At 32.5% G+C, this 46,705-nt stretch carries 40 protein-coding genes; 30 read left to right on the top strand and 10 right to left on the bottom strand.

Going from position 1 to position 46,705, the window contains the following annotated elements; genetic code table 11:
* Positions 1–201 precede the first annotated feature (201 nt).
* Complete coding sequence (locus tag ACI9TV_RS06840; RefSeq protein WP_415250027.1) at positions 202–1,257, top strand: hypothetical protein; 1,056 nt, start codon at positions 202–204, stop codon at positions 1,255–1,257.
* Between the two features lie 238 nt (positions 1,258–1,495).
* Complete coding sequence (locus ACI9TV_RS06835) at positions 1,496–1,690, top strand: hypothetical protein (protein ID WP_415250026.1); 195 nt, start codon at positions 1,496–1,498, stop codon at positions 1,688–1,690.
* A gap of 183 nt (positions 1,691–1,873) precedes the next feature.
* On the opposite strand, the gene tgt is transcribed toward ACI9TV_RS06835, so the two are convergent.
* Both tgt and ACI9TV_RS06825 read right to left on the bottom strand, forming a co-directional pair.
* Positions 1,874–3,001: a tRNA guanosine(34) transglycosylase Tgt gene (gene tgt / locus ACI9TV_RS06830; protein ID WP_415250025.1), complete on the bottom strand. Its 1,128-nt coding sequence runs from the start codon at positions 2,999–3,001 to the stop codon at positions 1,874–1,876.
* A 147-nt stretch (positions 3,002–3,148) separates the two neighbouring features.
* A complete protein-coding gene (locus ACI9TV_RS06825; RefSeq protein WP_415250024.1) occupies positions 3,149–4,951 on the bottom strand; it encodes a Na/Pi cotransporter family protein in 1,803 nt (600 codons plus the stop codon).
* Positions 4,952–5,080: 129 nt separating this feature from the next.
* On the opposite strand from ACI9TV_RS06825, the gene ACI9TV_RS06820 reads away from it, so the two are divergent.
* Both ACI9TV_RS06820 and efp read left to right on the top strand, forming a co-directional pair.
* Entirely contained in the window at positions 5,081–5,665 is a 585-nt protein-coding gene (locus ACI9TV_RS06820; RefSeq protein WP_415250023.1) for a TetR/AcrR family transcriptional regulator, read from the top strand.
* A 47-nt stretch (positions 5,666–5,712) separates the two neighbouring features.
* Positions 5,713–6,279, top strand: a complete 567-nt coding sequence (gene efp, locus ACI9TV_RS06815; protein ID WP_415250022.1) for an elongation factor P — start codon at positions 5,713–5,715, stop codon at positions 6,277–6,279.
* Positions 6,280–6,294: 15 nt separating this feature from the next.
* Here efp and ACI9TV_RS06810 read toward each other — a convergent pair whose 3' ends face one another.
* Entirely contained in the window at positions 6,295–6,429 is a 135-nt protein-coding gene (locus tag ACI9TV_RS06810) for a hypothetical protein (RefSeq protein ID WP_415250021.1), read from the bottom strand.
* A 4-nt stretch (positions 6,430–6,433) separates the two neighbouring features.
* Entirely contained in the window at positions 6,434–6,568 is a 135-nt protein-coding gene (locus ACI9TV_RS06805) for a hypothetical protein (RefSeq protein ID WP_415250020.1), read from the bottom strand.
* Between the two features lie 176 nt (positions 6,569–6,744).
* On the opposite strand from ACI9TV_RS06805, the gene ACI9TV_RS06800 reads away from it, so the two are divergent.
* From ACI9TV_RS06800 to ACI9TV_RS06750, 11 genes are all read left to right on the top strand, one after another.
* A complete protein-coding gene (locus ACI9TV_RS06800) occupies positions 6,745–6,972 on the top strand; it encodes a sensor histidine kinase (RefSeq protein ID WP_415250028.1) in 228 nt (75 codons plus the stop codon).
* 60 nt (positions 6,973–7,032) lie between these two features.
* The gene (gene dnaE, locus ACI9TV_RS06795; protein ID WP_415250019.1) at positions 7,033–10,644 is read left to right on the top strand and encodes a DNA polymerase III subunit alpha; all 3,612 of its coding nucleotides are present in this window, start codon (positions 7,033–7,035) and stop codon (positions 10,642–10,644) included.
* A 3-nt stretch (positions 10,645–10,647) separates the two neighbouring features.
* Positions 10,648–11,907 (top strand): M18 family aminopeptidase, encoded by a 1,260-nt coding sequence (locus tag ACI9TV_RS06790; RefSeq protein WP_415250018.1) that lies wholly within the window; start codon positions 10,648–10,650, stop codon positions 11,905–11,907.
* Positions 11,907–12,893, top strand: a complete 987-nt coding sequence (locus ACI9TV_RS06785) for a sensor histidine kinase (protein ID WP_415250017.1) — start codon at positions 11,907–11,909, stop codon at positions 12,891–12,893. The genes ACI9TV_RS06790 and ACI9TV_RS06785 overlap by 1 nt, the downstream gene beginning before the upstream one ends.
* 53 nt (positions 12,894–12,946) lie before the next feature.
* Complete coding sequence (locus ACI9TV_RS06780; protein WP_415250016.1) at positions 12,947–13,273, top strand: hypothetical protein; 327 nt, start codon at positions 12,947–12,949, stop codon at positions 13,271–13,273.
* Positions 13,273–13,563 (top strand): hypothetical protein, encoded by a 291-nt coding sequence (locus ACI9TV_RS06775; RefSeq protein WP_415250015.1) that lies wholly within the window; start codon positions 13,273–13,275, stop codon positions 13,561–13,563. Before ACI9TV_RS06780 ends, ACI9TV_RS06775 begins: the two co-directional genes overlap by 1 nt.
* An 88-nt stretch (positions 13,564–13,651) precedes the next feature.
* Positions 13,652–16,777 (top strand): cytochrome c biogenesis protein CcsA, encoded by a 3,126-nt coding sequence (gene ccsA / locus ACI9TV_RS06770; protein ID WP_415250014.1) that lies wholly within the window; start codon positions 13,652–13,654, stop codon positions 16,775–16,777.
* Between the two features lie 10 nt (positions 16,778–16,787).
* The gene (locus ACI9TV_RS06765; RefSeq protein ID WP_415250013.1) at positions 16,788–17,492 is read left to right on the top strand and encodes a DUF2461 domain-containing protein; all 705 of its coding nucleotides are present in this window, start codon (positions 16,788–16,790) and stop codon (positions 17,490–17,492) included.
* A gap of 3 nt (positions 17,493–17,495) precedes the next feature.
* A complete protein-coding gene (gene hemH / locus ACI9TV_RS06760) occupies positions 17,496–18,449 on the top strand; it encodes a ferrochelatase (protein WP_415250012.1) in 954 nt (317 codons plus the stop codon).
* Positions 18,450–18,459: 10 nt separating this feature from the next.
* Positions 18,460–19,089: an HAD family hydrolase gene (locus tag ACI9TV_RS06755; RefSeq protein WP_415250011.1), complete on the top strand. Its 630-nt coding sequence runs from the start codon at positions 18,460–18,462 to the stop codon at positions 19,087–19,089.
* A gap of 43 nt (positions 19,090–19,132) precedes the next feature.
* Positions 19,133–20,380, top strand: coding sequence for a hypothetical protein (locus ACI9TV_RS06750; protein ID WP_415250010.1), 1,248 nt, complete (start codon positions 19,133–19,135; stop codon positions 20,378–20,380).
* Between the two features lie 25 nt (positions 20,381–20,405).
* On the opposite strand, the gene galU is transcribed toward ACI9TV_RS06750, so the two are convergent.
* Positions 20,406–21,233, bottom strand: coding sequence for a UTP--glucose-1-phosphate uridylyltransferase GalU (gene galU, locus ACI9TV_RS06745; RefSeq protein WP_415250009.1), 828 nt, complete (start codon positions 21,231–21,233; stop codon positions 20,406–20,408).
* 309 nt (positions 21,234–21,542) lie between these two features.
* Here galU and ACI9TV_RS06740 point away from each other — a divergent pair, with 309 nt between their 5' ends.
* The 6 genes from ACI9TV_RS06740 (at position 21,543) to ACI9TV_RS06715 (ending at position 29,118) form a co-directional block, all read left to right on the top strand.
* Positions 21,543–22,115, top strand: a complete 573-nt coding sequence (locus ACI9TV_RS06740) for an outer membrane beta-barrel protein (protein WP_415250008.1) — start codon at positions 21,543–21,545, stop codon at positions 22,113–22,115.
* Positions 22,116–22,130: 15 nt separating this feature from the next.
* Positions 22,131–22,547 (top strand): hypothetical protein, encoded by a 417-nt coding sequence (locus ACI9TV_RS06735; RefSeq protein ID WP_415250007.1) that lies wholly within the window; start codon positions 22,131–22,133, stop codon positions 22,545–22,547.
* The gene (locus ACI9TV_RS06730) at positions 22,548–24,341 is read left to right on the top strand and encodes a DUF4105 domain-containing protein (protein WP_415250006.1); all 1,794 of its coding nucleotides are present in this window, start codon (positions 22,548–22,550) and stop codon (positions 24,339–24,341) included.
* 102 nt (positions 24,342–24,443) lie between these two features.
* Complete coding sequence (locus tag ACI9TV_RS06725) at positions 24,444–24,653, top strand: transposase (RefSeq protein WP_415250005.1); 210 nt, start codon at positions 24,444–24,446, stop codon at positions 24,651–24,653.
* A gap of 317 nt (positions 24,654–24,970) precedes the next feature.
* Positions 24,971–25,300: a transposase gene (locus ACI9TV_RS06720; protein ID WP_415250004.1), complete on the top strand. Its 330-nt coding sequence runs from the start codon at positions 24,971–24,973 to the stop codon at positions 25,298–25,300.
* 443 nt (positions 25,301–25,743) lie between these two features.
* Positions 25,744–29,118 (top strand): EAL domain-containing protein, encoded by a 3,375-nt coding sequence (locus ACI9TV_RS06715; protein ID WP_415250003.1) that lies wholly within the window; start codon positions 25,744–25,746, stop codon positions 29,116–29,118.
* Between the two features lie 97 nt (positions 29,119–29,215).
* Here the strand turns inward: ACI9TV_RS06715 and ACI9TV_RS06710 are convergent, their stop codons facing one another.
* On the bottom strand, positions 29,216–29,602 hold the full coding sequence (locus tag ACI9TV_RS06710) for a class II SORL domain-containing protein (RefSeq protein WP_415250002.1): 387 nt from the start codon (positions 29,600–29,602) through the stop codon (positions 29,216–29,218).
* A gap of 168 nt (positions 29,603–29,770) precedes the next feature.
* Here ACI9TV_RS06710 and glyS point away from each other — a divergent pair, with 168 nt between their 5' ends.
* The 6 genes from glyS to ACI9TV_RS06680 all read left to right on the top strand — a co-directional run bounded on the left by glyS (position 29,771) and on the right by ACI9TV_RS06680 (position 36,787).
* Complete coding sequence (glyS, locus tag ACI9TV_RS06705) at positions 29,771–31,792, top strand: glycine--tRNA ligase subunit beta (protein WP_415250001.1); 2,022 nt, start codon at positions 29,771–29,773, stop codon at positions 31,790–31,792.
* Positions 31,793–32,071: 279 nt separating this feature from the next.
* Positions 32,072–33,499: a PDZ domain-containing protein gene (locus tag ACI9TV_RS06700; protein WP_415250000.1), complete on the top strand. Its 1,428-nt coding sequence runs from the start codon at positions 32,072–32,074 to the stop codon at positions 33,497–33,499.
* A 3-nt stretch (positions 33,500–33,502) separates the two neighbouring features.
* Complete coding sequence (locus ACI9TV_RS06695) at positions 33,503–34,519, top strand: NAD(P)/FAD-dependent oxidoreductase (RefSeq protein ID WP_415249999.1); 1,017 nt, start codon at positions 33,503–33,505, stop codon at positions 34,517–34,519.
* Between the two features lie 84 nt (positions 34,520–34,603).
* Entirely contained in the window at positions 34,604–35,725 is a 1,122-nt protein-coding gene (locus ACI9TV_RS06690; protein WP_415249998.1) for a multiheme c-type cytochrome, read from the top strand.
* 7 nt (positions 35,726–35,732) lie between these two features.
* Positions 35,733–36,359 (top strand): NAD(P)H-dependent oxidoreductase, encoded by a 627-nt coding sequence (locus ACI9TV_RS06685; protein WP_415249997.1) that lies wholly within the window; start codon positions 35,733–35,735, stop codon positions 36,357–36,359.
* A gap of 8 nt (positions 36,360–36,367) precedes the next feature.
* Positions 36,368–36,787 (top strand): glycine zipper domain-containing protein, encoded by a 420-nt coding sequence (locus ACI9TV_RS06680; protein ID WP_415249996.1) that lies wholly within the window; start codon positions 36,368–36,370, stop codon positions 36,785–36,787.
* Here the strand turns inward: ACI9TV_RS06680 and ACI9TV_RS06675 are convergent.
* On the bottom strand, positions 36,781–39,612 hold the full coding sequence (locus ACI9TV_RS06675; protein WP_415249995.1) for an EAL domain-containing protein: 2,832 nt from the start codon (positions 39,610–39,612) through the stop codon (positions 36,781–36,783). The two genes, ACI9TV_RS06680 and ACI9TV_RS06675, sit on opposite strands and share 7 nt — an antisense overlap.
* A 163-nt stretch (positions 39,613–39,775) precedes the next feature.
* Between ACI9TV_RS06675 and ACI9TV_RS06670 the strand changes: the two genes are divergently transcribed.
* Positions 39,776–40,693, top strand: a complete 918-nt coding sequence (locus ACI9TV_RS06670) for a manganese-dependent inorganic pyrophosphatase (protein ID WP_415249994.1) — start codon at positions 39,776–39,778, stop codon at positions 40,691–40,693.
* A gap of 3 nt (positions 40,694–40,696) precedes the next feature.
* Here the strand turns inward: ACI9TV_RS06670 and ACI9TV_RS06665 are convergent, their stop codons facing one another.
* Both ACI9TV_RS06665 and ACI9TV_RS06660 read right to left on the bottom strand, forming a co-directional pair.
* A complete protein-coding gene (locus ACI9TV_RS06665) occupies positions 40,697–41,596 on the bottom strand; it encodes an ADP-ribosylglycohydrolase family protein (RefSeq protein ID WP_415249993.1) in 900 nt (299 codons plus the stop codon).
* Between the two features lie 23 nt (positions 41,597–41,619).
* A complete protein-coding gene (locus ACI9TV_RS06660) occupies positions 41,620–43,254 on the bottom strand; it encodes an AMP-binding protein (RefSeq protein WP_415249992.1) in 1,635 nt (544 codons plus the stop codon).
* An 88-nt stretch (positions 43,255–43,342) separates the two neighbouring features.
* Between ACI9TV_RS06660 and ACI9TV_RS06655 the strand changes: the two genes are divergently transcribed.
* Positions 43,343–45,127, top strand: a complete 1,785-nt coding sequence (locus ACI9TV_RS06655) for a YgiQ family radical SAM protein (protein WP_415249991.1) — start codon at positions 43,343–43,345, stop codon at positions 45,125–45,127.
* 78 nt (positions 45,128–45,205) lie between these two features.
* Complete coding sequence (locus ACI9TV_RS06650) at positions 45,206–45,931, top strand: hypothetical protein (RefSeq protein WP_415249990.1); 726 nt, start codon at positions 45,206–45,208, stop codon at positions 45,929–45,931.
* Positions 45,932–45,945: 14 nt separating this feature from the next.
* Here the strand turns inward: ACI9TV_RS06650 and ACI9TV_RS06645 are convergent.
* Positions 45,946–46,705: class I SAM-dependent methyltransferase (locus tag ACI9TV_RS06645; RefSeq protein WP_415249989.1), on the bottom strand; the 760-nt coding region annotated here is incomplete at its 5' end.

Below are 46,705 nucleotides of genomic sequence, written 5' to 3'. Positions count from 1 at the left end.
AACTAGAAAAGATACAAATAAAGAGCTAGTTGCTTAAAATATAAATTATATTAAAAATAGTTGGTTATAATTAATAAATTAAGTGGGTTTTAAGGTGGCGACTAGGAGCTAATAAATTACCTAACGGCAACTTATTTGCTCTATTCAAACGTTATCTGCCATTCAAGTGGCATACTCAAATTTCACCATAGAGGATTAAAAATGGATACTAAGAAAGCTTTTATATTAATGCCTTTTTCTGAGTCATTGAACGATGTATATGACTTCTTGATTAAAGGTGCATTAATCGATGCAGGATATCAAGTAGAAAGAGCAGATGACATTAAAAGCCAAAGTAATATATTAGAAGATATTGTAAAGGGAATTGTAGAAAGTGATTTAATTGTTACTGATTTAACAGACTCTAATGCAAATGTATATTATGAATTGGGTATTGCACATGCTCTTCAAAAAAAAGTTATTTTAATTACTCAAGATATTGAGGAACTACCATTTGATTTAAAATCATATAGAGTCATAGGTTATTCCATACATTTTACTAGAATGAATGAAGCTAAAAAAGAATTGTATCAATTAGCTAAACAAGCTTCTGATGGAACCTTGCCGTTTGGTAATCCTGTCAAAGACTATGGTGAAATTCAGAACATCAGTGAATCTACTTATTCTGTAGTAAAAGCTAGTGACGATGATTCATCAGATTTAGGTTACTTAGATCACTTTGTCCAATTTGAAGATAATTTTGAAAATCTAACAAAAATAGTTAAAATAGTAGGAAGTAAACTGAAGGAAGAACTAACTCCTGAAATAAATAAAACTACTGAAATACTTACAACAGCACAGAACTTAACATCCAAACAAAAAAGAAATTTAATTAAAGAGCTAGCGGGACATGTTGATACTTATGCAAACCTCTTAAAACCTAAAAATGATGAATACAGAGATTTGAATCAAAAACTGGAAACAAACATAGAAATTATTTTAACCATTAATCAGAAACATAATGAAGAATCAATTGAAAATATAGAGGAGTTTCTAACTGGTTTTGAGGCATTAGAAAATGCTGCACAACATAGTCGTGATGGATTAATTGGTTTCTTGGAAACTATGAAGAACCTACCTAATTTAGAGAAAAGCTTTAATCGTGCTAATAAATACATGCAACAAGAGCTTCAGTTTTTTATTAATAATATTGACCAGACTATTTCAATGGCATCTAGAGCAAGAATTATAGGTAAATCATTGTTAGCAAAATCTTAGATTAAAGTCTAGGAAGATAACAAAACGCAGAAGCCAATATTTAACCCAAGAGCGGGTCAAATATTGCTTTCCTTAACCGTTGTACGTTCCCGCGGAACGGAAACGTACAACGGCGAAGCTGAGCCCTAAACGTGCCCCCAACCATTTGTCGTATTCCGCTACGCTACATACAACAAATGGCAGGAGTCCCACTTCAAGATGTATCTCAGCTTCGCCGTTAGATACACAAAGGAAATATATGAAAAAAGAAATTTCAACTACATTAATGGTGCTACTTATTAGTTTTATCGGATTTGTATTTAGTCTAATACAAATGTATTCTAATCAAGACGGAAACTCATACCCACTTAATGCTAGTTTAATATATTTGGGAACATCAATCTTTGTATTTACATTTTTGCTTACTTTAAAGAAAGATATTTTAAAACAATGAAATTTATCCATTAGCAAGTGCTATTTTTGTAGTAAGTGGAATGATTTCATTTAGTAGTATTTTTTTGATTAATAAATTTGTTATAGAAACATCTAACAACATCTAGTAGAGAAATATGAAGCCAAAGTGCGGCTTCATATTTCTCAAGTCAACTGTTATATAAAAATAATGCCGAAACCTTATTTACTGAACAACACCTCTCTTAGCGTAAAACTCTTTTTTGTACTCAGCAAATTTATCTTCTAGAATTGCTTCACGTACTTCTCTCATAAGGTTCAGATAGTAGTGTAAATTGTGAAGTGTAGCAAGTCTAAAGTATGCAATCTCACGTGCACGAAAGAGATGACTCATATACGCACGAGAGTATGTTTTACATGTTACGCATTGACACTCTGGATCAATTGGTAGTTCATCTTCTTTAAACTTAGCACCTTTAATATTTATACGACCAAAAGAGGTAAAGAGCGTACCATTTCTTGCATTTCTTGTAGGCATTACACAGTCAAACATATCTATCCCACGTTCAATGTTTTCTATCAAGTCCTCAGGTGTACCAACACCCATTAAGTAACGTGGTTTATCTTTTGGCATATACTGTGTTGTATATTCAACTGTGTTATACATTTCATTGTTGAGTTCACCAACACTCAGTCCACCAATGGCAAAACCATCGAAGTCTAATGCACAAAGTTCAGTCGCAGATTTTTTACGAAAGGCTTTGTCAGTTCCACCTTGGATAATTGCAAAGATATTTTGATCTACTCCAACACCTTCTTTTTGTTTTGCTCTAAAGTACTCAATAGACTCTTCCGCCCATGCAGTTGTTCTCTCGATACTTAGCTTAATACGCTCTTGAGTTGCAGGAAGTCCAACTAAGTCATCAAGAATCATCATAATGTCTGATCCAAGGTTATGCTGAATATCGATAACTTTTTTTGGAGTAAAGAAGTGCTTTGAACCATCTATATGAGAACGAAATTCTATACCATTTTCTTTAGGTTTTGAAATATCACTCAGGCTAAAAGCTTGAAATCCACCACTATCAGTTAAAAAACTTTTAGGAAACTTAGTAAAGTTATGAAGTTTCCCCATTTTTGCAACTGTTGCATCTCCTGGACGAAGGTACATATGGTAGGTATTTGCTAAAATAATTTGCGCACCTAAAGTGTTTACAACATCATTCATATCAAGAGCCTTAACACTCCCTAGTGTTCCAACAGGCATAAATACCGGAGTTTGTATAGTCGAATGGGCTGTTTTTATAGTACATGCGCGGGCATTTTTAGATGTTGCTTCTAGTGTGAATTCCATAAATTATTTATCCTATATATATCTTGTTGTTTTTATTTAGAGCTATTGTTTGGTTTGTTTTTTGATTGAAGTTTGTATTATAGTAAAAATATAATAATATATACTTTTACTATCGAGGAGGAGTATCCTACAAGTAGTAGGAAGTGGTTATTTTAAAAGCTGCTCAATCTCATCATCATCGATAAGCATACTGTTATTTATATCTAGCATGTCTTTATCAACAAAGATTACCTCTGCCATTGCAAGAAGATTTTTACTTATATCATAAGCATAGGCACTGTCATTCATAAGTGACGTAGCCATCTCATTTGTGATTAAATGATTTCTAATTAAGTTATCAAGTTTACCATTTGCGATAATATCATACCTTTCAATATATACTCTTGTTTTTGAAAGTAGAGTTAAAAGTACATCTTCTTCTTTTGTGTTAGATATAGTGTCTATAATTCGTAAAAATTCTACTAAATCTTTTTTAATACTATTGTACTCATCTATAATATGTTGATTTGTACTTGTTGAATATTTTAGTATGTTTTTTTGCAAGCTTTGCGTGTTTTTTACAGCATCTACAATATCTCTATTTGCAAGTTTTAATTTATAGAGTACCTGTATATCTTCTGCCGACATATCAGATTGGGCTTGAGCCGCGAAATCTATAATTTCACCATAAATACCTTTGATTCTACGTTCATAAAAACCACCAATATCGATAGTATCTGCACTATACTTATCACTTACAACATCTTCAAGTGGCATTTTGGATAAAATATTTGATCTTTTTAGATTCAAACCGTGCGCTATAATTTCAAAAGCATTTGTATATAAATGTTTAGTTTCTCTTTCAATAGCTGCCATTGCAGTTGCCGGAATTTCTAAAACAGAATCATTTAAATACTGCGCCGTGTCATAACTTTCTACTTCTGGTATTTTATCTTTAGAATTAAGTGTTTTTTCTAGGAATTTCACTAATGTATCTACAAATGGTATAAACATAATCACACCCATTATTTTAAAGAAAGAATCAAATACAGCTAGTCTTAGCGTATGATTATCTGATGCTATCCCAATAAAATCACTAATTGCAGCTACTAAATCCATTATTTGGTTAATAAAAATGACAGCAATAATGGCAGTTACAATGTTAAATATAAAATGAGCCCCAGCTAACCTCTTACCATCTATGTTAGAGCTTAAAGACCCTATGACCGCAGTAATCGTTGTACCTATATTTGCCCCAATGGTAAGGGCTAAAGCATTTTCATAGGTAATTTGTCCAACAGATAATGCAGCTAAAATAAGTACAATAGTAGCGTGAGATGACTGCATAACAACCGTTGCCAAGATACCGATCCCGATAAAGATCATTAAACCTTTAAATCCGTCAACCGCAAACGAAGCTAAATCAATACTTTCTTTAAATGCTTCAAATCCATCTTTCATATAATGGATACCTAAAAACAAAAATCCAAGTCCGGCTAATATATATCCTATACCTTTGAGAGCTTTGGCTTTTTGAAAAATCAGTATCACACCAAAGACAAGCATAGGCATTGCATAGGCAGATATTTTTACTTTTAAACCAAACCCAGCCATTAACCAGGCACCAGTAGTTGTACCAATATTTGCACCTAAAATTATACCGATACCCTGAGAAAGACCTATAAGACCAGCTCCAATAAACGATATAGTTAAAACTGAAACTAAAGAACTTGATTGCATAATTGCAGTGGCAACAAATCCAAAACTTATACTTTTATGTAGTTTATCAGTAGATTTCTTTAAAATTTTCTCTAATGTACCCCCAGAAAAAGCTTTAAAACCTTCTTCAAGGGTAAGCATACCAAACAAAAAGATAGATACACCAGCTGCTATCTCTTTAAAATCTGGACTTATCCAAAATCCATAAGCTAAAATCATTAATATACTAGGTAATAATATTTTTTTCATCATTTATTTATAATCCTTTTCTTTATTGATTTCGGAATTATAGAGCTAAATACATTAAAAATGAATTAAGTTCAGTTTAAAAATGAATTAAGTTATTTCTTTAGACTTAACATTATTTTGCTACAATCTCTTATGGGAAATATAAAAAAAAAGAAAAACACAGCACTAAAGAAAAAAGAATATATTAAAGATTCTGTAAAATATTTTCAAGAAGTTGGATATGAAAAAGCAAATATGTCTAAGTTGGCAAAAATCTTGGATGTATCAGTAGGAACACTTTATAAAGTATTCGTGAATAAAGAAAATCTTTATTTAGAGTTTATTTTGTATCAAATAGATAGTTTTTCACAGGTATTAGAAAAGAACCAAACGAAAGATCCTATGTCGAATTTAAAAATTTACTTAGAACATAAATATAATTATTTTATGGCGAACAAAAAGTCCATAGAATTATCTCTAGCGTATGATCCATTTTTTGTTCATAAACTAAGTATAGATAAAGGTCATCCTATGGATAAGATTTTTAAATTCTTAGCGAAACAATTTAAAGAAATTTTAAAAGATGATAAAAGAGACTATATACATATCTCCATATTATTTAAAAAATTATCTGATGGATATGCAGAAAGTTTTAAGATAAAAAAGTTTGATACAAGTAACATTATTGATGATACTATTGATTTGTTTTTAAATGGACTGTTGCAGCATACAAAATAGTTCGTATTATGCTAAAATGCTAAAAAATATTTTAGCAAGGTGTATTAATGGCAACAGTAGGTATGAGTGATATTAAAAAGAATGTTCGTTTAATAGTCGGTGAAGTACCATATAAAATAGTTGAATTTCAACATGTCAAACCAGGCAAGGGCGCTGCATTTGTTCGTATGAAAATGAAAAGTTTCTTAAACGGAAGAACTGTTGAAAAAACTGTTCATGCTGGAGATAAATTTGAAGTTCCAATTATTGACTTTAAAACAATGCAATATCTTTATGACGATGGTGAAATGTACCAATTTATGGATAACGAAACGTTTGATCAATTAGGTCTTATGTATGAGCAATGTGAAGATGCATCAAAATGGCTAAAAGATGGAACAAATGTTGATATGATTTTTTTCAAAGGTAAAGCTATCTCAGTAGCGCCGCCTGAGACTATGGAGCTTATCATTACTGAAACACCTCCAAACTTTAAAGGTGATACTTCAAGTGGAAGTAAAAAACCAGCTACACTTGAAACTGGTGCTGTTGTACAAGTTCCTTATCACGTACTTGAAGGTGATTTAGTTAAAGTAAACACTGTTGATTGTGAGTTTTTAGGAAAAGTTAAATAAGCTAATACTTCACTTTTACCTTGTCATACCTGAGAATTTTTCTATCTCGCTCTCGGGTACTGGTTGGGAAAATAAAAAACCTTGAAAGCTATTTATTTCTAACTCTTGAACTACCTCAAAAACATCTTCTGAATGGACAAACTCTGCCACAGTCTCAATTTCTAATTGTTTGAGGCATTTGTATATCAGAAATAATGAGATCTATATATACTTCTTTTTCTAAGTATAGCTTATAGCCTTCTTCCTCATTTTTGGCGGTGAAAACTTCACAACAAACGTCTTTGAGCATATCTATGATAATATCTTCATCTTCAACATCAAAGTATATTTATATGCGCTAAATCACTAAAATCCATCTTCTACTTTTAAATAAAAAGTTAATTATTACATGATAGACTTACGATAGAAAATAATGAAGTAGATAATCGTTCCTTACATATTAAGACATGAGTAAAAGATAAGAAAATAGTATTAACTATACGTGATAATGCTGGTGGTATTGCAGAGGATGTTATAGGCAAGATATTTAACCCTTACTTTACCACAAAAGAGGAAGGTAAAGGTACTGGAGTAGGACTGTATATGAGCAGTCAAATTGTAAATAACATGAATGGTTCTATAGAAGTCGAAAATAGTGAATTATTTACAAAAAATAGAGGAGCTAAGTTTACAATTAAACTTCCAATATGTTAGTAAATATTAATGTTAACCTACTATAATCCATCTAATTATTCTAAAAACTAGGCTAGATTTATGAGCGTACAACCTTTTACCCACCTTCATCTCCATACAGAGTATTCTTTACTCGATGGAGCGAATAAACTTACAAACTTAGTTCCTCGTTTAAAAGAGCTAGGGATGACTTCTGTAGCCATGACAGATCATGGAAATATGTTTGGTGCAATTGATTTTTACCATCAAATGAAAGATGCAGGTATCAAGCCGATTATTGGGATGGAAGGTTATATCCATAATGGTGATACCTTAGGTGATAAATCTACTAAACAAAGATTCCATATTTGTCTTTTTGCCAAAAATAAAAAAGGTTACCAAAACCTTATGTATCTTTCTTCCAAAGCTTATATTGAAGGAATGTATTATTTTCCTCGTATAAACAAAAATGAACTTCGTTCACATAGTGAAGGCTTGATTTGTACCTCTGCGTGTCTTCAAGGTGAAGTAAACTGGCACCTGAATCTTTCAAATGAGAGAAATGTAAGAAATGGAGCTTTGGGTTATGATGGAGCTTTAGCTGTTGCAAGAGAGTATCAAGATATTTTTGGAGATGATTTTTATCTTGAACTTATGCGTCATGGAATTGGAGATCAGCTTTTCATTGATGAGCAGATTTTACGAATTTCAAAAGAAACAGGTATCAAAGTTGTAGCAACAAATGACACACACTATACTTTTCCTGGGGATGCACAGTACCATGAAGCATTTATGTGTATTGGGATGAATAAACTCTTTGATGATCCAAATCGTATGCGTCACTCTGTACATGAATTTTATCTAAAATCCCCAGAAGAGATGGCTATGCTTTTTGCAGATATACCAGAAGCAATAGCGCATACACAAGAGATAGTAGAGAAGATAGAAAATTTTGTGCCAATAGTGAAAAACCCAACACCTCCTCACTTTAAATTTACACAAGAATATGCTCAAGGGGATAATTTAGAGATAAGTCATGTTGATGATACACCTGCTTTACCTGCAAATGCAAGTGAAGATGAAAAGAAACTATGGTTTAGTGGAGCTGATAAAAATGATGCTGAGTACTTTACATTCAGATGTAAAGTAGGCTTAGATAATCGACTAAAACACGTGCCAGAGGCTAGACATGAAGAATATCGTGAACGCCTTGAGTTTGAGATGGATATCATCAACTCTATGAAATTCCCCGGATATATGCTCATTGTTTGGGATTTTGTGAAAGTTGCAAAAGAGATGGATATAGCAGTTGGACCAGGACGTGGTTCTGCGGCAGGTTCTTTAGTTGCATATTCGCTAGACATTACCGACATTGACCCTATGAAGTATGAGCTTCTTTTTGAGAGATTTCTAAATCCGGAACGTGTGTCTATGCCGGATATAGATATGGACTTTATGCAAGCAAGACGTGGTGAAGTAATCGACTATGTAGTTAAAAAATATGGTCGTAATCAAGTTGCGCAAATCATTACCTTTGGTTCATTACTGGCAAAAGGGGTTATTCGTGATGTTGCACGTGTACTTGATATGCCACTTTCTCAAGCTGACAAATTGGCCAAACTTGTTCCAGATGAACTTGGAATTACCCTTAATGGAAAAACAAAAAAAGGCGAGTTTATCGATGGTGCTTTTCAAAAGGAACCAAAGATTCAAGAATTAGTAACGGGTGATGCAAATGCAGCACGTGTTTGGGAGTTTGCTAAAAAACTTGAAGGCTTAAAAAGAAACTCAGGAATTCATGCAGCGGGAGTTGTAATATCCAACGAAGAACTTTGGTATAAAACACCTATCTATAAGCCAAGTGGTGAAGACACTTTTGTTACACAGTATTCGCTAAATTATCTTGAAGATGTAGATTTAATCAAATTTGACTTTCTTGGTCTTAAAACTCTTGATGTAATTTATAATGCGATTAAACTTATAAAACGTAGATATGATAGAGATGTTGACTGGCACCAAATAGATGAAAATGATCCAAAGGTGTATGAGGTGATCAGAACAGGTGATACTGTCGGAATGTTCCAGATAGAATCCTCGGGAATGCAAGATTTGAATAAACGTCTGAAGCCAGATAGTTTTGAGGATTTAATTGCCGTTCTTGCACTTTATAGACCAGGGCCAATGGAATCTGGGATGCTTGATAGCTTTGTGGAACGTAAACATGGTCGAGAAGCAATTGAGTATACTTTTGACATAATGGAACCAATCCTTAAAAATACGTATGGGGTCATCGTATACCAAGAACAGGTTATGCAGATTGTTCAAAATGTTGGTGGATTTAGTCTTGGGTATTCAGATATTATTCGTCGTGCTATGGGTAAGAAAAAAGATATGGCAACATACAATGCTGAGTTTTCTGCAGGAGCGGTGAAGCAAGGTCATCCGTATGATGAAGCTTCTAAACTTTTTGATTTGATTGAAAAGTTTGCTGGATACGGTTTTAATAAATCTCACTCAGCTGCTTATGCAATGGTCACTTTTCAAACTGCATGGTTAAAGACGTATTACCCAAATGAGTTTATGGCGGCACTTTTAACTTCGGACAAAGACAACACAGACAAAGTTGTTCGTTATATAGATGAAGTAAAACGTATGGGAATTGAACTTTCCCCACCTGATGTGAATGATTCTTATCTAGAATTTTCTGCAATTACTAAAGATAAAAAAGAGATTATTTTGTTTGGTCTTGGTGCGATTAAAGGTGTTGGTGGTTCTGCAGTTGAGTCGATCATTCAAACGCGTGAAGAGGATGGACCATTTACTTCTATGGAAAACTTCGTAAATCGTATAGATCCTTCTAAAGTAAATAAGCGTTTTATTGAGTCAAGTATCAAGTCGGGTGGATTTGATAGATTTGGACACTCAAGAAAAGCTTTACTTGATCAGATAGAACTTATAATAGAAACTGCTAAAAAAGCGAGTGATGCTAAAAAGAATGCCGTTGGTTCTCTTTTTGGAGATGATGAAGAAATTACTTCTGTAGGACTTACTCTTAATAATGCAGAGGAGTATGAGCTCAAAGAAATTTTAGAATTTGAAAAAGACACATTAGGTTTTTATGTTTCCGGTCATCCAATGGATGAATACCGTGAGAAACTTGATGAATTAAACTATACTCTCTCATCTGAAGTAGATACAGTAAAGGATGGCTCTTTCGCAATCTTTATAGGTAAAGTTGAAGAGATAACTAAAAAGACGTCTAAAAAAGGAAATCAGTTTGGGATTGTAAATCTTATGGATTTTCATGGAAATATTGAGATAATGCTTTTTTCAGACAAGTTAGAACAACTCAGCGAAATGAATCTTGAAGAGCCAGTTGCATTTAAAGCAAAGATTACGCATACTGAGATGTTTACACGTATGAATGTAACAAAAATTATGACACTCAAAGATTCAAAAAAAGAGTGTAAAAAAGTAAAAACTGAAGTGAGAGAACTACCCCAAGAACCACTAAATTTAGCTATTAGACTCGATTCTGAGGCAAAAATATTAGAAGATCTGTATACACTCATAAGACAAAACCCGGGAAGTAGACCTTTGAAAATTATCATCACAGCCAAGCTACAAAATGTAGTGATAGATTCAGCAATACGGGTAAACAATAGTATAGTGAAGGCCTTAGAAGGGAACGAATTTGTGGATATATTAGGATAATAAATGGAAAAACAAGATTTTAACGAAGGATTATTAGGTTTTTTAGATGCATCGCCTACACCGTTTCATGCTACATTAAACATGAGTATGATGTTGCAAAATGCCGGATTTTTACAACTGGGTGAAGTTGATAAGTGGGAGTTGGAAGAAGGAAAAAAGTATTATGTAACACGTAATGACTCTTCGATAATCGCATTTACATACCCTAAAGCTAAAAACTTTACGATGATAGGTGCACATACAGATTCTCCAAATCTCAAGCTCAAACCAAATCCTGTAATAAAAGAGCATGGAGTGGTGAAGTTTGGAGTGGAACCTTATGGTGCATTACTTTTAAACCCTTGGTTTGACAGAGATCTTTCCTTAGCTGGACGTGTATCATATCTCGATTCCAAGGATAGAATTCAAGACACGCTTATAAACGTGCAAAAGTCTATTGCAATTATTCCATCTTTAGCAATTCACCTTGATGATAAGGCAAATAAAGATAGAACAGTCAATAAGCAAACAGATATTTCACCGATCCTTACAACGAATGATGATTTTGAATTTGATGAGTTTATACAATGGCAATTATCAAAAAATGAAATTTTAGACGTAAAAGAGTTGTATGCAAATGAACTTAGTTTTTACGATACACAACAAGCTTCATATGTAGGTTTACACGATGATTTTATAGCATCAGCACGACTTGATAACCTTCTTTCTTGTTATGTAGGACTATTAAGTATCTGTTCGCTAGAGGCTACTTCACCAATGCTTTTTATTGCATCTGATCATGAAGAAGTTGGAAGTGAATCTACATCTGGAGCAGGGGGTAGTTTCTTGGAAAATACTCTTAGACGAATGTATAGCGATTATGAAGAATATATGGAGATGATCAGAAGCTCAATTATGATTTCTGCGGATAATGCACATGCAATTCACCCAAATTATCCGTCTAAGCATGATTCAAAACATGCGCCATATATAAATAAGGGAAGTGTTATAAAAGTAAATGCAAATCAACGCTATGCTTCAAATTCTACTACAATTTCAAGGTTTATGAATGTTGCAACGAGATTAAATGAGCCTTACCAAGAGTTTGTTACAAGAAGCGATATGGGTTGTGGTTCAACAATAGGACCAATTACAGCTACGAGATTAGGAATAGATACACTTGATGTCGGACTTCCAACTTTTGCAATGCACTCGATTCGTGAACTTTGTGGAAGCGATGACGCACACTCTTTATATAAGATTATTTTAGGGTTTAATGACTAATGTCGCAAACAGTTACAGCAGAAGAACTTAACCTCTTAATAGAACAAACATACAAGGTTGAAAAAGAATTTAGTGAGTTAAAAGCTTCGTACGACCATCTTCAAGATACTGTTGAAAAAGTTGTAGAGTTTTTACCAAATGCAATTTGGATTCTAAACAGCGATAACACAGTTTTTTTACAAAATTCAAAAGCAAGAGGTTTATGGGAGCTTTTACGATTACTGGAGTTTCAAGAAGAAGATTATGAAATTAACTTTGAGTCACGTGATTATTTGGTAAAAAGTTCACTCTACCAAGAGAAATCCATGTTTAGTGTTATAGATATTACAGAACAAAAAAGGAAAGAGAACCTTGCTACTATGGGTCAAATGGCTGCACATCTTTCTCATGAAATAAGAAATCCTATAGGCTCAATCTCACTTTTAAGTTCAGCTCTTAAAAAGAGAGTAAAAGAAGAAAATATCCCTATTGTTGAAGAGATCCAAAGTTCTGTATATAGAATAGATAGAATTATCAAAGCGACTTTGATGTTTTCTAAAGGTGTTCAAACAAATAAGTCTACATTTAAATGGGATGAGCTTAAAAAATCTATAAATGTAGCTATGGGTTATTATGGATACTCTAAAGAAATAAAATGTATATTTCCTGAAGAAAATTTTACTTTACATGCCGATAAAGATCTTTTAGAGATGCTGTTTTCGAACTTTATAACTAATGCTATAGATGCTATAGAACTTGATGATAATGAGAGTGGTAAAGTTGAAATCATATACGAGAATGATGTAACATTGCATAAATTTTATATCTATGATACGGGAATACCTATAGAAGATGAAAATGGCTTATTTGAAGCCTTTAACAGTACGAAGGTTAAAGGAAATGGACTAGGACTTGTTCTTTCTCGTCAGATTGCAGAAGCCCATGGTGGTTATGTTAGATTAATGGCGGGTAAAAGAAAAGCTTTTGAGATAGCATTTGCAATATAGAGAAGAAGAATTTTTGTTTTTTTTTGTAGAATATATTTTTGGAGTGATAAATAATGGTACATAAAGCAGCAATACGTTCATTACTAGAGTATGTATGCGTAGATGGTGATACTGTAATTTGTCATTTTAGATGCAGCGTAAAAGATAAAATTGTAACTTCAAGAGTTCCTTTTGAGCCTTATGATGGTAAGATAGTATTGTCTTGGATAGATATTATTTTTCATCCAATTCGTTCGTATAATCGATATTATCACACTCCCATAACTATCTATGGAAATAATTGCGATGAGACTATTGTACTTAAAGCTTTTGAAAATATTTCAAAGTATTTTATTTGGAGTGATAAAGAAGAAAAATATATATATAATAATGGAATATAATGCAAAAAATTAAAATAGAAGTACCCCGTGCTACACTAGATATTTATAGTTATGAAAAAGATGAATTACGATTTTTTGAGTTTGATGCAACACGATGTCAACCACCTGAGCCAATGGTAAATACTATGCTTTGCTTAGGCCTTATAGAAAATGAAAATGATAGACTTCTTGGAAAGTTTTTTCATGAGCCAGCACCATTATATGATAAAGTGGCAGATAAGTTTACACATAGTGCCACTGAATTAGAAAGTGGAGATTTTGAGATTATATTTCAATTAAAAGAGTATTAAATATAATAATATTCATATAATCATATGACTTAACTTTCTATTAGTCTTTTTTAACTAAAATGTCCTTCTTAATAACAAGGACCTCTTTATGAAACAACTACTATCCTTACTCTATTCTATGAAAACTATGGCAATTTTAATGTCAATCTTTGCTTTCGCAATTGGATATGCTACATTCATAGAAAATGACTATGGAACTATCACATCAAAAGCTGATGTATTTAATGCACGATGGTTTGAAGTCTTACTGGCACTTTTAACAATCAACCTTTCACTAAATATCTATAAACACAAAATGTTTTCTTGGAATAAAGCTCCAATTTTCATTTTTCATATTGCATTTATTGTCATCATTTTTGGTGCTGCTGTAACAAGATATTATGGTTATGAAGGAAGTATGAGTATTCGTGAGAATACATCTGCTTCAACGATGACAAGTGCAGATACTTTCTTTGTAGTAAATGCAAAAGTCGGCTCAAAAAATATTGAAACTTCGCAAAAAGTATATCTTTCTAAACGTTTAGAAAATTCTTTAGACGCTTCTTTAGAAATAGAAGGTAAAAATGTAGAAGTGGAACTTCTTGAGTACATTCCAGATGCTATGGAAAAGATGGTAGAAGATAAAGAAAAGGGTAGCCCAGTAGCTAATATGATGGTAACTGGTGGTGGTAAAGGTAAACCTGTTGCATTAACTCAAGGTACATACTTTGAGACTGATAGTGTAGTATTAAACTTTGGTTCACCTGGAACATTTGATAAACCTGTGATAGATATTTTCATTAAAGATGGCGAGCTTTATATGAATCATGCTATGACTATAAAATATTTAAAGATGGATGACAGAACTGATGGCGAGTTAGTAGCAAATGATGCTGAGTTACTTGCAAGAAGAACACTTTTTACTGCAGGTGAAAGTAGTTTTGTTCTTCGTGAATTTTTACCATTTGCGAGTATGAAAATTGTAAGTAATCCAAAAGCTAAGGCAATGAGACCTGGTATGGATGCATTGAAAATCAGAATTACTGTGGATGATGTTTCTAAAGAGACTATGATTTTTGGTCAACCTGGTGTTTTACCAAGAGAAAGTCATAATGATGTTAATGGTGTTCATGTGGATGTAACGTATGGTGCAAAAACGATAACACTTCCATTCGAGGTTCATTTAAAAGATTTTCAACTTGATCGTTACCCAGGTTCTATGAGCCCTGCGTCATATGCAAGTGAAGTTGTGCTTGTAGACAAGGAAGAAGGAATAGAAATGCCATATAGAATTTTTATGAACAATATTTTAGAGCATCGTGGATATAGATTTTTTCAATCTTCGTATGATCAAGATGAAAAAGGGACAATTCTTTCTGTTAACAATGATCCTGGAACACTTCCTACGTATATAGGATATACCTTACTTGCTATTGGGATGTTTTGGTCACTTTTTTCAAGAAAAAATCGTTTTTCTAAATTAGCTAAAAAAGCTGCAAAAGCAAGAGAAGCAAAAGCTTTACCAGCGCTTTTAGCAATTGCACTTTTGAGTACATTGACTCCAAGTTTTGCAACAGATTTAGACCAAAGTTTAAAAATAATTACTGCTTTTGATAAAACACATGCAAATAAGTTCGGTGAACTTATTGTCCAAGATAGTGGTGGTCGAATGAAACCTATGAACACACTTTCAACGGAGGTTCTTGCAAAAATTTATAAAGGTGCAAATTTAAGCGTAGGTGGATATACACTTAACGCAAATCAAGTTGTACTTGGGATGATGGTAAAACCAGAGTCATATAAAAATGTAGAAATGATTAAAACAAAAGATGAGAAAATTAACAAAATTATTGGCGCTACATCAGATGCAAAATATGCTTCATTCGCACATTTCTTTGAAGATGCAGATGCTATCCGTGGATATAAGCTTGCTGCATTTGTTGATGAAGCTGTAAGAAAAGAAGCAAAACATAGAGATAAGTTTGATAAAAAAGTTTTAGAGATTGATGAAAAAGTAAATATTTCTTTCATGATTTTTACGGGGCAACTAGTAAAAATTTGGCCTAAAGTAAATGATGCTAACAATAAATGGTTTCCAACTATAGAAGCACTTCAGACATTTGATGATGCTGAGGGTGAAGAGGTAAGAAATGGGGCAGTTGAGTATTTTACAGCAGTTGATGGTTCTGTAGCTGGTGGAGATTGGACTGCTTCAAATGCAGCATTAGTAAAGATAGCAGCGTATCAGAAAAAACATGGCGCGGCTGTATATCCATCTGAGACAAGAATTGCTGCAGAAGTTTTTTATAATGAAATGAGAATATTTGAAAGAATTTATCCTTTTTACCTTTTAATGGGTCTTATCCTACTTGTGATGAGTTTTACAAAAATTTTAAAACCAACTTTCAATATCGAGAGATACTCTAATATTTCTTTGTATATATTAGTTGCTCTTTTTATAGCACATACTATTGGGCTTGCAAATAGATGGTATATCGCAGATCATGCTCCATGGTCAAATGGATATGAGTCTATGATTTTTATAGGTTGGGCTACAGTTCTTGCTGGCTTTATCTTTTCAAAACGTTCTCCTATGACTATGGCATCTACTGGAGTATTGACCGGGCTAATTTTATTTGTTGCTCACTTGAACTGGATGAATCCTCAAGTTACAAACCTTGTACCTGTTCTTAACTCATATTGGTTAAGTATTCATGTTTCGATGATTACTTCGAGTTATGGTTTCCTAGGTCTCTCCGCACTTTTAGGTTTCATTACAATTTTACTTTTCATTCTTAAAACTAAAAAGAATGAAAAGCATATCTCTTACTCTATTAAAGAACTGAATTCTATTAGTGAAATGAGTATCATGGTTGGTCTTGTTCTCTTAAGTGTAGGTAATTTTCTTGGTGGTGTTTGGGCAAATGAGTCATGGGGTAGATACTGGGGTTGGGATCCAAAAGAGACTTGGGCACTTGTAACAATTTTAGTCTATGCAGTGATTCTACATATGAGATTTATTAAAGAAATTTACAGTGACTTTAATTTTTCTGTGATTACAACTTTTGCATATACATCCGTACTTATGACATATTTTGGCGTGAATTATTACCTTTCAGGACTTCACTCATATGCAGCTGGTGATCCTGTGCCTATTCCTGATTTTGTACCAATTACATATACAGTACTATTTGTAGTTGTTTTACTTGCCTTTAGAAATAGAAAGTTAGTATAAAGATAGTTTAATGGAGTTTACAGGCTTTGGCAAAAAAACTCTTTCTTTTTTAAAAGATATTAAGAAAAACAACAACAAAGAGTGGTTTGAAGCACATCGGAGTGAGTATGAAGAACTCATACTTAATCCTTCACGAGCCTTTGTTGTTGAGATGGGTGAACATCTTCAAGCATTAGAACCTACAATAAATGCCCAACCAAAGATAAATAAATCTCTGTATAGAATTTATAGAGATACTCGAAGAATGGGTGCAAATAAAACACCTATAAAACATCGAATAGGTGTGATTTTTTGGCAGGGAAATATTAAAAGGATGCAAAGTTCGTCTTTTTATATGCATTTTTCACCAGATGAGCTTTATGTTGCTGTAGGTGTAAGATGGTTTGAAAAAGCTATGTTAGATGCATATCGAGAGTATATTAAAGATGATGCAAAGCGCCAAGAGTTGCAAGACATACTTGCATGTATAAAAGCAAAAGATGAGGGCTATACACATCTAGAGAAAGGTTATAAGCGTTATCCAAGAGGGTTTACTGCTGATATGCCGAATGCAGATTTAGCATTATATAAAGGGATGGCTACCTATAAGATTTTAAACCCTAAACTTATAGTTAAAGGCAAAGAGCTTGTAGATACTCTCTATAAAATATATGAAGATATGCTACCTTTGCAAAAGTATATGTATGAAGTTAGTTTGAAAGTGAAGGAAGATTGAAAAATGGCTAAAAAAGAAGCAATAGTTCTACTCAATATGGGTGGACCAAATAACCTTGAAGAGGTTGAAATGTTTTTAACGAATATGTTTAATGATAAAAATATTTTAACAATGAAAAGTGATTTGATACGTAAGTTTGTTGGTGGGATGATTACATTTAGTAGAACTGAAAGTTCTCAAGAAATTTATCGTCAACTTGGTGGTAAGTCACCAATTGTTGGACACACAAAGTCATTGGTAAAGAAACTCCAAGATAAGGTGGGAGATAAAGTTATAGTAGATTTTGCTATGCGTTATACACCACCTTTCGCAAATGAAGTTATAGAGAGATTAAACAAAGAAGATATAACAAAAATCTACCTTATTCCATTGTATCCTCAACAATCTTCAACGACGACAAAGTCATCTTTAGAAGATTTTGAAGAGCAGTATCATAATACTGATGGAGATGCTGTACTTGTTGAGATTAAACACTTCTTTGAAAACAAAACTTATAACAAATCTGTGATTCAAAGGATAAAAGAAAAAGTAGGAAATGATGATTATAGAGACTTTGATATTATATTTTCAGCACATGGTCTTCCTAAAAAGATAGTCAAAGCAGGTGATGTATACGAACGTCACGTTGAAAAGCATGTTGAAATTTTAAGAAAGATGTTAGAAGCTGAAAAGATGAATTTTTATGCATCGCATTTAGCGTATCAATCGAAAGTTGGGCCTTTAGAGTGGTTAACTCCATCTTTGGAAGATAAGCTTAAAACTGTAAGAAATAGGGGGGTTATAGTTGTTCCAATAGCTTTTACAGTTGATAATTCTGAAACAGATTTTGAACTTGAGATTGAATATCGTGAGATTGCTGAAGAATTAGGATTTAAAGATTATAGAGTGTGTAGATGTCCAAACGATAGTGAATTATTCATAGAAGCCCTTTTAGAAATTTATAAAAAGATGAAGTAAGGAAATAATCATGAAAGTTGTAATATTTGATATGGATGGAACATTACTAGACTCTAAAAAAGATATAACTATTTCAATTAATTATATCCGTGACTTACATTACAACTTAGCACCACTTAGTGAAGAGTTTGTTGTTGAAGCTATAAATATGGATGTCAGAAACCTTCCTAAAATGTTTTATGGGACTGAGATTTACCAAGAAAAAGACAGATTAGTTTTTGAGGAGCATTATGCTCTGCAATGTATTCAAAATCCATATCTTTATGATGGTATATTTGAGACATTACAAACACTCTATGCAAAGGGGATAAAGCTTTCAGTCGCAACAAATGCTCCAACAAAATTTGCATTAAATATGCTAACGCATCTCGGTGTTGAGTGCTTATTTGATGTAATTATAGGAGCAGATAAAGTGAGTGCTTCTAAACCGGATCCTAAAATGCTTAACGAAATTTTGAATTATTATAATTTTAATCATACCGAAGGTAAAGCATGGATGATTGGAGATAACTCAAAAGATATGTTAAGTGCTAAAAATGCTAACATTGATTCAGTCTTTGCAACCTGGGGATTTTCACCTCAAAGTGATCATGAAACAATAATTCGGCATCCAAGTGAGATAATAGATATAGTTTTATAATCTTTTATGATAAAATAGTTACAAATAAATTTTGGAGTAGTTTATGTTTGGTAACGACTTATTATTATCTTTTGCATTTATGGCAATTCTTTTCTTACGACAAATCGCAATTCTAAAACAAGCAAATAAAATAAATTATGCACCTTTAATGGTAGGAATAGGTCTTATAAGTTCTATTGTCCATTTTATTATTCATCCCGAGGCACAAAACTTTGTACTTCTTTTGAGAGAATCATTTTTCCCTTTACTTGTTTCCTTATTACTTTATATTGTCATGAATATTATGCATCAAACACAAGAAAAAGAAAATAATAAAATACATGATGAATTTTCCAGAATTATGGTTGAACAGGTAACACAACTCAAGGAATTTATGTCAGAACTAGAAGGTCGACTGACATCATGTCAACAAGATGACAGAGCTGCACAAGAAGAGATACGAATAAAATTTAAAGAGGATATTCAAGCTCTTGATAGTATTCAAACGAATCAAAAAAAATTTTTAGGTATGTTTCAAGAAATGGATGAATGGCATCAAAACGTTTCACATGAGTTTGAAGAGTTTACAGATACACAGATGCCAAAGCTCAGCTCTATCTTACATGAACATATAGATATTTTAAGAGTTTCAGAGCAAGACCATTACAACAAGATTAAAATTATTTTAGAAAAAGCGGGAGCGAGCAGAGTTGAAATTGCTGATGATATGGATGATGTTAAAGAGAGTTTGAAAAAATTACAAGGCATAGCAGATACTGTTGCTCAGTCAATTACTAAACATACCCTACAACAACTCTCTGGCGTGACAAAATCGTTTGAGAAGGAAATTAGCTCTTTGAAATCACATTCTCAAAGTATAGAAACATCACTACAGGAGAGTGAAAATACTTTAGATACCATAAGAGAAAAAAGTGAACTCATCATGAAACAGATGGTTCTCTCAGCAAATAGAATGGATAGCCTCTCAGAAAAGAATACAGGTCTTCATGATGTTTATACAAGTATAAAAGAGTTGATGCTAGATATGGAAGTAATCAAAGCAGATTATGTAAAAGCTCAAGCACAACTAAGTGTCATTTCTAACGAGTTGAAATCCTCGGAAAATGAACAAATTGAGACGATGAGAGAGCAAATCGAAAACTTAGGTACTGAATTAACAAAAAGTATAGATGAATCCCTGAGTAAACTACATGAACATTATCACATAGCAGATGGTGAAGTAACACAAAGTGTTCAGATTTTAGCTAAAAAAGCACAGCTTCAACGTGGGTATACTGAGTTAGACTCTTAGTGTTTAACTCAGTGATTTCCTAAAATTACTTTTTTGATTCTTTGTAAAAGTAGTTTGTAGCTTCTACAAAACCATCGACGCTTCCACAGTCAAATCTTTTACCTTGAAATTTATAGGCTAAAACCATTCCATTTTTTGCTTGTGTCATAAGAGCATCGGTAATCTGAATTTCACCACCTTTTCCTGGCTTTGTTTTGCGGATGATATCAAAGATATCAGGTGTTAATATATAACGTCCTATGATTGCTAAGTTTGAAGGAGCATCTTCGCTTGTAGGTTTTTCTACCATATCATTAATCATAAATATACCTGGCTCTATTTCTTTTCCAGCGATTACACCGTACTTATGTGTTTCTTCCATAGGTACTTCTTCTATGGCTACAATAGAGCATTTGTACTTTTCATACAGTTTTATCATCTGAGCAAGTACACCATCACTACTTTCTTGATTGTCACATAAATCATCTGCTAATATTACAGCAAATGGCTGATCTCCGATGAGAGTTTCACCAGTTAATATAGCGTGACCTAACCCCTTCATCTCTACTTGCCTTGTATATGAAAAAGTACATTTTGTTATCACTTTTCTTATCTCAGTTAAAAGGGATTCTTTTGTCGTTCCCTTTATCTGATGCTCAAGTTCATAAGAAATATCAAAATGATCTTCTATAGCACGTTTACCACGACCTGTAATAATCGCCATAGTGTCGATTCCAGCTTCTATAGCTTCTTCGACTCCGTATTGGATTAAAGGCTTTGTAAGAACGGGTAGCATCTCTTTAGGCGTTGCTTTTGTAGCTGGAAGGAAGCGTGTTCCATATCCTGCAGCGGGAAATAAACATTTTTTAATCATGGTGTTGTTCCTTTACTTGCGTACTGGTTAGTTTTTCTTTCTTTAGGACAATTTTTTTTAGAGCAAAGAAATTAAAAAATATAAAGAATAATAGCGTAAATAAAATAAGATTGCTAAAGTTAGATTTATCATATACTGTTGTATAAGAAAAATAATGTACTCATTTATTTATTTAATTAAGTCTTTAACAATATACAATAAGTAACTTTTAGTAATATTTTATGTTTTTTTTGATACATCTGTATTTAGAATGATGAGACATAAGAAAAACTAGATATTATTCTAGTCAATTATGTCACAAGGAATAAGATGAAGAAAATAATTATGGGTACTGCACTAATAGTAAGTATATTCACAACACAAGCTTTTGCAGGTAGTAATACATATGTTGGTATTGATATGATTAGTAGTGGTAATACATTGACTCGAGATTCTAGCTTTGGCTCAGTAAGTGCTGATATTGACAGTAAAGCTTTTAAATTAAAGCTAGGTGTTAAACGTAATAATGGTTGGAGATTCCAAGGCTATTACCTTAGAGAAACGTACGATATAGCTCTCTTTGATCTTACAAATGATACTTTAAATGAAATTGGTGTTGATATTATTAAAGGTTTTGAAGTTACACCTGAGTTTTCTCCATTCATTCAAGCTGGCGTTGGAGTTGGATCTATGAGTGTTACTGGTTATGCTGAAAGTTCTATTTTAGAGTATAACTTTAAAGTTGGTGCCGGTATGATGTATAAAGTAATTCCTCAGCTTGAATTAATTGCTGGAGTTGACTTACAATATAGAGCATGGCAAGATATTCAAACCGGATATACTATTTATTCTACAACTGAAAAAAATACTAAGTTTTACGCTGGTATGAATTATCATTTTTAAACAAAGGGACAATAAATGAAGAAAAATAAATTAACCTTAGCTGTATTAGGATTATCCGTAATGTTATTTAGTGGATGTGCCACTATTCTTGGTGGTGGGACTGATCAAACAATAAGTATAAATAGTTCAAAAAGTATGAAAGGGACTATGACTTATGCTGATGGAAGTGGAACTCAATATTTTACAACGCCAGCTACTTTAAATGTAGAAAGAAAAAGTAAAGATATAAACATTACAAGTAGTAATGGAGACTTTAACCCAGTGAATGTAAAAAGTGAACTAAATCCTTGGTTTTTGGGAAATATTATTTTTGGTGGACTAATTGGTTCAACTACTGATAGTGTAGGTGGTGCTGCATGGGAATATGATGAAACAGTTAATATAGCTTCAATGGAAGAAGTAGTTCCTGTTGCAGAAGATACTAATAAATAAATGAAAAGAAGATTATTTCTTCTTTTCATTTTTCCTATTCTTTTATACTCTTCCGAACAAAAAACTCTAATAAAAGCTAATAATTTAAAATTATACGAAAAGAATGAGTGGAAAGCATTACTCCATTATAATGGTAATTTCAATATTACGGATAAAATATTTATTTTAAGTAACGAATTTTCGCTTAAAACCGAACTAAACTCCATAATAAAAAAATTTTATACCCCAAAAGTAAATTATAAAGATATCAATAATCATCCACAATGTAAATTTCCAAGTAGGTTACTATTTATATCTCATGAACTCAATCTATCAAATAGTGAGTTTCCTAAAGTAAATTGTTCGGATTTTGATACTTATAAAAAGAAAGCACCGGCTGATACAATATCATTAATTTATGCTTCTGAAAAAGTGAATAATCCATCAAGTATGATGGGTCATACATTATTGAAGTATCAAGGTAAAAATAATAAAGGTAGAAAAGTTGAACATGCTATCTCTTTTTATACACTAATAGAAACTATCAATATATTAAAATTAGCATATCAGAATGTATTTTCAGGAATGAAAGGATTATTTACTTTACAACCATATAAAAAAATACTTAAGCAATATACAGATAAAGAAAATAGAAATGTATGGGAGTATCAATTAAAATTATCAGACTATAGAAAAAAATTGATTTATTACCATATATGGGAGTTGAAAAGTATTGATATGAAGTACTTTTTTACAAGCTACAACTGTTCTACAGTCATTTATTATATTTTATCATTAGCAAACCCAAAAGTTTATGATGAGAATAAATTATGGATAACTCCACTCGATACGGTTAAGTTTCTTTATAAACATGATTTAATAGAAAATAGTGAATTATTTCCAAGTAATGAATGGTTAATAAAAATGACAACAGAAAATTTAGATGCTCATGAAATCGATGAGATTAAAGATACCCTAAAACATAAAAAATATAATGAAATTTCCAAATTAGATTATAACTCATTGAAGTTGTTAGAAGCTTATAGTAGTGTAAAATATCAAGATAATGATATTAGTATAGAAGAGTTTAAAACCTTTAAAAACAATATTGATAATTCATCAGAAAACAATGGTAATATTTTTGATATATCAAAATATAAATCACCTAATAAAATTCCAAGTGAAAGACAGATAGGAATAGGATACAGCAATATTAATGAGGAAGAATTTGTAAAACTATCTTTTTTACCAGCATCACATCTATTGAACGACAACAACCAAGAATACTTTGGAGAAAGTGAATTGAAAATTGGTTATTTATCAGTTCTACTAAACAAGGATAATATTGAGTTAGAAGAGTTTACCTTGTATGGAATGAAGTCATATCTAGCTTATGACACTTTAACTAATGATTTATCATATCAGTTTGAATTAGCTGTAAAAAAAGAGTATAGCGAAGATATGAACTATATAGACACTATTAAAATAGATGCCGGAATAGGAATTGATTTTTTACTATGGCATGATATAAATATATTTGTTATGTTAAATCTTGGGGCAGGATATAACAAGGATGATAATACTCATATATTTCTTAATCCTGAAATAGGTGGGATGATTTATGAAGTTTTTAATATGAAAAGTTTGATATATTATCAGCCTCTATTTATAAATAAAAATAAAATATATGATAAATATGTTTTAAATCATCATATATTCTTTTTAAAGGATTATAAATTTTATTTTAATTTTGAACAAGTAAATGCTAAATCTAGATATGAAAACTATGAGTTTGGTATTAGTAAGTTATTTTAATCTTGAAAAATTTTACAAACTATAATGAACCCCTAAACTAGAACTAGTAAAATCTATTTTCTTATTTCAAAAGTGATAAAATTGAAAAAATAGGGATAAGATATGAGCGTAAAAAGAAAAAGTTATAGTGCAGATTTTAAAGCAAAATTGGTTTTAGAAGTTTTAGAGGGAGAGAAAACTGTTAATGAGATAGTAAGTGCATATGGAGTTCTACCTCTAAGTTTAAAAAATTGGAAAAAACAGTTTCTGAAAAACATCTCACTCGCATTTGATAAAAGTACTGTTGTAAACGAATATAAAGAACGAAGTTAGGAAACTTACTGAGAATTGAAACTCTTCAACAAGAGAAAGATGCAATTGCTAAAAAACTTGGAGAGACAATCGTTGAAAAGGATTTTCTTGATTCTAAGCTAAATATTTCACTTAATAAGCAATGTCAATTACTACAAGTAAGCAAATCAAGTTTGTACTATAATCCTATTAAACCATTTAGCAGTAGCAAAGACTTAAAAGTTTTAGATGCTATCAATAATATTTACTCTGATTTTCCAAGTTACGAAAGTAGACGAATACATACATAACTCTTAAGAGATTGTTTTAGTGTAGGTAAAAAGTTTGTAAAGAAAGCTATGAAGTATATGGGGATAGAAGCCTTGTATCCCAAGCCTAAGACAACTACAGCTAATAAAGAGCATTATAAGTATCCTTATCTTCTCAAAGACTTTAGGGATTACGATGGACGTGTTGTGATTGAAAATGTAAATCAAGTTTGGAGTACAGATATCACTTATATAAAACTTGAAAAAGGCTTTGTGTATTTGGCTGCAATTATTGATTGGCATAGTAAGAAAATATTATCATGGAAACTTTCTAATACAATGGATATTTCACTTGTGAAGACAGTTCTCAATGAAGAATTGGCTTTTTATCCTAAGCCAGAAATATTTAACACAGATTAGGGAAGTCAATACACTTCCAAAGCTCATGTTGAAATTCTTAAAAAGAACAATATAAAAATCTCAATGGATGGAAAAGGTAGAGCAACTGATAACATTTGCATCGAAAGATTCTGGCGAAGTATAAAATATGAAGAATATAAAAATACATGAATATTTATAACTCAAAAAGACTACATTCAGCTATTAACTATAAAACTCGTTTTACTGGTCTTGAAAAAAAGAACCATTATACTCCACAAAATACAAATTATTGTCACCGTTTTTAAGCGTCCAAACCCTTATGAACAAGATTAAATTTTTTTATGCACCCCTATTCCCAATTCGGCTAATGTTTACTCGAAAAGTAGAAAGTAGTTAATTAAATAATGAAATTTGTTACTATAGTAAGCAAGACTAAAGCACTAAACTAGCAAAATTAACTATATTGTTTAAAAGGTCTACTAATGCTTGATAGTGTTGAGTTTTTATTTGATTTTATTGATGACTTACCAGTTGGTATTGCCCGTACAGATACAACTGGTAAACTTCCTAATCATTTTAATAAATACTTTATGAGTATGTTTGGATGGAATTTAGAAGATATAAATACAATTGATAAATGGCTTTCTCATGCCTATCCTGAGGATAAATATAGATCTGAAGTATTAGATGTTTTAGCTAAAATGCTTGATGAAACTGAATCTCATAATGAATCATATTCGCATGCTCAAGACATTAAAGTTACTTGTAAAGATGGTAGTTTTAAATGGTGTGAAATAATATATTATCGTAAAAATAATTCTATATATGAAATATTTACAGATATAACAAATCGCAAGAAAAATGAAAAAAATCTCAAAGATATATTTGATAATGCACAGTCCGGATTGATGTATATTACAGGGGACAGAGTTTTAGTAAAATGCAACCAACGTTTGGCAGATATTTTAGGCTATGAAAATCCTGAAGAAATGATTGGGCTTAGTATGCGAAAATTGCACCTCTCAGAAGAAGATTACATAAAATATGGCAAAATAAATTTACATGCATTATGCATGGGAGAAAAACACAATATAGACTATGAACTCTGCCGTAAAGATGGTTCAAGTATTTGGTGTGAGATTTCAGGTAAAGCTATTGATGAAAATATACCAGGGGATATTTCACTTGGAGTTTTATGGACTATGACTGATATTTCTTTACGAAAAAAGTATGAGATTTCTTTGAAAAAAAGTGAAGAAAGATATAAGTCCTTTTTTCATGCAAACAAAGCGATAGAGTTGATTGTTGATCCAAAAACACAAGAGATAGTTGATTGCAACAAAAGCGCTGAAAACTTCTATGGTTATGATCGTAAGACATTATTAAATATGAAAGTGAGCGATATCAATATAATGAGTCAATCAGAGATTCAAATAGAAATGAAGTATGCAAAGGAGCAAAGGAGAGAAGTATTTCATTTTAAACATAAGCTATATGATGGAATAATTAAAGATGTTGAAGTTTATTCTGGTCCAATTGAGCTTGAAGGTAAAGACTACCTCTATTCAATTATTTTTGATATTTCTGATAGAGTGGAACTTGAAAACGAGCAAGCAATTCTTCAAGAACGTCTCTCTTCTACTATGGAACGTGATCAACATTACCAAGAAATACTTTTTAATATTTCTATTTCCCTCATTAATCTTCCTTTAGATGAAATTGATTCAGCAATAAATAATGCATTAGAGCTAATGGCTGAATATTCTCTATCTGATAGAGCATACATTTTTACTTATGATTTTGATGCGCAAATAGCAAGTAATACTCATGAATGGTGTAAAGAAGATGTAGACAAGCAAATAAATGATTTACAAGATGTTCCATTATCGTATTTTACAGATTGGACTAAATCACATACTGATGGAAATATAATACATATTGAAGATGTCATGGCATTACCTGAAAAAGGAATGCGAGAGATTCTAGAGCCACAAGGAATATTAAGTATACTCTCTCTTCCTATGATGTTAGATGAAAAATGTATAGGTTTCATAGGATTTGACCGTTGCAAAGAACAAAAAGCATTTATTCAAGATGATATAGAACTATTAGGCTTCTTTTCTACGATTATAGTAAATATTTTACAACGTCAAACTACAGAAGATAAACTACAACTAGCAAGTAATGTTTTTACACATGCCAGAGAAGGAATAATGATTGTTAATCCACAAGGCAATATTATTGATGTAAATAGAGCTTTTAGTCGAATATCTGGTTATTCTAAAGAAGAAGTGATAGGTCAAAATCCAAGAATTCTCAAATCAGGACTCCAAGATCATGATTTTTATATTTCTTTATGGAAGACATTAAAAACTGAAGGTCACTGGGAAGGAGAACTTTGGAATCGCCATCATGATGGATATATATATGCACTACTCTCAACAATGAGTACGGTATATGATAAACATAATAACATACTACACTACGTAGCACTTTTTTCAGATATAACAACTATTAAAGATCATGAAAGTAAGCTCAAAAAAATAGCACATTATGATCTTTTAACAGGTCTTCCAAATCGTGTTTTACTTGCAGATCGTTTACAACAAGCAATGATTCATGCACAAAGAAGAGAGACCATAATAGGTATAGCATACTTAGATTTAGATGGTTTCAAAAATATAAATGATACCTACGGACATGATGTAGGAGATAAACTGTTGATTGCTGTATCGAGTAATATGCAAAAATGTTTACGAGATGGAGATACTATATCTCGTATTGGGGGAGATGAGTTCGTTGTAGTTTTACAGGATTTAGAAGATATGCACTCAAGTGTAGGTATGATGAAAAGATTATTACAAGCAGCGGCGCAACCAATAGAGATAGGAGAGTTGAACTTAGAAGTTTCAACAAGCTTAGGTATGACTTTTTATCCTCAAGCAGAAAATATAGATGCAGATCAATTGTTACGTCAGTCTGATCAAGCAATGTACCAAGCAAAACAACAAGGAAAGAATAAATATTATGTTTATGATACTCAGTTTGAACGTAATTTACGAGATCAACATAAAAATATAGAACGTATTACTGAAGCTTTTGAGAAAAATGAGTTTGTGCTTTACTATCAGCCTAAAGTAAATATGAAGACAGGTGTTTTAATCGGGGTAGAAGCACTTATACGTTGGAAGCATCCAAAAGCAGGATTACTCTCTCCTGCTCACTTTATACCATATATAGAGGATAGTGTAATATCGATAGATATTGGGGAATGGGTAATTGCAACAGCATTGAAGCAAATTAAGCAGTGGTGTGAAGAAGGTTTTGATATACCAATTAGTGTTAATGTTGGAGCACATCAATTACAACAAAAAGATTTTGTACAACGCTTAAAAGGATTACTTGATAAGCAATCAAATGTAGAAGCTTCATATTTAGAAATAGAGTTATTAGAAACTGTAGCTATTGGCGATTTACAGCATATCTCAAATATAATACATGAATGTAAAAGTATGGGTGTGAAATTTTCACTTGATGATTTTGGTACAGGCTATTCATCTTTATCATACTTAAAATCTCTTAGAGTTAACACCTTGAAAATTGATCAAAGTTTTGTGCGAGATATGCTAGTAGACAAAGAAAATTTAAATATTTTAGAAGCCATTATTGGTTTAGCATCTATATATAAGAGAAATGTTATTGCAGAAGGTGTTGAAAGTGTTGAGCAAGGTAAGAAGCTTTTAGAATTAAAATGTGAACATGCGCAAGGTTATGCGATAGAGAGACCTATGCTAGGGGAGGATCTATTATCTTGGTATGAGAATTGGACTTCGTATGATGAATGGTTGTCTTATTAAATAGTTTTTAGATAAAAAATATTGAGTTTGAAGTATGTGCGTAAAATAGGAGAGTTTAGATAAGCTGTAAAAGCTTATCTAAGTAAAAGTATAAAAATTATTCTGCTACTTCTACAACAACAGCAGTTGATTCCCAGATACCGTGTTTAGTACAGTAACCATGAGCAACAAGGTTTAATTTTTTACCCATTGGTCTGATGTTAAAAGTAACTTCAGCATGAGATTTTTCATTTCCTAAAGTACCTGGAACAAAAGAAGCAGCAGCTAATTTAGTCTCACCATTGAAAAGTGTGATACTTTCGATGTAGTGATCAAAATCATCTGGATGAGTAAATTCATTACCCATTTTAACGTTAACTGAAAGTATTTCGCCTTTTTTAGCTTCACCCTCAACTGTGATAAATGGTGAGTGACGATCGATTAAATCTTTTTTAGCTTCTCTTTCTACTGTATCTATATCAACGTACTTGTTAATCTTTGGCATTTTATATCCTTGTGCATTTTAATTTTATGGCGGTATTGTAACAGCAAAACTTTTAGCTAAACATAAATAAGACTACATTTGTCTTATTTAAGATTCTTTTAATTATTTATAATCATTTAACCAAAAAAGAGATAAAATCGCGTCAATATAATTACAAAGAGTCTTAATATGCTAAAACCACTACTAATCGAAATCGGTGTTGAAGAACTTCCAGCAGTTCCACTTTTAAAAGAATTGAAAAATATTGAAAAAAAATACACTGCTATTTTGGAGAAACATTCACTTTTCTCTGCCTTTGAGTTTTATTATACACCTCGCCGTTTAGTAATTTGGCATGAGGCTTTTAAAACAAAGCAAGATGACAGTGTAGAAGAATTTTTTGGTGCTCCTTTAACTGTAGCATACAAAGATGGTGTAGCAACTCCTGCTGCAAATGGATTTGCAAAAAAGTGTGGCGTAACACTTGATGAACTTTCTACTGCAGACAAAGGTGGTAAAGAGGTCCTTTATTACAAAAAAGAAGTAAGTGGTAAAAACTCTGTTGAGCTTTTAGAAGAGATAATTTACACGTGGATTAAGTCCCTAGAGTTTGGTAAGACTATGAGATGGGGAAGTTCAAGTGAGAGTTTTATCCGTCCTATCCGTTGGGTTAACGTTATGCTTGACTCAGAGCTTGTAAATGTTACACTTTTTAATGTTGCGTCTTCTAAGTCTACTTTTGTTCACCGTATAGCTAACTTTGATGCTTTAAAAGTGTCTGATGCAGGGCATTACTTTACTACACTTAAAAATGGTGGTGTAACACTCTTTTCTAGTGATAGACGTGAAAAGATTTTAAGTGACTTTAAATCTATAGAATCCCAAAGTGGATTAAGTATAGAAATAGACGATGATCTTCTTGATGAAGTAGTAGCAATTACTGAGAACCCAACAGCTTTATTAGGTTCATTTGATGAAGAGTTCTTGAGACTTCCTCCTGAGGTAATTATCACATCTATGAAAGAACACCAAAGGTACTTTCCTGTATTTAAAGATGGAATACTTACAAATAAATTTATCGTAGTCTCAAATGCTTTAACAGATGACTTTTCTCAGGTAATTGAAGGAAATGAAAAAGTACTACGTCCTCGTTTAGCAGATGGACTTTTCTTTTATGACAATGACCTTAAAAATGGACTCTCTACAGATGGACTTGAAAAAGTAGCATTCTTTAAAGGTTTAGGAACTGTTGCAGATAAGATAGACAGAGAAAAAGTAATTGCTACTACTCTTTTTGAAAAATACACTCCTGATGCGAGTAAAGAAGACTTAGACAAAGCAATTTCTCTAGCAAAAGCTGACTTGATGAGCGAAATGGTATATGAGTTTACTGAGCTTCAAGGTCTGATGGGTGGATATTATGCACTTGAAGCAGGTGAAAATCAAGAAATTGCTACGGCAATAACTGAGCAATACCTTCCAAATGGTGAAGATAGTGAATTACCATCAACGAAGCTCTCAGCAATAATAGCAATGAGTTTAAAGCTTGATACTTTACTTGCTCTATTTAGCATCAACCAAATTCCAACAGGTTCACGTGATCCATTTGCACTTCGTCGTGCAGTAAATGGTTTAGTAAGGATTACTGCTGAACATGGTTTTGAGTTTGATATCGTTGAGACTTTAAAAGAACTAGCGACAAAGTATGAAAATATTGATATGAAAAAACTAGAAAGCTTCTTTTTAGAAAGAGTCAAGCAGTACTTTAAAGGGGTAAACCCATCTGTCATAGAAGCTGTTTTGGCATCAGGAGAAAGAGAACTATTAGCGCTTTCTCAAAAAATACAAGCATTAAATAATATTGTAAACTCTAAAGACTTTACAGAATATTCGTCAACATTTAAAAGAGTTGCAAATATTACAAAAGATATAGATTTATCACAGCATATGTATATAAATAAGTGTGTATTTGAAGTTGAAGCAGAAGCAGCATTGTATGAAAAGTATAGTCAAATATCAGTATCAAACTATGAGAGTTATGAAACAGAGCTTGATGCACTTTTAGGTTTAAAACCTGAGCTTGATAGATTCTTTGAAGAAGTAATGGTAAATGTTGATAATGAAGAAACTAAAAACAATAGAAAAGCTTTAGTGGCATCTATCTATAAAAGTATACTAAAAATTGCGGATATAAAAGAAGTGAGTATTTAGTTAACGCAAGTTATCCCATGGAAAATTGGGATCTGTGCTCTCCCAACTACTAAGGATAATATATAAATATAGAGTAAAAACGTTTATAATTAACACAAATACAAACCGAAATTATCAATTTTGTTTTAATATAAGAACTATTTATATATTTTTTTGCTATGATATGTACAAGTAATCGAGCGAAGTTAACCTTCGTATTTTAATTGTTGTTGAATTTAGAGGCTAAACGAGCTCCCTTACTTAACCTACTTACCTTAGATAATCAATCTGGAATTTTCAATGAAACTCTTATCAATTATCCCTTTATTTTTTATAACTATTTTCCCACTTGGGGCATCAACTCTTAATGTTAAAGAATCAATCGTAAAGATTTATACAGTATCTAAGATACCAAGTTATACAACTCCATGGAATTCTACTATTAGAAGATCACATGGTTCAGGTAGTATTATTAGAGGAAACAGAATCCTTACAAATGCTCATGTTGTTGCTAATGAAACTTTTATTGAGATAAAACGACATGGTGATACTAAAAAGTATGAAGCAGAAGTTGAATTTATTTCGCATCAAGCAGATTTAGCACTTTTAAAACTTAAAGATGAAAGTTTTTTTGATGCCACAAAAGCAATTGAGTTTAATGGCTTACCAAAGTTTGAAGATGAAGTAGCTGTGTATGGTTTCCCCGTTGGTGGCGATAGCTTAAGTGTAAGCCGTGGTATTGTTTCTCGCATAGAACATAAAAGGTACGCACATTCACGTGAAATATACCTTTCAATTCAAGTAGATGCAGCGATTAATCCTGGAAGTTCTGGTGGACCTGCTATAAGTGATGGTAAAATTGTAGGTGTTGTAATGCAACAACTTACACGTTCTCAAAGTATAGGTTATATGGTTCCTATGGAGATTGTAAATCATTTCCTAGAAGATGTAGCAGATGGAAAGTACGATGGATTTTCTCACTTAGGTATTTCTACTCAAACAATGGAAAATGACGCGCTAAGAGACGTTTACAATATGAATGCAAATGTAAGTGGTGTATTAGTTATAGATATCTCTCAAAAATCAAACGTATACAAAAAATTAAAAGAGCATGATATCTTACTTGCGTTAGACGGACATGACATAAATAATGACGGTACAGTGGAATACGTAAAGAATAAGTTTACAGCTTTTAAATACTACATAGATCAAAAACAAATAGGCGATAGTATATGTTTAGAAATTTTTAGAGATGGTAAAAAGCTAGAAATAGATGTAATACTAAATAATATTGCGGATGACAACCTTTTAGTAAATACAATTTCTCACGATAATACACCAAAGTATCTTGTGTATGGTGGTTATGTATTTTCACCGCTCACGAGAAACTTACTTGTAAAGAATCGTGCAACATTACTTGAACTCAGAAAAGCTGCTGCAGAATGGGCAACAGATGAGAGAGAAGAAGCAGTAATTCTTTTAAAAGTTCTTGCTACTCCTGCAAATAGGGGTGATCATAATTATTCACTTTGGATGGTTGATAAAGTTGATTTTAAAACATTTAAAAATTTTGCAGAGTTTATTCAAATTATTCGAAACTTTAAAGGGAAATACCTCATTATTCAAAATGCAGATGGTGTGAAGATTGCCATAGATAGAAACAAGGCTAAAGAGCTTGAAAAAATGATTTTAAATAGATATGACATTAAAAATTCTATAAGATGGTAATTTTTGTATGATTTAGCAATTATCGGTGCGGGAATAAATGGTTCTAGTCTCGCCTACGAGTTTATAAAGAAGGGTCAAAAAGTTATATTGTTTGATATGGAAGGTATAGCTTCTGGTGGGAGTGGTGCTGCTGGTGCTTTCATTTCACCAAAATTCTCAAAGAGTGGTGAACTCAAAGAGCTTATAGATAAAGCATTTATATATAGTATGCAGTTTTATGAGCAAAACTTCCCTTCTCTTTTTACAAAAGCTACACTTATTCATACTTCACAAGATAATGAAGAGAAGTATACACTTGAGTCTGGGATGGTAAATGCTGAGGCGATGTGTAATGCTTTATGTGAGGGTGTAACATTAAAAAAACAAAAAGTAGAGTCCCTTTATTTTGATGATGGATTTTGGACTATAGATGAATCATACTCGGCTAAAAATATTGTTCTAGCTATTGGTGCGTACGAGCAAATTATTAAAGAGCCATATATCCAATTACGTGGAATCTGGGGCCATCGAATAGACATTAAGACCTCAAGTGAAAATAAAAACATACTTCACCAATTTGTTTCTATCTCTCCCAGTAGGGATGGAATGCTTTCTATTGGTGCTACGCACAATGTTCATTATCATCCAGAGACTTCAAAAGAGGCGTATGATCTAGAGAAGGGTAGAGAAGAACTCTTAGAAAAAGCGTCTCAAATGATAGATTTAGAAGATGTAGAAGTAGTGAAAGACTATACAGGTCTACGCCCAGGTTCGAATGATTATATGCCTCTTGTTGGTTCTTTGGTTATTTCAAAAGAAACATTAGCCTCTAAAAGTATTCAGTTTCAAAGAAAAAATCCGGATTATGCTATGTATACGTACTATCCTAATCTTTATATGATAAATGGAAATGCTGGATATGGCTTTGTTTTAGCCCCATATTTAGCAAAAATGTTACAAGAACATATTCTAAATGCCAAGAGCATAGATGAAAGATTAGCACCGGCACGTTTCTTTGCTAGATGGGCTAGAAGATTATAAATTATTGACGTATTTATTAATTTATTTACCTAATTTCTTTTACTTATAATTAAATTAGGGTAAAATAATATTAAAGGAATACATATGAAAATTAAACTATTATTATCTTTAGTATTGCCTGTGACTTTCTTATTTGCTCAAGCAGAAATAGAAGTTGAACCGGACTTTCAATCAAATGAATATTGTAAAAAATGTCATCCAGATATATATAAAGAATACGAAAAAAGTATGCATAGAAACTCTACCATCTTTAAAGATCCAATACATAAAGCAGTGTGGGATAAGCATCCAACAAATACTAAAAAACAAAAATATAAATGTGCAAAGTGTCATACACCAACAGCTGATAATATTAAAGATATGTTAGGTAAGGGGACTAAAGGTATTCCAGATGTTAGTAATGAAACACATACGCAAGGAATCCTTTGTTCATACTGTCATAGAATTGAATCTGTAGAACATGGCTCAATGTCAAGTACAAACAAAATTCATCTAGAAAAAAAAGACTACTATGGTACGAGAGAAAAACCTCTAAGAAGTAGAAAACACTACCAAAAATATAGTGAAGACTTTAAAAATGGACAAGTGTGTATGGGTTGCCATTCTCACAAGAAGAACAGTTCAAAACTTGATGTTTGTGTAACAGATATGGGCAAAGAAGATGATAGTGAAAATTGTATTACATGTCACATGCCACAGGTTAAAGGAGATATGTCTAGTAAAGGAGAAACTGGAACATACGCTTTTCATGGTTTTCCGGGAGCAAACTTACACAAAGAAAAGTTACTTCATTATATAAATATGAAATTTATCAAAGAAGATACAGGGTTTCAAATTTCTATAAAGAATAGAAGTCCTCATAATTTGATGCTTCACCCAATGCGTTATACACAACTACTAGTAAGTGTTGAGCGAGATAGTAAAGTCCAAGAATTTAAACCTGAAGTATTTATTCGTATGATTGGAAAAGATGATAAAGCTTCACCACCTTGGGTTGCAAATGAAGTAGTAAAAGATACAATGATTAAGGGAAAAGAAACTCGTAAAATTAATTATGAAAAAGTATTGAGAAAAGGGGATAAAGTTAAAGTAACTCTTGGGTATTATTTGGTTAAACCAGACGTGGCTAAAAAATTCGCGATAAAGACAAGTGAACATCTTAGTACATTTCATATTTTAAAAGATAAAACATATACAGTAGAGTAGGGAAAAAATGAAAACATTTCAAGAAGCTATGGACTTTAGACACGCATGCAAAGTATTTGACGATACAAAAACAATATCTGAGAAAGATATGAAGTATATTTTAGAAGCAGGAAGAAAATCTCCTTCATCTTTTGGGATGGAAGCATGGAAGTTTATTGTTATTACAAATGAAGAGTTAAAAGAAAAACTTAAACCAGCGTGCTGGAACCAAGTACAAGTTACCTCGTGTTCTCATTTAATTATTGTTTTAACTGGAATTGATTCGGTTAAACCAGAATCTGGTGAAGTGAGAAAACGATTTGCTAGACGTGAAATGCCACAAGAGACTTTAGATTTTTATATGGGACTTTATGCAAGTCATTTAGAAGATATACTTAGTTCAGATGATAAAATAGAAGCATGGACAGCGAAACAAAGTTATATAGCTTTGGGTAATATGATGACAGCTGGAGCAATACTGGGTATAGATTCTTGTCCTATAGAAGGTTTTGATCAAGCTCAAGTTGAAGAGATATTAAGTATTGACACTTCTAAGTATAGACTCTCAGTAGTTGTGCCATTTGGATACAGACTAAATGAACAGTCTTCACAATTACGACTTGATTTTGATGAAGTGGTAGAGTATATAAAATAGGAAGTAAAATGGTACAAAAAGCTCTTATCGGTAGTCTGTTTTTTATTTTTATTTTTATTTTAAGTGGATGTTCTACTTTGAGTAGTCCTGATGCTTCGTACGAAAAAACGGGAACAGTAGAAAATAGGGTTTTAAGTGTAAAGCAAGGTAGCGGTGGATCACTCGGTGGTATGATAGGAAGTGTTGCCGGTTCTTTTGCAGGTAATGATGCTCTTTCAAGTGCGTTAGGTGCTATTGTTGGTGGTGTAGCTGGATCTTACGTTGGTAAAGAAGTAAGTAGGTACGATTCATCTGAATTAAGTATAGGTTTGGATGATGGAGATAGTGTTATGGTACATACAAAAGATTTAAGTATTCAAAATGGAGATAGAGTTAAAGTAGTTAAAGAAGCGAATCAATTCCCTACAGTAGAAAAAATTGCTTATTGATATTTTTCTTTTAGCATACTCTCAAACTCATGCGAGGGTATAGGTTTGGAGTAAAAATACCCCTGAATATTATCACATCCATTTTCGACTAAAAACTCTTTTTGCTCTTTAGTCTCAACACCTTCTGCAATTACCTTTAGATTTAAACTTTTAGCAAGAGCGATTACTGCTTTAGTTATACCTGCATCCTCTTCATCACTTGGTAAACCTTGTATAAATGTTTGATCAATTTTAAGTTTATCGATAGGGAGCTTTTTAAGATAGGCTAAAGAAGAATACCCAGTACCAAAATCATCAATGGCTAACTCAATGTTGAGATCATGAATTTGCTGAAGTATCTTTATAGTTTCTTGAGGATGAGTCATGATATGACCTTCCGTTAGTTCAAGCTCTAGCCACTCAGCTTTTGTATTTGTTTCTTGCATTAACTTTGTAAACATTGGAATAAAATCTTCTTTTTGTAACTGTTTTACTGTGAGATTCATGGCTAAAACCCCAGGATTAAATCCATCTTTATACCATTGAGATATTTGTTTCATTGCTGTAGCCATAACAAATCTATCCAGCTCTACAATAAGTCCAGTAGATTCTGCAAGTGGCATAAAACGAGAGGGCAAAACAATCTCCATATTTGGATGTTGCCATCGAACAAGTGCCTCCATCCCTATAAGCTTATTTGTACGTGCATTTACTTGTGCTTGGTAGTAAACAACAAACTCTTCATTTTCAAGAGCATTTCTCAAACTGGTCTCCATTACAACTCTCTCAAATGCATTTACAGTCATCTCTGAGCTATAATACTGAAAGTTATTTCGACCTTCATCTTTTGCTTTATACATTGCGGAGTCAGAAAACTTTAAAAGATTTTGTGCTGATGTTCCATCATCTGGATATATACTGATTCCTATACTACTAGAAACATAAAGAGTGTTATCGTTAACTTCCATTGCTTTACCTAGCACCTCTAGAATTTTACTTGCAATTATAGAAGCATCTTGGATCTTTGCTAAGTCATCTAAAATAATGGTAAATTCATCTCCACCTAATCGTGCTACAGTATCTTTATCTCTTATTGCTTTTTTTAGTCTCGAAGTGACTGTTTTTAATATTTCATCGCCAACAGCATGTCCTAAAGAATCGTTAATCTCTTTAAAATGATCGAGATCTATAAAAAGAAGAGCAAACTTTGATTTATTTCGCTTCCCTTCTTCTATAGCATGAATGAGTCTATCATTAAATAAAACTCTATTTGGAAGCCCAGTAAGTGCATCATGGTGTGCTTGATGATTAAGAATATTTTTTTGCTCTCTTAATTCCCCTTGTACTTCAAGATGTTCTGTAATATCCCTAGCTGATTCAATAATACCTATACAGTTTTGATTTGTATCAAATAAGGGACTTGCTGAGAGCTCTATATAACGATTTTCCCCCTTGCTTGTATCATGATTATGTATAACAGAAATATGCTTTTTCATGTCCAGAACATCTTTTAGTGGACACGGATGCTCAAACCCATCACATGGAGTTGTCCGATGATGCGAAATTTCATAACATTTTGGGTTTTGAGGGTCTGCTACTTTTATATATTGTGCAGATTTTTTTAAAGTACTATTCATAAGTTCTATGGTGTAATCTTTTTTTATGACCATAATAGAATCATCAATTCCATCTATAATGGATTGTAAGTATTTATATTGCTCTTTGAGTGCATCCTCTGCTTCTTTTCTTTTACTTATATCTTGTACGTAAGCCACCATATGTATAGGTCTTTTCATCTCATCTCTTAAGAGTGACAAAGAAAGTGATACGGCTACAATTTTTTTAGACTTCTTAACTCTGTACACATCTGCTGTATATTCTCCATTTTTGATGAGCGTATTTAGAGTGTTCTTTATGTCTTGAATGTCTTCATCTCGATGTAAAATTGAGATATGTTGACCAATAACTTCTTGTGCATCATATTCAAACAAGACTTCTGCTCCATGATTCCAAGTAAGAATAATTCCTTTAAGATCAGAAGAGATTACTGCATCATTCGTTTGTTCGATCATTTGTACTTGCTGCGCATACTTTAGTTGTAGGTTTTTTTCTTTTGTAATATCTGTATGTGTCCCAATCATACGAAGAGCATTGTTATTTTCATCAAAAATAGCTTTTGCTCGAGCATGAATCCAAACCCAAGAGCCATTTTTATGTTTTAGTCTATGGACTCCATCGTAGTACTCAGTTATGCCATCAATATTATTTTGTATATCTAATAAAACCTGAGGTACATCATCTTTATGTGCTAAATTTTCCCAAGTAGAAAATTTATTTGAAAGTTCACTATCCTCACAACCTAGCATCTCTTTCCATTTAGGTGAATAGTAGACTTCATTTGTAACAAGGTTCCAATCCCAAATACCATCGTTATTTCCTAGAAGTGCTAATTCCATTCTCTCTTTGAGTTTTTCTATTTTTTGGTTTGCAATGTATGTATCTGTAATATCTACAAGTGTCCAAAGTACTTCTTTTTGGTCTGCAATAATTTCACCAGCAATATGTGCCCAAAAAAGCGTACCGTCTTTTTTCTTAAATTGGTAATCAATAGTTACAGGTATCCCCTTAAGAAGAAAATCAAAAGCAAGTTTGGCGAATTTTAAAAAGGTTTCGTGGTTAACATGGAAGATTTCTGTAGTAGTCTTAAGTAAGCTTTTTACATCATAGCCAAACATTTGGGAGATACATTTATTTACATAAAGGTTATTACGCTCTTTATCTACCACCAAAATACCTATGTGAGAACTGTTTTTTAATTGTTCTAACCAAGTGGAATGAAATTGCATACCTTGACGCCTTTAGTAAATATTTAAATATATTATACTCTTTATAAGCTTGAACATTAGTAATACTCCTGTATAGTATATTAAATATTTTTATGCAGCTAAGATATATAAAAAAATTGAATAAAACTTCAGTATAATTATAAAAAATTTTAAAGGCTACGCCATGTCAACATATGTTTTTGGACACACAAGTCCTGATAGCGACTCTATAGTAGGGGCTATCTCTTTATCATACTTAAAAAATCAACTCGGTGAAGATTGTATTCCTACTCGTCAAGGCGAAATTTCTGCTGAAACAGAATTTATCTTAAATAAATTTGGTGGTACTCTACCTGAACTTAAAACTTCTGTAGCTGGGGAAAGTGTGTATATCATTGACTTTTCGGATAAAGCTCAGGCTCCTCATGACATTATGGAAGCTACAATCCTTGGAATTGTAGACCATCATAAGCTAGGTGATTTAACAACTACTACTCCTTTAGAGTGTTGGATAAGACCAATAGGTTGCTCAAATACTGTTGTGTATGAAATGTATAAAGCGTATGATATTGAAATTCCTAAAGATATCGCTGGAATGATGATGTGTGCTATTTTAAGTGACACTGTAATTTTTAAATCACCAACGTGTACAAAAGTAGATACAAAAGCGGTAAAAGAACTAGCACAAATTTGTGGTGTTGAAGACTACAAAAAAATGGCGATGGATATGTTTATTGCGAAGTCTCAAGTAGATGGAGCAACTGCTCGTAACTTAAATACAAGAGATTATAAAGCTTTCGAGATGAATGGTAATAAGGTTGGAATTAATCAACTTGAAATGGTAGATATTTCTGTACTAGATTCAAGAGTTGCTGAAATCATGGCAGACATGAAGACTATGAAAGAAGAAGAAGGTCTTCATACTATTGTTGTTCTTCTAACAGACATTATGAAAGAAGGATCACAACTACTAACTGTAAGTGATGATGAGAGGAAAATAGAAACTGCATTTAATGTAAAACTCGAAAACTCTCAAGTATGGTTAGAAGGAGTTCTTAGCCGTAAGAAGCAGATAATCCCTTTCTTACAACCTCAATTCTAATTTCTAAGAAAGCTTACGTATTAAGCTTTCTATCTTCTGACTCTCATTCATTTGATTTTTAATACTACTTTGTAGAACACTCTTGTGATGAATTATACCTAATATAGCACCTATAATCATAGCTCTTGCAGATGATTCACCACCTGCTAGTAAATTCTCTTTTAGAGCAAGTGTAAAATCATCTTTGTACTTAAGTAAGATATAAATTGTACTCGCAAAAGCACCATCTACACTACAAGATTGTCCAAGTTCTTGTATAGCTTCTTTTGTATCTATTCCTTGTAATGCTTTTGCTTCTTGTGTCCATTTTTGAATATTTTCTCCAAAATGTTTTGAGCTTTCTTCTATCGTTTGGTGAAGTGAAGCACCATTAAGTATTGCTATGGCTACTTCGCTAAAAAAATTAGCTGCGAGAATAAGATCTTTGTTCATATGTGTTACTATAGTGTGTAGCTTAATGGCTTCTTGCATATCATCTGTTGCATCATGGTACTTTAGGATGATTGGAAACATTCTACTCACTGCACTTAAATCGGAAGAACTAGAACCACATGAAAAGAAATTTTTTGATTCACTAAGTTGTTTAAGAGTATGCTTTGACGCACCATCTATATAACCATCGTAAGATTGCATATTTTTATACCAACGTTCTCCAAAGTCAACAAGTGAAAATATTTTATGCTCAGCTAGGTCTTCAAGAAGCCATAACATCTGATCACCATAGTGTGTAAAATCCCCAGCAGTCTTTGTTGGATGATATGTACTTATAGGATTGTTACATGTATCCAAGTTTAAGCAAGCGTTTTCTATTATTTCTGTATCGTATACCCAATGAGCACTGAGTGAATATGCATCGCCGTAAAATGCTCCATATAACATTGCTTCTAGTTTTTCTTTTCTCAAAATTTATCCTTAATCGTAATTATTTAGTTGGTATATAAATATCTTTTAATTTTTTTAGTTGGAGTTTTGATGAACTCTTCTTCTTGTTCCACAAACTTTACCATTCTTGAAAAAGAAGAAATTTGTGCATTCACATTTTTTCTCATCTTTTCAAGGAGCTCTATGATTTCTTCTTTGTCGTTGTGATTAATATGTTCATAATTGAGATGAATTTTTGCTATTAGTTGACTGTTTTGCATCATCATAAGCGAGTCTAGAACTAATTCATGTTGATTGATTATAGCTTCTATTTGTTCAGGATAAATATTTTCGCCACCAGCGCCAATAAGTACGTTTTTGCTTCTTCCACTGATGAAGAGGTATCCATCTTCATCGATGTAGCCTAAATCTCCTGTATGAAACCAACCATCTTTGATAACTTCGTTTGTTTGTTTTGCATCCTTATAGTATCCGATCATAACACTTGATGATTTAGCAATGATCTCACCTTTACCAGTCTGGGGGTCTTTGTCTTTGATTTTAAGTTCAACTCCACCCATAGCGACACCAGTAGATTTGAATTTTGCAGGTTTACCAAGAATAGAACCTGCTAAAAGTGGTGAAGTTTCTGTTAATCCATAACCTATGATAAAAGGAAATTTCGCTTCAATGAGAAATTCTTCTACAAAAGGTGAAAGTCCAGCTCCGCCTATTCCACAAAACCTGACTCTTCCACCAAAGGTTTCAATGAGTTTTTTTCCTGCAATTTTGTTGAGTATCTTTCTTAGAAAACCGATACTATATAAAAATCTCATAAGCCAAGAAGATGTAAATTTAGGAAGAATTTTATTTTTGTAAATCTTTTCTATAAGAAGAGGAACCATGAGTATCATTGTTGGTTTAACAACAGAGAATGCATTGAGTAAAACACTTGGCGTTGGAACTTTATCTATATAGTAAACACTAGAACCATGTAAAACAGGGATAAGAAGACCTGTAGTACACTCAAATGTATGTGCCAATGGAAGTACAGACAAAAATACATCTTCTGCTGTTATTGTTAATTGTACGTGTGCACTCATGGCATTTGTCACAAGATTTTTATGTGAGAGCATAACACCTTTTGAATTTCCAGTTGTTCCAGATGTATAGATTAAACTTGCTAAATCGTCTTCCTTTGGTTTTTCTATAGTGTCAATGTCATCTGGTAAGGTTAGTTTTGACATATATTTTTGATTGCTAAGGGAGTCAATAGTCTCAAATGAATTCAAATTAATAGAAAACATCAAATTAGAATCTTCACAGCTTCTGATGGTATCTTCATACCTAGAAGAGACAAAGGCAGCTTTTACCTCTGAATGGTAGATAATTCTATGTACATCTTCTGGATGAAAGTCTGGTAAAACAGGAACAATAACTCCTCCGAAATATGTAACAGCGAAGTATGCAATTCCCCAGTGTGGCATGTTTTCACTTAGTAAAAGAACTTTATCTCCTTTTACTATACCATTTTGTTTAAGCAGCTTTACCATATGGTGAACACTTGCATTAAACTCTTTGAAATTCATTGCTTTTTGACCTACATTTGCAAAAGAATTATTATCTGCATAGAGCTCCAAAGAGCGGTCTAAAAGGCTTGAAAGTGTAAAGTTTTCTAAGTTTTCATAAGGGTATTTCATAACTAATCTCTTTTATATTTTATTGCTGTATTATTATACTTATAAATAGTGTACCATTAGTTGAGTTCGAATAATAAGAGGTAAAGTTTTGTCAAGAAGAAATAAAGATAAACAAAATACAAATAATAATAAAAATACTGTAACATTTACGGCAAAAGATTTTTTACCGACAACACGAGCTGATATGGATGCTAGAGGATGGGACTATTGTGATATTATCCTTGTAAGTGGAGATGCCTATATTGATTCCCCTTTTATAGGCGTAGCTATGGTTGGACGTATGCTTGAACGTATGGGTTATAAAGTAGGGATGATTGGACAGCCTGATGTAAAGTCTCCTAATGATATTATGAGACTCGGTGAACCAAGACTTTACTGGGGTGTAAGTGGTGGTAGTGTTGATTCTATGGTTTCAAACTATACTGCTACTAAGAAATTTAGAAACTCAGATGATTACACACCGGGTGGAAAAAACGATAAACGTCCAGATAGAGCGATAAATGTATACTGTAATCTCATTAGACAATACTTTAAAAATACAGTTCCCTTAGTTCTTGGCGGAATAGAAGCAAGTTTACGTCGTGTAACGCATTATGATTACTGGTCTAACAAGCTTAAAAAGCCAATTCTTTTTGATGCAAAAGCAGATGTACTCATCTACGGTATGGGTGAAATAGCATTAGAACAATTAACGAAAGCTATTGCTGAAAAAAGAGATTATACGGGTATTCGTGGAGTTTGTTATATAGCAAAAGAACCAAACCTTCAGTACCATCAAATGCCATCTCATGCAGATTGTTTAGAAGATAAAGAAAAGTATATAGATCTTTTTGATTTGTTTTATGACAACAATGACCCAATTGCTGCAAATGGTTTATCTCAGCAAGTGGATAGTCGTTACCTTATTCAAAACCCTCCCTGTGATCATCTAAACGAAGTGGAAATGGATGCAAACTCTGACTTACCTTTTACAAGAGAACTTCACCCATATTACGCAAAAATGGGAAAAGTAAAATGTTTAGAGACAATTAAATTTTCTATTATGACACATCATGGTTGTTGGGGTGAATGTAACTTCTGTGCCATTGGAGTTCACCAAGGTCGTACAATTAGAACACGTTCAGAGACTAACATACTCAAAGAAGCGAATGAATTTAACCAGTATAAAGATTATAAGGGAATTATTTCTGATGTAGGTGGTCCAACTGCAAATATGTACGGATATGAGTGTAATAAAAAGGAGAAGCTTGGTACGTGTGCCCATCAACGTTGTGTTGATGCAAACCATCTTTGTCAATCCATGAAACCTGACCACTCTCGAAATATAAATCTTTTAAGACAAGTACGTGAAGTTCCAGGTGTTAGAAAAGCATTTGTTGCATCTGGTGTTAGGTACGATCTTATTACAGAAGATAAAAAGCATGGTTATGAGTACTTAAAAGAGATGGTAAAGCATCATATATCTGGACAGATGAAAGTAGCCCCTGAACACACCCAACAACATGTTTTAGAACTTATGGGTAAGCCTGGAAAACAGACACTTATAGACTTTAAAAAGTTGTATGATAAGCTCAACAAAGAAGAGGGAAAAAATCAATTCCTTACTTACTATCTTATAGCCGCTCATCCTGGTTGTGAAGATAAAGATATGCACGAGTTAAAACGTTTCACTACAGATGAACTGCAAATGAATCCAGAACAGGCACAAGTCTTCACTCCTACTCCTGGAACATATTCGGCTGTTATGTACTATACGGAAATAGATCCAAAAACTCGTAAAAAAATATTTGTAGAAAAAGATACAAAAAGAAAAGAGAAACAAAAACAAATAGTTGTAGCAAAAGATAGTTTTGCAAGTGGCTTCGCATCTTAATATAATGTAATATTATTTTATTAAGCGTGATATATTTTTATTTTTGATACAATAGTGTTAAATAGCAAGGACACTTATATGAAAAAACAAAATATAAAATTTTTTTTAGTTAGTACAGCTCTTATAACAAGTACATTTCTTTATGCTGGAATGATGCCAGGAATGGATATGTTTGATGATATGAAAGATATAATAGATAAAGATAAAAAGAAATCATCATCAAGTGGAATGAAAATGCCAGGAATGGGTTCAGACAGTATGAAAATGCCAGAGATGCCAGGAATGGGTTCCGGTTCAGACAGTATGAAAATGCCAGAGATGCCTGATATGCCATCAATGGATTCAATGAAAGATGGGAAAATGCCGGAGATGCCTGGCTTTGAAAAAAATGCTTCTTCTGAATTTGAAATACCAGGAATGAGTTCTGGTTCAGATATGAAAATGCCTGAGATGCCAAATATGGATTCAATGAAAGACGGTAAAATGCCTGAAATGCCATCAATGGACTCGATAAAAGATGGAAAAATACCAAAGATGTCAGGTACAAAAGTTGGTAAAGATTCAGTAGAAGTTCCTGAGATGCCAACTATGGATAATATGCCCTTCTTTGGTAAAGATGCTAAAGATGACAAAAATCCTATGGACATAATGGAAGATATGATGGACACAAAAGATGGTAATTCTAAAATGCCTTTCTTCGGTAAAGGTAACAAAAGTGATAATAATCCGATGGATATAATGGAAGATATGATGGGTAAAAAAGACGGTAAAGATAGTAGCTTTAAAATGCCATTTTTTGATTAATATACGGAAAGGTTTTACTCTTTTCGTATAGAAGTAGCTGTTAAAAAGATATATTCCTTTCCCGTAATTGTAACCCTAAACTTTTTTTGTTGTAAATATTTTTTGCAAAATATTGCATCTTTATAGACATTAGACATTTCTGAAAAAGAGTAATGTTTAGCCCGTGCACCGTAAATCATTTCACCATCAAGCCATCGACAATTTGGAAATCCTAAAATGATAGCACCATCAGGTTTAAGTTGATTTTGTACTATGGACATGAAAAGAGGGTTGAACTCTAAATTCGAACTTTGTAGGGTTCCAATACTTATAATGAGGTCAAACCTACCTAACTCAAGTGAATTTAAATCATTGATATCATGTGTATAAAAATTGACATTATTCTCTTGTGAAAATATTTTTTTTGCATCTTTTATTGCAGAAGAACAATAGTCTACTCCAACTAATTCTAAATTATTAAAGTTTGAAGCATACTTTTTAATAAAACAAAATTCATCTCCACTATTTACACCGAGGTTAAGAATTCTTATTCGCTTATTTATATTTACATTTTTAAGTGCCTGTCTATAGTAATGTAAGAATGCAGGTTCTTCCATTTTATATATTTGTGAGAATATTGAATTACTTCCATATTTGGATTCTGCCGTGTCAGTATTTTTATGAAAGCTGACATCTTCATTGAGTTTTTCTAATCTTATGAGAACTTGATGTTCATTAACTGTAGTCGGAGTTAGCATCCTACATTTAAGTATATGCGCTAAATCAAACCAAGCC

It is taken from the genome of Sulfurimonas sp., assembly GCF_047622445.1.
GTDB lineage: Bacteria > Campylobacterota > Campylobacteria > Campylobacterales > Sulfurimonadaceae > Sulfurimonas.
This window is presented reverse-complemented; position numbering and strand designations above follow the sequence as displayed.

What these genes read in the sequence shown, in the direction of transcription:
- ACI9TV_RS06735 (WP_415250007.1), top strand. Translation starts at nt 22,131, where the DNA reads ATGAAGAAAAATAAATTAACCTTAGCTGTATTAGGATTATCCGTAATG.
- ACI9TV_RS06805 (WP_415250020.1), bottom strand. Translation starts at nt 6,568, where the DNA reads ATGCTCAAAGACGTTTGTTGTGAAGTTTTCACCGCCAAAAATGAGGAA.
- ACI9TV_RS06670 (WP_415249994.1), top strand. Translation starts at nt 39,776, where the DNA reads ATGTCAACATATGTTTTTGGACACACAAGTCCTGATAGCGACTCTATA.
- ACI9TV_RS06715 (WP_415250003.1), top strand. Translation starts at nt 25,744, where the DNA reads ATGCTTGATAGTGTTGAGTTTTTATTTGATTTTATTGATGACTTACCA.
- dnaE (WP_415250019.1), top strand. Translation starts at nt 7,033, where the DNA reads ATGAGCGTACAACCTTTTACCCACCTTCATCTCCATACAGAGTATTCT.
- ACI9TV_RS06650 (WP_415249990.1), top strand. Translation starts at nt 45,206, where the DNA reads ATGAAAAAACAAAATATAAAATTTTTTTTAGTTAGTACAGCTCTTATA.
- ACI9TV_RS06750 (WP_415250010.1), top strand. Translation starts at nt 19,133, where the DNA reads ATGTTTGGTAACGACTTATTATTATCTTTTGCATTTATGGCAATTCTT.
- ACI9TV_RS06765 (WP_415250013.1), top strand. Translation starts at nt 16,788, where the DNA reads ATGGAGTTTACAGGCTTTGGCAAAAAAACTCTTTCTTTTTTAAAAGAT.
- ACI9TV_RS06785 (WP_415250017.1), top strand. Translation starts at nt 11,907, where the DNA reads ATGTCGCAAACAGTTACAGCAGAAGAACTTAACCTCTTAATAGAACAA.
- ccsA (WP_415250014.1), top strand. Translation starts at nt 13,652, where the DNA reads ATGAAACAACTACTATCCTTACTCTATTCTATGAAAACTATGGCAATT.
- ACI9TV_RS06790 (WP_415250018.1), top strand. Translation starts at nt 10,648, where the DNA reads ATGGAAAAACAAGATTTTAACGAAGGATTATTAGGTTTTTTAGATGCA.
- ACI9TV_RS06700 (WP_415250000.1), top strand. Translation starts at nt 32,072, where the DNA reads ATGAAACTCTTATCAATTATCCCTTTATTTTTTATAACTATTTTCCCA.
- ACI9TV_RS06775 (WP_415250015.1), top strand. Translation starts at nt 13,273, where the DNA reads ATGCAAAAAATTAAAATAGAAGTACCCCGTGCTACACTAGATATTTAT.
- hemH (WP_415250012.1), top strand. Translation starts at nt 17,496, where the DNA reads ATGGCTAAAAAAGAAGCAATAGTTCTACTCAATATGGGTGGACCAAAT.
- ACI9TV_RS06660 (WP_415249992.1), bottom strand. Translation starts at nt 43,254, where the DNA reads ATGAAATACCCTTATGAAAACTTAGAAAACTTTACACTTTCAAGCCTT.
- glyS (WP_415250001.1), top strand. Translation starts at nt 29,771, where the DNA reads ATGCTAAAACCACTACTAATCGAAATCGGTGTTGAAGAACTTCCAGCA.
- ACI9TV_RS06675 (WP_415249995.1), bottom strand. Translation starts at nt 39,612, where the DNA reads ATGCAATTTCATTCCACTTGGTTAGAACAATTAAAAAACAGTTCTCAC.
- ACI9TV_RS06835 (WP_415250026.1), top strand. Translation starts at nt 1,496, where the DNA reads ATGAAAAAAGAAATTTCAACTACATTAATGGTGCTACTTATTAGTTTT.
- ACI9TV_RS06690 (WP_415249998.1), top strand. Translation starts at nt 34,604, where the DNA reads ATGAAAATTAAACTATTATTATCTTTAGTATTGCCTGTGACTTTCTTA.
- ACI9TV_RS06780 (WP_415250016.1), top strand. Translation starts at nt 12,947, where the DNA reads ATGGTACATAAAGCAGCAATACGTTCATTACTAGAGTATGTATGCGTA.
- ACI9TV_RS06820 (WP_415250023.1), top strand. Translation starts at nt 5,081, where the DNA reads ATGGGAAATATAAAAAAAAAGAAAAACACAGCACTAAAGAAAAAAGAA.
- galU (WP_415250009.1), bottom strand. Translation starts at nt 21,233, where the DNA reads ATGATTAAAAAATGTTTATTTCCCGCTGCAGGATATGGAACACGCTTC.
- tgt (WP_415250025.1), bottom strand. Translation starts at nt 3,001, where the DNA reads ATGGAATTCACACTAGAAGCAACATCTAAAAATGCCCGCGCATGTACT.
- ACI9TV_RS06755 (WP_415250011.1), top strand. Translation starts at nt 18,460, where the DNA reads ATGAAAGTTGTAATATTTGATATGGATGGAACATTACTAGACTCTAAA.
- ACI9TV_RS06685 (WP_415249997.1), top strand. Translation starts at nt 35,733, where the DNA reads ATGAAAACATTTCAAGAAGCTATGGACTTTAGACACGCATGCAAAGTA.
- ACI9TV_RS06740 (WP_415250008.1), top strand. Translation starts at nt 21,543, where the DNA reads ATGAAGAAAATAATTATGGGTACTGCACTAATAGTAAGTATATTCACA.
- ACI9TV_RS06825 (WP_415250024.1), bottom strand. Translation starts at nt 4,951, where the DNA reads ATGATGAAAAAAATATTATTACCTAGTATATTAATGATTTTAGCTTAT.
- efp (WP_415250022.1), top strand. Translation starts at nt 5,713, where the DNA reads ATGGCAACAGTAGGTATGAGTGATATTAAAAAGAATGTTCGTTTAATA.
- ACI9TV_RS06720 (WP_415250004.1), top strand. Translation starts at nt 24,971, where the DNA reads ATGAAGTATATGGGGATAGAAGCCTTGTATCCCAAGCCTAAGACAACT.
- ACI9TV_RS06730 (WP_415250006.1), top strand. Translation starts at nt 22,548, where the DNA reads ATGAAAAGAAGATTATTTCTTCTTTTCATTTTTCCTATTCTTTTATAC.
- ACI9TV_RS06710 (WP_415250002.1), bottom strand. Translation starts at nt 29,602, where the DNA reads ATGCCAAAGATTAACAAGTACGTTGATATAGATACAGTAGAAAGAGAA.
- ACI9TV_RS06725 (WP_415250005.1), top strand. Translation starts at nt 24,444, where the DNA reads ATGAGCGTAAAAAGAAAAAGTTATAGTGCAGATTTTAAAGCAAAATTG.
- ACI9TV_RS06680 (WP_415249996.1), top strand. Translation starts at nt 36,368, where the DNA reads ATGGTACAAAAAGCTCTTATCGGTAGTCTGTTTTTTATTTTTATTTTT.
- ACI9TV_RS06840 (WP_415250027.1), top strand. Translation starts at nt 202, where the DNA reads ATGGATACTAAGAAAGCTTTTATATTAATGCCTTTTTCTGAGTCATTG.